This window comes from Methylobacterium sp. WL19 (assembly GCF_008040005.1).
Classification (GTDB): domain Bacteria; phylum Pseudomonadota; class Alphaproteobacteria; order Rhizobiales; family Beijerinckiaceae; genus Methylobacterium; species Methylobacterium bullatum.
This window is the reverse complement of the sequence record NZ_VRVC01000015.1, coordinates 1-52,299: the sequence shown is the minus strand read 5'-3', so window position 1 is coordinate 52,299 and position 52,299 is coordinate 1. Positions and strand designations below refer to the sequence as shown.

The window sequence follows — 52,299 nt, the reverse complement described above, 5'->3', positions numbered from 1 at the left end:
CCTGCCGCGCGGCACGGACCTGCTCCTCCTGCGCCAGGCGCTCGGCATCGAGCGCCCGCTGGCGACGCTCCTGCAGCACCGGATCCGGAGTGCGGGTGTAGCGCACCGCCGGGGCGTCCGGCTCGGGCGCGGAATGAGCCGGCGCGTCGTAGCCCTCCGGGGTGATCGAAGCGGGACGGCGCGGCGAACGGATCAGCACGCGCGGGCTCGATGCGCCGTGGTCGATCCGGCTCTCGCCGGTCGAGTCCATGGCCGCGATGCCCGAGGAGCGGGCGAGATCGGGGGTGGCGCGGTCGTCGAAGACATGGTCCGGCCAGGCCTGCGCCTCGGCCCACTTGCCCTGCTCCAACCAAGGCTGGGCCTGGGGAGCGGGGGCGTCGTGCACCATGTCCCGGGGGGCCGTGAGCCAGGATTGCGCGGGGCGCGGCGAGACCAGGCTCGGGCGCTGGGGCGGTCCGGCGAGGCGCCGGGTCAGGCTTGCGCGCAGGCTGATCAGCCTGTGCGCGAGGGCGCCCAAGGTCAGGCCGGGGCGGTCGCCGCCGCGTCCGGGCCGGGAGGGATCACGATGAGAATAGGGAGGCCGTCCCGATGCGCGCATGATGCTCTGGATTGACTCGAAGGGTACGGGTCCGCGTCCTCGACAGGAGCGGTTCTTCCCCAAGCTAGAGCCAACGTCGTTAACAGACGCTTGCCCGCATGCCGCGAAGTGTCGGATCTCCGGAGACCGGGCGCGCTCGCCTCCCCCTGGAGCCCCGGCGTGTAACGGGTTAGATGAGGGAACCCGATGAAGCGTCTCGGATCAAACGGGTTTCCCTCGGCAGAGCCTGCCCGCTCAGCCCCGCGCGCCGCGGACGCTGCGTCACCCTTGCGAGAGGCACCCCGCCCCTTGGCCGAAACCACACGAAGCTTCGCCTTCAAGTCCCTCTACCGTCACGGTTTCGCCCGTGTGGCGGCCTGCGCCGGACGAAGCCATCCGGCCGATCCTGAGCGCAATGCCGACGAGATCCTGGCGCTCGCCGGCAAGTGTCATCGGAAGGGAGCGGTCCTCGCCGTGTTTCCGGAACTCTGCGTCTCGGCCTATGCCATCGAGGACCTGCTGCTGCAGGCGACCCTCCTCGACGCGGTAGAGACGGCGATCACCCGCATCGTCGCGGCCTCGGCCGAGCTGACACCCATCCTGGTGGTCGGCGCGCCCCTGCGCTGGCGCCACCGGATCTACAATTGCGCGCTGGCCATCCATCGCGGCCGGGTGCTCGGCGTGGTGCCCAAGAGCTACCTGCCGAACTACCGGGAATTCTACGAGAAGCGCCATTTCGCCTCCGGCGCCGGCCTCCTCGGCGAATCGATCACCCTCGGCGGGGGCGATGCGCCGTTCGGCACGGACCTGCTCTTCTCGGCGGACGACCTGCCCGGCTTCACCCTCGGCATCGAGGTCTGCGAGGACCTCTGGGTGCCCGCCTCCCCCGGCACGGATGCGGCCTTGGCCGGCGCCACCGTGCTCGCCAACCTGTCGGGCAGCCCGATCACCGTGGGGCGCGCGGACTCCCGGGCGCTGCTCACGCGGTCGGCCTCGATGCGCTGCGCCTGCGCCTATGTCTACGCGGCGGCGGGCCTCGGCGAATCCACCACCGACCTATCCTGGGACGGCCAGACCAGCATCGACGAGGCCGGCATCCGCCTCGCCGAGGGCGAGCGTTTCGCCGCCGGTCCGGTTGCGACGCTGGCCGATATCGACCTCGATCTCCTGGCCCAGGAGCGGCTCCAGGCGGGCAGCTTCGACGACAATGCGCGCGGGCGCGGCCTCTCCTACCGCACGATCCGCTTCCGGCTCGATCCGCCCTCGGGCGATCTCGGCCTGATGCGCCGGGTGGAGCGCTTCCCATTCGTGCCCTCCGACATCGCCCGCCTCGCCCAGGATTGCTACGAGGCCTACAACATCCAGGTGGCGGGCCTCGCCCAGCGGCTCGCCGCCACCGGCACTAAGAAGGCCGTGATCGGTATTTCGGGCGGCCTCGATTCGACCCATGCCCTCATCGTGGTCGCGAAGGCCTTCGACAGGCTCGGCCTCCCACGGTCGGACATCCTCGCCTACACCCTGCCGGGCTTCGCCACGTCGGACGCCACCAAGAACAATGCTCACGCGCTGATGGCTTCCCTCGGCACCACGGCGGGGGAGATCGACATCAGGCCGGCGGCGCGGCAGATGCTCGCCGATATGGGCCACCCGTTCGGGCGGGGAGAGCAGGTCTACGACGTCACCTTCGAGAACGTGCAGGCGGGGCTGCGGACCGATTACCTGTTCCGGCTGGCCAACCACAACGGCGCCATCGTCATCGGCACGGGCGACCTGTCGGAACTTGCGCTCGGCTGGTGCACCTACGGCGTCGGCGACCAGATGAGCCATTACGGCGTCAATTCGGGGGTGCCCAAGACGCTGATCCAGCATCTGATCCGCTGGGTCATCGCCAGCGGCCAGATCGGCAGCGGCGCCAACGCCACCCTGCAGGCGATCCTCGCCACCGAGATCTCGCCCGAGCTCGTACCCACGGAGGAGGGCGGCTCGCCCCAGAGCACGGAGGCCAAGATCGGCCCCTATGCGCTGCAGGATTTCAACCTGTTCTACACCCTGCGCTACGGCTTCCGGCCCTCGAAGATCGCCTTCCTCTCCCTTCATGCCTGGGAGGATGCGGAACGCGGCGCATGGCCGCCGGACTTTCCCGCAGCCAAGCGCCAGGCCTATGCGCTGCCGGAGATCCGCGCCTGGCTCGGCGTGTTCCTGCAGCGCTTCTTCGGCTTCAGCCAGTTCAAGCGCTCGGCCATGCCCAACGGCCCGAAAGTGGCGGCCGGAGGCTCGCTCTCGCCGCGCGGCGACTGGCGCGCCCCCTCCGACGGCAATGCCCGGATCTGGCTCGACGAGCTCACCCGCAACGTCCCGGAAAACTGATCGACACACTCCGGTCCGATTATGCCACTATCAGCCAGAGTCGGGGTGGCCAGTCGGAGACCGACCGATGCAAAGCTACAACGTGTTCTGCCTGAAGAGCGTCAGCGGCCTGTGCTGCGCGGTGCCCGAGAGCCGTGCCGTTCCGAGCTTCCTCAGCGGACGGAACTGGGCGTTCAGCGGACGGCTGAGCGACGAAGCCGAGGCCCCGGCCGATTTCGACGAGCGGGCCGCGACCACGGCGGTGCGCTTCAACGGCTTCTACCTGTTCGAGACCATGGACCGGCGCTTCAACTGAGCGGGAGCGCCCTCGCCGCGGCGATCATTCCTTAAGGGACCTCATGCGATGGTCCGGCCGGTCGCACCAAGCGGAGTCGGAGGCCGACCGTCATGTCGGACAAACGCAAGGAAGCGCGGCAGAGGACGTTCCTCAAGGGCCGCATCATCTTCAACAACGGCGCGTCGAGCATGGATTGCCTCGTGCGCGACCTGTCGTCGATCGGCGCGCGCCTCGCCCTGACAGAGACCGCGACCCTTCCGGAGATGTTCGACCTCTTCATCCCCCAGAAGGAGCGGACCTATAAGGCGAATCTGCGCTGGCGCCGTGCCGACGGCATCGGCGTCGCCTTCGTGGACGAGACCACAGCCGCCACTCCGGTTCCGTCGCCCCAGGCCGATCCGGCCGCGATGCTGACCCTGATCCGTCGCATTGCCGAACTCGAAGCCGAGAACGCCGCCTTGCGCCGGCTGATCGCCGCGACACCGGCACCTGCCAGCGTCGCCTGATCGTTCACGCCGCGTCGAGGGCCGCCCGGATCTGCGCCGCGTGGATGCCGAGGAGATCGCTGTCGGCCATTCCCCCCGTATGCCGGCCCAGCGCCACGCCGTCGAAGCGCGGCACGATGTGGATGTGCAGGTGGAACACCGTCTGCCCGCCGGCCGGCTCGTTGTACTGGAAGACAGTCAGGCCGTCGGCCGCGAAGGCCGTCTTCACCGCGCGGGCGACGCGCTGCACGGTCCTGACGGTGGCGGCGAGGGAATCCGGGTCGGCATCGAGCAGCCCGCGCGCCGGGGCCTTGGGGATCACCAGGGTATGACCCGGCCCCTGGGGCATCACGTCCATGAAGGCGAGGGTGTGCTCGTCCTCGTAGACCTTGTGGGCGGGAATCTCGCCGCGCAGGATCTTGGCGAAGACGTTCTGCGGATCGTACTGCGCAGCTTCGGCGTTTGAGGACATCGGGGCCGGTCTCCATCGCGGATGTGCGTCTGCGGTTTTCCGGCCGGACCTTGCACAGACTGGCCCCCGGCGTCCACGGCGCGGGGCCGTCCCTTCGATGAGAGTTTCGCCGGCATGGCGCATGAGAGCAACGGCGCGATCTACACCGCCGCAGGGGCCAACCTCGCCATCGCGGCGGCGAAGTTCGTGGGCGCCTTCTTCACCGGTTCCTCGGCCATGCTGGCGGAGGGCGTGCATTCGTTGGTGGACACCGCCAACCAGATCCTCCTCCTCGTCGGCCTGTCGCGGGCCAAGAAGCCGGCCGATGCGCGCTTTCCCTTCGGCTATGGGCGCGAGGTCTATTTCTACGCCTTCATCGTCGCGCTGTTCATCTTCCTCGGCGGCGGCGCCTTCGCGGTCTACGAGGGCATCCACAAGATCCACTACCCGGAGGCCTCCGCCGACGCGGTGATCTTCGGCCGAACCATTCCGGGCTTCTGGGTCAACCTCTCGATCCTCGGCTTCGCGGTCCTGGCCGAGGGCTATTCCTGCGCCGTCGCCCTCAAGGCGTTCTGGGCCGAGAAGGGCGACCGGGAGGCGATCACCGCGATCCGCCGGAGCAAGGATCCGGCCCTGTTCACCGTGCTGATCGAGGATGTCGCCGCCCTCCTCGGGCTGATGGTCGCCCTGGCGGGAGTCATCCTCGCCGAATGGCTGCAGATGCCCAGCCTCGACGGCTGGTCCTCCATCGGCATCGGCGCGATCCTGATCGGGATGGCGCTGTTCCTGATGATCGAGACGCACGGCCTCCTCGTCGGCGAGGCGGCGGCCCCCGAGACCGTGGCGGTGATCGAGGAGACGGTACGGACCGAGCCCGGCGTCCGCCACGTCAACGCGGTGCTGACCCAGCATCTCGGCCCCTCCGACATCCTGGTGAATGTCAGCCTCGACATGGAGGACGACCTCAAGGCCGGCGAGGTCGAGGCGATGGTCGGCCGTCTGGACGCCCGGTTGAAGGCGCGTAACCCGGCGGTGAAGCGGGTCTTCATCGAGATCCAGGCGAAGGAATCCGCCGCCTGACGCTCAAGTGCCGGCCAGGGCCTTCGCGATGTCGCCTTCGAGATCCGCGGGCTTGGCGGTGGGCGGGTAGCGGCCGATGACCTTGCCGTCGCGGCCCACCAGGAACTTGGTGAAGTTCCACTTGATACCCTTGGTGCCGAGGAGGCCGGGCTTCTCCTGCTTCAGATGGGCGAAGACCGGGTCGGTGCCGGCCCCGTTCACCTCCACCTTGGCGAGGACCGGGAAGCTGACATCGTAGGTCAGGCTGCAGAACTGCGCGATCTCCCCGGCATCGCCCGGCTCCTGGGCGCCGAACTGGTTGCAGGGGAAGCCGAGCACCACGAGCCCCTCCTCGCGGTGCTTGCGCCAGAGCGCCTCCAGCCCCTCGTATTGCGGGGTGAAGCCGCATTTCGAGGCGGTGTTGACCACGAGCACGACCTGCCCCCGGTGCCGGTCGAGGGGATAGGGCGTACCGTCGGCGGCCTTGGGCGTGAAATCGAACAGGCTGGTCATGCGGCGGTGCGCTTCTCGACGAGGCGGGCGAGGTAGGAGCTGCCCAGGGGGATGATGCTGTCGTCGAAATCGAAGGCAGCGTTGTGCAGGCCGGGTCCCGGCGTCCCGCCGATCCAGGCATAGGCCCCCGGCACCACCATCAGCATGTCGGCGAAATCCTCGCTGCCCATGCGCGGCACCGTGTCGTCGTCGACCCCCTCGGACCCGAAGATCTCGCGGGCGATCTCGGCCGCCGCGGCGGCATGGGCGGCGCTGTTCTCCAGCACCGAGAACGTGTCGCGGATCTCCACCCCGATCTCGACTCCGTGGGCGAGGGCGATGCCCTGGGCGACCTCGCGGATACGGCGCGAGACGAGCGTGCGCACGGCCCGATCGAAGGTCCGGACCGTGCCGGCGAGATGGGCGCCCTCGGGAATGACGTTATAGGCCGCGCCCGCATGGATCTGGGTCACCGAAAGCACGGCGCTCTTCAGAGGGTCGGCATTGCGCGAGACGATGGATTGCAGCGCCTGGACGAGGGCCGCGGCCGCCACGATGGAATCGAGGCCGCGATGCGGTTCGGCCGCATGGGCGCCGCGCCCGGTGATGCGGATATCGAAGAAGTCCGCCGCCGCCATCATCGGCCCGGGGCGGATCTTCAGCTTGCCGTGCGGGCCGCTGGGGGTGTTGTGGAGCCCGTAGATCTCGTCGCAGGGGAAGCGCTCGAACAGCCCGTCGGCCAGCATGGCGCGGGCGCCCCCGAGCCCTTCCTCCGCCGGCTGGAACACGAACAGGGCGGTGCCGTCGAAATCCCGCGTCTCGGCGAGGTAGCGGGCCGCGCCGAGCAGCATGGTGGTGTGGCCGTCATGGCCGCAGGCGTGCATCTTGCCCGGAATCGTGGAGCGATGGGGGAGGTTGGTCTCCTCCTCGATCGGCAGCGCGTCCATCTCCGCCCGCAGCCCGATGCGGCGGCCGTTGGCCGAGCGCCCCTGCAGCACGCCGACGAGCCCCGTTCCGCCGAGCCCGCGATGGACCTCGATGCCGTAGCTTGCGAGGTGCTCGGCCACGAGGTTCGAGGTCCGCACCTCCTCGAAACCGATCTCGGGATGGGCATGGATGTCCCGGCGGATCGCCGTGAGGTCGTCGGCGAAGGCCTTGATACGGTCGATCGGGCTCATGGGCGCTCTTCGTCCTTTTCGGTCTCGGGATCGGCCATCGTGCAGTCCCGGCGAAACGGCGTCATCTCACCGAGCACCGAGGCCGCCTCGAGCACATGGTCGCGCTCGCGGCGGAGATAATCGGCGACGGCGCGGCGCAGGGCGGGATCGGCGATGTCGTGGGCCGAATGCATCAGCACCGGCCGGTAGCCGCGGGTGAGCTTGTGCTCCCCCTGCGCCCCGGCCTCGACCCGCTTCAGCCCGCGCCGGATCGCGAAATCGATGGCTTGATAGTAGCAGACCTCGAAATGCAGGAAGGGGTGGTCCTCGACGCAGCCCCAGTTGCGGCCGTAGAGCGCGACATCGCCGACGAAATTAATGGCGCCTGCCACGTAGCGGCCCTCGCGCTTGGCCATGATGAGCAGGATGCGCTCCGGCATGCGCTCGCCGATGAGGCCGAAGAACTCGCGGTTGAGGTAGGGCCGGCCCCATTTGCGCGCGCCGGTATCGGCGTAGAACTCGTAGAACGCATCCCAATGGGCCGGCGTCAGGTCGGCGCCGGTGACGTGCTCGATGGTGATGCCCTGGCTCAGGGCGTCGCGGCGCTCGCGCCGGATCGCCTTGCGCTTGCGCGAGGAGAGCGCCCCGAGGAAATCCTCGAACCCGGCATAGCCGGCATTGTCCCAATGGAACTGCTGGTCGAGCCTCTGGAGGAGCCCCAGCGCGCCGGCCTGTTCCCATTCCCGCTCCTGCATGAAGGTGACGTGGATCGAGGAGGCCTTGGTCTCCGCCCGGAGCGCGCGCAACCCGGCGATCAGCGCGGAGGCGGCCTCGGCCACGTCCTGGCCCGGCGCGATGAGGAAGCGCGGGCCGGTGACCGGCGTGAACGGCACGCTGACCTGGAGCTTGGGGTAATACGCCCCGCCCGCGCGCTCGTAGGCATCGGCCCAGCCATGATCGAACACGTATTCGCCCTGGCTGTGCGACTTGAGATAGCACGGCGCGACCCCGACGAGCCGCCCCTCGCGCTCCACCGCCACATGCAGGGGCAGCCACCCGGTCCTGCGCGAGACGCAGCCCGAATCCTCCAGGGCCGAGAGGAAGGCGTGGGAGACGAAGGGATTGTGGGTCTCGTCCCCCGCCGCCAGGGTCTCGGGCGACGTGGCGCAGGCATCCCACTCCGCCGCCGGGATCTCGGCGAGGCCGGTGACCGCGCGCACCTGCAGGGTCGGTGCGGGATCCAGTTCTGGCTCGGCTACCGGTCCGGTCTTTTCCATGACCGCAATCTAACCCTGTCGGGCGAGGGGACAAGCGCGCGGTGCGGACGCAGACGCCGACCGCCTCCGGGGGCCGATCTCGTAGAACACGGCCCTTGCGGCTCGAAGGGCCCTGGATCAAGAATGACGGAAACTATTCCCGAGGAGGGATGAGATAGATGGGACCGACGGCTCTCGATGTCCGCCCCGGCAGCGAAAGGCGGGCACCGCCGGATGACTTCGCCGACGATGTCCTGATCGAGATGGCCAATCTCGATGAGCAGGACACCAACGTCCTCGGCACGATCTTCGTTTCGACGGCGCTGGGTTCGCACGGCCCTCGGGTGAAATGGTATCCCGACCGTGCCGGTCGCGACCTGCCCTGCCTGATCGTGTCAATCGGAGCCGATCCGAAAGTGCGCGACGATTTCTTGCCCAAGGGCGCTTCCCGCCTGGCGAAACCGCTCGTGATCGCATGGGTGCGGCTCAACCACCTAGCCCTGCTCCGATTCTGGACCGATGGCGCATCCTGGAACCGCCGCGAAGTCACGGCCTTCCTCGACGGACTTGTCCCGATTCCGAAATAGACCGTCGGCCCTCGCATCGTCGTTCACAGGAAGACCGCCCCCCATCACGCCGATCCTCAGGGCCGAAACCCCTCGAACACCATCTGGTCCGCGTGCTCGTGCGCGCGTTGACGCTGGTCGGGATTGCGCACCGTCCAGGTCATCAGCGGCATCCGGCCGAGATGGCGGCAGAGATAGGTCGCGGCACAGGGCAGGTCGTCCACGCGCCAGGACAGGAAATCGGGGCGACTCGCTTCGAGATGCAGCAGGTCGGAGAGTGAGCGCCGCAGGCTCTCCGGCATCAGCGCATAGGCCGGATCGTCCTGGGCGGTCTCGCCGACGATTCCGCGCGGGATGTCCGGCGCGAGACCGGCGAAGGCCTCGATCAGGGCCGGGTCGAAGGACTTCACCGCCACCGGGCCGTCATACCCCGAGACGATGGCGGCCACGCGCTCGACGAGGCGCAGGTCGCCGGTGAAGCGCGACTTGACCTCGACCACGAGGGGCACCCGGCCGGCGATGGTGGCGAGGGTGTCGGGCAGGGTGGGGATCGTCTCGGGCGAGCCGGCCACCGCCAGGGACCGGAGGGCGTCCGTCCGCGTCTCGGCCACGAGGGCGACGGCGCCGGTGAGGCGCCCGAGCGCCTCGTCGTGGAACACCATCGCCTCGCCGTCGGCGCTGAGCTGCACGTCGCACTCGATGGCGTAGCCGCCGGCGATGGCGGCTTTCACCGCCGCCAGGGTGTTCTCGGGGATGCCGGCGGCCCGGTCGTGCAGGCCGCGATGGGCGATGGGCGTCGCGGTGAGCCAGGCGGGGGCGTTCGACCCCATCCTCACTTGACCTCGAACATCGCCTCGACCTCGACGGCGGCGTCGAGGGGCAGTTCGGCGACGCCCACGGTGGAGCGCGCGTGTCGGCCGCGATCGCCCAGGATCTCGACCATCAGGTCGGAGGCCCCGTTCATGATCCCGGCGAGGCCGGCGAAGGTCGGCACCGCATTGATGAAGCCGCCGAGGCGCAGGCATTGCACGACGCCATGGTCGAGATCGCCCACGGCCGCCTGCACCTGAGCCAGCACGTTGAGGGCGCAGAGCCGGGCGGCGGCGATGCCGGCCTCCGGGGAGATCTCGGCGCCGAGCTTGCCCTTGTGGGCATCGGCGAGCTTGCCGTCGGCGCCGAAGCAGATCTGGCCGGAGATGATCACCAGATTGCCGGTGCGGATGAAGGGTACGTAATTCGCCACCGGGGCCGCGGCTTTCGGCAGCACCAGGCCGAGGGCATCCAGGCGTTCCTTGACCGTGCTCATCCGTCCGTCCTTCCCTGAAGGCATGCCATTTTCGGGGGCGCGCCCGACGGGGCGGCACAGAGCACACTTGCTCCGAGCCGCGCAAGCTCGGAGCCGCGTTCCCGGCCATCCGAGCCGCACCCGCCGCGCGGGCATCGCAGGACCATCGGCGGGACCGCCGGATCGTGTCCTCGCGCACAGCTTAACCCTCAGGCATGTCAGGCATATGAACCCGGCCGATCATTGACAGAACCGGCCAATTCTCTAGTAATCACAGCGGTGCCGCCCGGTTTCGAGGCGGCACTTTCATTTGGTGCCGCGGCACGTCCGTGTGCCCGCTTTGACGATGGGAAGTCGGGATCGTGACATCCGCCCTTCTGCCGACCTACGCCCGGGCTCCGATCGCCTTCGAGCGCGGAGAGGGCGCCTGGCTCGTGACGCGCGACGGCGAGCGATATCTCGATTTCGGCGCCGGCATCGCCGTCAACGCCCTCGGCCACGCCCATCCGCACCTCGTGGAGGCCCTGACCACCCAGGCGCAGAAGCTGTGGCACACCTCGAACCTGTTCGAGATCCCCGAGGGCGAGCGCCTCGGCCGGCGGCTCGTGGACGCGACCTTCGCGGACGTGGCATTCTTCGCCAATTCCGGGGCCGAGGCCAACGAGGCCGCCATCAAGATGGCGCGCAAGTACCATGCGGCGGGCGGACACCCGGAGCGCTTCCGCATCGTCACCTTCGAGGGTGCGTTCCACGGGCGGACGCTGGCCACCATCGCGGCGGGCGGACAGCAGAAGTACATCGACGGCTTCGGCCCGAAGGTGGACGGATTCGACCAGGTGCCCTTCGGCGATCACGACGCGCTGGTGGCGGCGATCGGCCCGGAGACGGCCGCCCTGATGATCGAGCCGATCCAGGGGGAGGGCGGCATCCGCACGGTGCCCACCGAGATGCTGCGCGGCCTGCGGGCGCTCTGCGACGAGCACGGCCTGCTCCTGATCATGGACGAGGTCCAGACCGGCGTCGGCCGCACGGGCCGCCTGTTCGCCCATGAATGGGCGGGCGTCACACCCGACATCATGAGCGCGGCCAAGGGCATCGGCGGCGGGTTCCCCCTCGGCGTCTGCCTCGCCACGGCGGAGGCCGCGCGCGGCATGACGGCGGGGAGCCACGGCACCACCTTCGGCGGCAATCCGCTCGCCATGGCGGTGGGCAATGCCGTCCTCGACGTGGTGCTCGCCGACGGCTTCCTCGACCACGTCCTGCGGATGGGCCTGCTCCTCAAACAGCGTCTCGGCGCCGTCATCGACCGGCATCCGGGGGTGATCTCGGAGATTCGCGGCACCGGCCTCATCCTCGGGCTCAAGCTCGGCGTGCCCAACACCGCCTTCACCGCGGCGGCGCGCGACGAGCGCCTGCTGGTGATTCCCGCGGGCGACAACGTGGTCCGACTCTTGCCGCCGTTGATCGTCTCCGAGGCGGAGGTGGCCGAGGCGGTCGAGCGCCTCGACGCCACGGCCGGACGACTCGGCGCGCAGATGCGCGGAGCCGCGGAGTAACGCATGGCCGTCCGGGTCCGGACTCGTCGCCGGACCGCGACGCCCGCAACGTCGATATGCCCAACACGAAGAACGAGCCGATGATTCCCCAGACCAACGGGACCGCCACCAGGCCCCGCCACTTCCTCGACCTGAAGGACTTCTCCGGCGAGGATCTGCGTGAGGTCCTGACCTCCGCGGCCGCGATGAAGGGCCGTCGCCGCAAGGGCGAGATCGCCGCCGAGCGCCCGCTGACGGGCAAGACGCTGGCGATGGTGTTCGATCGGCCCTCCACCCGCACCCGCGTCTCCTTCGACGTCGCCATGCGCGAGCTCGGCGGTGAGACGCTGATGCTGACGGGCAGCGAGATGCAGCTCGGCCGGGGCGAGACCGTGGGCGACACCGCCCGCGTGCTGTCGCGCTACGTCGACGCGATCATGATCCGCATCCTCGACCACGACACGATGCTGGAACTGGCCGACTTTGCGGAAGTGCCGGTGATCAACGCCCTGACCAAGGTCTCGCATCCCTGCCAGATCATGGCCGACGTGCTGACCTTCGAGGAGCATCGCGGGCCGATCCAGGGGCGCACCATCGCCTGGTCGGGCGACGCCAACAACGTGCTGGCCTCCTGGGTGCACGCGGCGGCACGGTTCGACTTCACCCTCAACATCGCCGCCCCCCTGGAATTGTCGGCCCCGCCGTCCCTCCTCGCCTGGGCCAGGGCCGAGGGCGCGCGCATCAACGTCACAACCGACGCCTTCGAGGCGGTGGACGGGGCGGATGCCGTCGTCACCGATTGCTGGGTCTCCATGGGCGACGACGACGAGCATTACCGCCACAACCTGCTCTCGCCCTATCAGGTCAACGCCAAGCTGATGGCGGCGGCCAAGACCGACGCGATCTTCATGCACTGCCTCCCCGCCCATCGCGGCGAGGAAGTGACGGCCGAGATCATGGACGGCCCGCGCTCGGTGGTGTTCGACGAGGCCGAGAACCGGCTCCACGCGCAGAAGGGCATTCTGGCGTGGTGCCTGGGGGCGTGAGGAACGGCCCGGACGCGCTCGCCCATATCCGCTGACGACGATCTCGGTCGAGACCTTCCGACTGGGCCGGTGGCGGATGTGGTGTTCGCGCGGGACGGAAGGCCGTGTGAAACGGCGAGCTCATCCCTATATCCGGTCCTGGATGCACGGTAGGCGGTCGAGTCCCATACTCGACGATGCAGACAGTCGCGATCCTCGCAGCGTTGCTCATCCCCCGCGCGACGTCACCCTGAGGTGCCGCGAAGCGGCCTCGAAGGAGGTCTCCAGTGTTCGTCGCGCGAACTGGAGGCCTCCTTCGAGGCCTTCGCTTTGCTACGGCGCCTCAGGATGAGGTCGAGATCGAGAATCGGGCCAATGCGTTCGGTCCGCGGACCGGATGGACAAAAGACATGGAGAGGCCATGACCTCCGGACACGAGATTTCCCCCACGATCATCGACGGCGCCGACGACGTCGCCCTGCCGTTCTCGGTGGAAGCGCTGGACGTGCGCGGTCGCGTGGTCCGGCTCGGCCCCAGCGTCGACACCATCCTGCGCCGCCACGGCTATCCCGACCCGGTGGCGCGTCTGCTGGGTGAGGCGGCGGCGCTCACCGTGCTGCTGGGCTCGTCCCTGAAGTTCGAGGGCCGGTTCCAGCTCCAGACCAAGACCGATGGTCCGGTGGAGATGATCGTGGTGGATTTCGTGGCGCCCGACCGCCTGCGCGCCACGGCACGATTCGACGCCGCGCGGATCGAAGCTCTGGGAAGCGCCCCTCTCAAGGATGCCGATCTGATCGGGCAGGGCCACCTCGCCATGACCATCGACCAGGGCAACGATTTCAGCCGCTACCAGGGTGTTGTGGCCCTGGAAGGCCAGAGCCTGGAAGAGGCGGCCCATCAGTATTTCCGCCAATCCGAACAGATCCCGACTCAGGTCCGCCTCGCGGTGGCCGAGCAATTCGCCAACGGCACCAACAGCTATCGTGCCGGCGGACTCCTGATCCAGTTCCTGCCGCAATCCATCGACCGCGCCCGCCTTGCCGACCTACCCCCCGGCGACATCCCCGAGGGCCACGCTCATTTCGATGCGGGCGCGGCGCCGGAGGACGATGCCTGGGTCGAGGCGCGCAGCCTCGTCAACACGGTGGAGGACCACGAACTGGTCGATCCGGAGGTCTCCTCCGAGCGCCTGCTCTACCGGCTCTTCCACGAGCGCGGCGTGCGGGTGTTCGAGCCGCAGGCCATCCACGAGCGCTGCCGCTGTTCGCCCGAGCGCGTGATGGGGATGATCCGCTCATTCTCGCCCCAGGAACGCCGGGACATGATCGCCGAGGACGGGCGCATCGGCATCACCTGCGAGTTCTGCTCGCGCCGCTACGACATCGACCCGGCCGAGGCGGAGATCGATCCGGCGGGGTAGGGCGCCTTCGACCTCAGGCGAAGTGTTTTGACAGTTTCAGCCCCTGCGCCTGGTAGTTCGACCCGGCATCGGCGCCGTAGAGGGCGGCGGGGCGTTCGGCCATGCGCTCGTAGACGAGGCGGCCGACGATCTGGCCGTCCTCCAGCAGGAACGGAACGTCGCGCGAGCGCACTTCGAGCACCGCCCGCGCGCCGGCTCCCCCCGCCCCGGCAAAGCCGAAGCCGGGATCGAAGAAGCCGGCGTAATGGACCCGGAACTCGCCCACCAGCGGATCGAACGGAACCATCTCGGCGGCGAAATCCGGCGGCACCTGCACCGCTTCCTTGGAGGCGAGGATGTAGAACTGGCCGGGATCGAGGATCAGCGCGCCCGAGCCGTCGGCGGCCAGCGGCTCCCAGAAATCCGCGGTGCGGTGCCGGCCCGGCGCGTCCACATCGACGAGGCCGGTATGGCGCTTGGCGCGGTAACCGATGAGCCCCTCGAAGCCGGCGAGATCCACCGACACGGCGATGCCGCCCTGGAAGGACGGGGTGGCCGAGGCCACGAGCGGCGTGGCCGCATGAAGCGAGGCGAGTTCGGTGTCGGTGAGGCGCGGCTCGCCCCGGCGGAACCGGATCTGCGACAGGCGCGACCCGGTACGGACGCGGACCGGGAAGGTGCGCGGCGAGATCTCGGCATAGAGCCGGCCCCGGTAGCCCGCCTCCACCTGATCGAAGGCCTGCCCCCGGTCGGTGATGACGCGGGTGAACACGTCGATGCGGCCTGTGGAGCTTTTGGGGTTGGCGCTGGCCGCCACATCCGCCGGAAGGGCCAGGGTCTCCTGCAATTCGGCGATGTAGACGCAGCCGGTCTCCAGCACCGCGCCGGCTCTCAGGTCGATCTCATGAAGGGCGAAGGCCGCGATGCAGGCTGAGACCGGGCGGGCACCGGGCAGGAAGCTCGTGCGGACCCGGAAGGCGCGGGACCCCAGGCGCAGGTCGAGGCTCGCCGGCTGAACCTGATCGGCCGCGAAGGGGGTTTCGGGGAGGATGGCACCGGCCGCATGCAGGGCCTGGATCCCTTGCGCCGCCAGAATGCCCCCGGACTTCTCGCCGAGGGAAGGGGGCGGGCTCGTCGGCGCCGTGTCCTGATTGGTATCCGGCATGGTCTCGCGTCGCCCGCTCCGCACTGGGCCGCCTTCCCCGGCTGGGGTTCAGGAATGCCGCATGGTTCCATGCACCATCCTACGGATCGCTGAAGGCGCCGTTAAGCCTCATCCTCCCGCCGGGTCCGCAGCACGATCCAGGCGACCACGAGGCGAGCGATGGCGCCCATGGCGATCAGGCCCGCCAGCGCGCTCGCCACGGGGGGAAACCCGGCGGGCCAGAGCAGGAGCGCCACCGCGAAGAGCACGGCGCCGAGTCCCACCGCCGGGCCGAAGGCCAGGACCAGCGAGGGCAGCCCGGCGATCCGGGGCGCCGGGCCGCGTTGGGCCAGCAATGCGCCTGCCAGCAGGGCGAGACCGTCGAGCACCAGCGCTCCCCCCAGGGCGAGCGCGGCCCAGCCGTTCCGCTCAGGCGCGTTCCAGGCGAAGGCACCGGCCAGGACAGCGATGGCGAGGCTGGCGAGCACGGCCCGACCTGGAAACGGAGCGGGCAGGGGCGAGACGGTCTCCTCGACCACGGTGCACGACCTTCCCATTGGAGCGGGCAGCCCCGCATTCAGCACGATTGACGCGATTTCGCCCGGGACGTACCACGGCGAAAAGGCTATGTCGCTTATGGGTGGGCGACGGCACGGGAGGCTTTGAAGGCGATGTACAAGGCCCAGACGCGCGGCATCAGCGTGACCGTACAGCCCCGCTTCGTCGAGGAGGAATCCTCCCCCGACGAAAGCCGGTATTTCTTCGCCTACACTGTCGAGATCGTGAATAACGGCTCCGAGCAGGTGCAGCTGCGCTCGCGCCACTGGCGCATCGTCGATGGCCGCGGCGAGACCCAGGAGGTGCGCGGCGCCGGCGTGGTCGGCAAGCAGCCCGTGCTCGGACCCGGCGAGTCGTTCAGCTATACCAGCGGTTGCCCGCTCACCACGCCCGACGGGCTGATGGCCGGCAGCTACACCATGTCGACCACCGCCGGTGAGAGCTTCGAGGCCGAGATCCCCGCCTTCTCCCTCGATTCGCCGCACGTCCGTCGCAGCGTCCACTAAGCGGGTTCACGTTGGCAGGCCAACGCTTCACCCTGCTTGGGTTCTTGCTCTGACGCAGGTTTTTGCCGCAAAACCGGGGGCCACTTTTGCGAAACCTGCTGAGGCCGATGTCGGGCGGCGGAGAACGGTTGAGCACGCTCGATCTGCTGGCGCGCCTCGTCGCCTTCGACACGGAGAGTTCGCGCTCCAACCTCGCGCTGATCGACAGCGTCTGCGCCTATCTCGACGGCTGGGGCGTGAGCCATGTGCGCATCCCCAATGAAGCGGGCGACAAGGCGGCGATCTTCGCGACGATCGGCCCGATGGTGGATGGCGGTATCGTCCTCTCCGGCCATACCGACGTGGTGCCGGTGACGGGACAGGCCTGGAGCAGCGACCCCTTCACCCTGCGGATCGCGGATGGGCGCGCCTACGGGCGCGGCTCCGTAGACATGAAGGGCTTCTGCGCCCTGGCGCTCTCCGCCGTGCCGGACATGCTCGCCGCCGACCTGAAACGGCCTATCCATATCCTACTCTCCTACGACGAGGAGACCACCTGCCTCGGCGTCGCCGACACCATCGCCCGCTTCGGCAAGGACCTGCCCCGCCCAGGCGCGGTGATCGTGGGCGAGCCCACCGATCTCGAGGTGGCCGACGCCCATAAGAGCATCGTCACCTATTTCACCACCGTCCACGGCCACGAGGCGCATTCGGCCAAACCCATGCTCGGCGCCAACGCGGTGATGGCGGCGGCCGAGCTCGTCTCCGAATTGAACCGCATCGCCGATGCGATGATCGAGCGGGGCGACGCATCGGGCCGCTTCGACCCGCCCTCCACCACCGTGCATGTGGGCACGATCTCCGGCGGCACGGCGCGCAACATCCTACCCAAGATCTGCACCTTCCATTGGGAGTTCCGCGGCCTGCCCGATCTCGACATGGCCGAGATCCCGGCCCTGTTCGCCGCCAAGGTCGAGACGGTGCTGAAGGACCGGCTCAACCGCTACGGCGATTACGGGCGGATCGAGACCGTCGAGGAGGTGGCGGTGCCGGGCCTCGCCCCCGAGCCGGGTTCCGAGGCCGAGCGCCTGACCCTGCGGGTGGCGGGGCGCAACCACACCGTCTCCGTGCCCTACGCCACCGAGGCCGGGCGGTTCCAAGGGGCGGGCATCCCCACCGTAGTCTGCGGACCCGGCTCCATCGACCAGGCCCACCAGCCGGACGAGTACATCACCCTCGCCGCCCTCGAGGCCGGCGAGGCGTTCATGCGCCGTCTCATCACGGAATGCGTCGTGACTCCATGAGCAAGTTCGCTCCCCGCACCATCGCGGCCGACGGCCCGGTGAAGCTCCGCCCGCTGGAGCGCGAAGACCTGATGTTCGTGCATCAGCTCAACAACAACGACAGCATCATGCGATACTGGTTCGAGGAGGCCTACGAGTCCTTCGCCGAACTGGCGCAGCTCTACGAGCGCAACATCCACAACCAGACCGAGCGGCGCTTCATCATCGCCAATTCGGAGGGCGCGCCGGCCGGCCTCGTGGAGCTCGTGGAGATCAACCACCTGCATCGGCGCTGCGAATTCCAGATCGCGATCCACCCGGCCTTCCAGGGCCAGGGCTACGCCCCGCGCGCCACCCGCATCGCCATGGATTACGCCTTCAGCGTCCTCAACATCCACAAGCTCTACCTGCACGTGGACAAGGACAACGCCCGCGCCGTCCGCATCTACGAGCGTTGCGGGTTCGTGCCGGAGGGCATCCTGAAGGACGAGTTCTTCGTCAACGGCAAGTACCGCGACGCGGTGCGCATGTGCCTGTTCCAACCGGAATACCTGGCCCGGCGCGGCAGCGGCGATATTTCGGAGCCGGTGCTGAAGTCGTAGCCGTCGGTCCCGGACGGTCTCTGATCGGCTTCGTGCGATCGCCCCGGCAGCGATCCGCGTTCAGGCAATGCCAAAAAACACGGCCAGCGCCCGCGTCACCGCCAGCATCGTCTCGGCATCGAGATGCCCGATCCGTGCGCCGATCTTCTCCCGCTTCACCGACATGGCCTTGTCCACCATGACCTGTGAGCGTTTCTTCAAGCCATTGGCCTCTCTCGGCTCGACGGTCGTGCGGATCAGGGGAGCCTCGACCAGCGTGCCGGATATCAGCAGCACCGTGACCGTGCCGGTCTCGACGAACGCGTCAGATTGGATGATGAGCGCTGGACGAGGTTTGCCGAAATCGCCGGGCATGGCGATGGTGACGAGATCGCCCCGCTTCATGCCTCGCGCTCAGGGAGCATATCGAGGAGCGCCGCCTCCATGAAGGCATCCAGTTCCCGATCGGCCGCATCTGTCGCCGCGACGACCCGAGCCTGCCGCGCGCATTCTTCGGCAAAGCCCGCCCTCCGGGTGTCGGGCACCCAGATCTGGATGGGCCGCAGGCCAGCCGCCCGGAGCGCATCACGACGCTTGCTGACGCGCTGACCGACAGTTGCCGACATGACGAGACCTTTCCCGAGGCGTTACATGTAACGTAGGCTCCGCATGCGACCATGCCAAGGCGCCAGGACGGTGACGAACCGCCGGTCCTCGGTCTCAGTCGAAATCCGCCGCCGCGCGGTCGAGCAACCATGTCAGGGTGCCGACGCTCGAGATGTGGCGCGCGGGCAAATCCTCGCCCTCGGCGATCCGGGCAAGGGGATCGCGCTTGCCCGCCCCCGTGACCAGAACGAGAAGCTGCCGCGAGGAGGCGAGCGCCGGAAAGGTGAGGGTGACGCGCGGCACGAATGGCGTGAGCCCTGCCTCGGGCACGGCGGCGACCCAGGATTCGCGTTCGTTCACGGCGGGCTTGCCCGGAAACAGGGAGGCGGTGTGCCCGTCCTCGCCGAGGCCGAGAAGCACGAGATCGAAGAGCGGGCGCGCCGGGTCGAGGCTATCGGCGCCGTAGAAGTCGCTCAGGGTCGCCGCATAGGCGGAGACCGCCGAGTCCAGCGTCCCGTCGGTGGGAATGCCGTGGAGATGGCCCTCGGGGATCGGGGCGTCCCCGAACGCCACGCGGGCCATGTGCATGTTGCTGGCCTCATCGGTCCAAGGCACGAACCGGTCGTCGCCGAAGAACCAGTGCAGCCGGTCCCAGGGGAGGGCACCGACATAGTCGGGTCCGCCCAGCAGGGTGTAGAGCCGCTTCGGCGTGGACCCGCCCGAGAGGCAGATGGCGATGCGCTCCTGCTTGCTCTCGACGCAGAGGGTCACGAGGCGGTCGGCCGCCGCGCGGGCGACGCTCTCGCCATCGGGAAAGATTTCCGCGTTGTTCGGTAGCGGGATCATGCGGAGATGCCTCCTCCTGGTCTGGTCCTCGATCGCCTGCACGACAGGCTATTTCGGTTCGACGTGGCCGCCGAAGCCCTTGCGCATGGCCGAGAGCAGCTTGTCCGCGTAGGAGGCGTCCTCGCGCGAGCGGAAGCGGGCGTAGAGGGCGGCCGAGAGCACATTGGCCGGTACCGATTCCTCGATGGCCGCGTTCAACGTCCAGCGCCCCTCGCCGGAATCGGCGACGAAGCCGGAGAAACCGTCCAGGGCTTCGTTGCCCGCCAGCGCCCCGGCCGTCAGGTCGAGGAGCCAGGACGAGACCACGCTGCCGCGCCGCCAGACTTCGGCGATGTCACCGATATTGAGGTCGAAGCGCTGGTCCTCGGCCAGATCCTTCGAATTGGCGTGTTTCAGGATGTCGAATCCCTCGGCATAGGCCTGCATCAGCCCGTACTCGATGCCGTTATGGACCATCTTGACGAAATGCCCGGCCCCGCTCGGCCCGGCATGGATGTAGCCCTCCTCGGCGCGGGTATCGCGGCCCTCACGGCCCGGCGTCTTCGGGATGGTGCCGACGCCCGGCGCCAGGGTCTTGAAGATCGGGTCGAGCCTGTCGAGGGCGTCGTTGCTCCCCCCGATCATCATGCAATAGCCGCGTTCCAGGCCCCAGACGCCGCCCGACGTGCCGACATCGACGTAGTGGATGCCCTTCGGCTTCAGGGTGGCCGCCCGCCGGATGTCGTCCTTGTAGAACGAGTTACCGCCGTCGATGATGACGTCGTCCGCCTGCATCAGGTCGCCGAGCTGCGCCACGGTGGCCTCGGTGATCGCGCCCGCCGGAAGCATCACCCAGGCCGCGCGCGGCACGTCGAGTTTGGAGACGAACTCTTCCAAGCTCGCCGCCCCGGTGGCGCCCTCGGCGACCAGGGCCGCCACGGCCTCCGGGTTCTGGTCGAACACCACCGCCGTGTGTCCGTCCCGCAGGAGGCGGCGGACGATGTTGCCGCCCATTCGGCCGAGGCCGATCATGCCGAGTTGCATTGGGGATCTCCTGATTGAGGGGGCCTCGTCAGCCCGAGCACCGATGCGTGGTCCTATCAACCCACCTCATCCTGAGGCGCCGCAGCGCAGCGGAGGCCTCGAAGGAGCCCTCCAGCCGGCACGGTGATCTCTGGAGTCCTCCTTCGAGGCCCGCAGGAGCGGGCACCTCAGGATGAGGTAGTAGGTTGGAATGATCCGGCGGTTCCGGGTCATCCCGCTGTCCTCACACCACCGCCGCCTTGATCGCCGCCGCGATGCGCTTGAGCCCGGCTTCCACGTCGCCACCCTTGATGTGGACGCGTAGGGCCCGGCGGCCGCGCTCGGCCAGGACCGCGAAATCGCCGCGCGCCTGGGCCGCCACCACGGTGCCGAAGCCCAGCGCCCGGCCGGGGATCGCGAGATCCTCTGACGGGTCGGCGGTGATCTGCAGGAACACTCCGGTATCCGGCCCGCCCTTGTAGGCCTGGCCGGTGGAGTGGAGGAAGCGCGGCCCGAATTCGAGGCAGGTCGCGACCTTGCGCTTGTCGCGCAGAGCGATGCGCGCCTCCTGCAGGATGGCGTGGTGCGCCTCGTTGCGGGCGACGTAGGCCAGCAAGGCGGCGTAGTCGCCGTCCTTGATCCGCGCGAGATGGGCCTTCAGGGCCGCCTCGAACCCGTCCGCCGTCTGCGGCAGAGCCCCGGCATTGGTCGGGTCGGCGTAGAGGGCGATGGTCTCGCCGTCGAAGAGCGGCGTTTCGGAGGGCAGCGAACCGCTCTTCTCGGCGGCGTCGAACAGCTTCTTCGTCTCGATCTTGCTCGCTTCCACGTCCGGCTGGTCGAACGGGTTGATGCCGAGCAGCGCGCCGGCCACCGCCGTGGCGATCTCGAAGCGGAAGAATTCCTGCGGCAGCTGCTCCTCGTTCGCCATGGTGACGTGGGCGACGGGGTGCCCTTCGCGCTCCAGACTGCGCACCGCCTCGTCCTGCTGCGCGTCCGCCCGGTTGTCGAGGCGCAGATAGACGAAGAAGCGGTCGCGGCCATAGACCGCCGGCACGCCCACCGGCTCGCCGTCGACGGGGATGAGACCCTTGCCGTCCTTGCCGGTGGATTCGGCGATGAGCTGCTCGGCCCAGGCCCCGAACGTGTCGATGCCCGGCGAGGCGATGAACGTCACCTTGTCGCGACCGTCATGCAGCGCCGCCGCCGCCATGGCGGTGCCCAGCAGAACGCCGGGATTCTGGGCCGGCGGCACGGCCGGGCCGCAGGAGCGGACCATGGTCCGCGCCGTGTCGAGGAACTGCTTCACGTCGATGCCGGACGCCGCCGCCGGGACCAGGCCGAAGGCCGAGAGCACCGAATAGCGGCCGCCGATCTGCTTCACCCCGTAGAAGATCCTGCGGAAATTGTCCGCCTTGGCCGCCGCCTCCATGGCCGAGCCGGGATCGGTGACGGCCACGAAATGCGCGCCGGCCCGCTCGCCGACCAACGCCTTCATCCGGCCGAGGAAATAGTCGCGGAACACGTTGGGCTCGAGGGTGGAGCCGGATTTCGAGGCGACGATGAACAGGGTCGTCTCGAGGTTCACCGCGCCTTCCGTGGCGCGGACCTGATCGGGATCGGTGGAATCGAGGATGCGCAGCGTCGGGAAACCGTCGCGGGTGCCGTAGGTCTCGGCCAGCACTTCCGGGCCGAGGCTCGACCCGCCCATGCCGAGGACGACGACGTCGGTGAAGCCGGTCTGCCGGACATCCTCGGCGAAGGCCTGGTATTCGGAGACACGGGCGAGTTCGTCCTCGACGATGCGGAGCCAGCCGAGCCACTGGTCCTCGTCGGCATTCGACCAGACCGTCTTGTCATGCGCCCAGAGCCGGCGGATCGAGCCCGAGGCGCGCCAGGATTCGACGGCCTTCTTCGCCTCCGCGCCGATGGCATCGCCGAGGATCAGGGTCTGGCCGTCGAGCTTGGCGCCGAGGAAATCGGCGCGCTTGCCCGCCACCGCACCGAGCAGCTTGTCGGCGGCGTCGATGAAGAGCTGGACGCCCTCCTCCACGAGTTGCTTGGCCACCGCACCGATGTCGATGCCGGCCCTGGCCAGACGGGCCATCACCGCTTCGGCGTCGCCGAGGTTCTCCTCGATGGCGGACTTGACCGTGCCGTGGTCGCGGAACGCGTCCATCGTGGCCGGCGGCATGGTGTTGACGGTATCGCGGCCGATCAACTCTTCGACGTAGAGCACGTCGGAATAGGCCTTGTTCTTGGTCCCCGTGGAGGCCCAGAGCAGGCGCTGCGCCTTGGCGCCCTTCTGCGCGAGCGCCTGCCATTTCGGCTCGGCGAAGATGCGCTTGTAGCGCTGGTAGGCGAGCTTGGCGTTGGCGATGGCCACCTTGCCCTTGAGGGCTTCCAGCTCCGCCTTCTCATCGGGATCGTTGGCTTCCGCGATCTTGGTGTCGAGGGCCTTGTCCACGGTGACGTCGATACGGCTGATGAAGAAGCTCGCGACGCTGGCGACCTTCGAGACGTCGCCGCCCTTGGCGCCGAACTCCTCCAGGCCGTCGATGAAGGCGCGCGCCACCTCCTCGTAGGAATCCTGGCCGAAGAGCAGGGTGACGTTGATGCTGATCCCGTCGGCGGTGAGGGCGCGGATCGCCGGGATGCCGGCCGGGGTGGCGGGCACCTTCACCATCAGGTTGTCGCGGGCCACGGTCTTGTGCAGGCGGCGGGCCTCGTCGAGGGTCTCCTCGGTGTCGAGGGCGAGGTAGGGCGAGACTTCGAGGCTGACATAGCCGTCGGCGCCGTCGCTCTCCTCGTAGACGGGGCGCAGCACGTCGGCCGCCGCCTGGATGTCGGCGATGGCACAGCCCTCGTAGAGATCGATGACGCGGGCATCGCCCGCATCCATGACCTCCTTCAGCGCACCGTCATATTCCGTGGAATCGCCGATCGCCTTCTCGAAGATCGAGGGGTTCGAGGTCACGCCCCGCAGGCCGTCCTCGTCCACCAGCTTCTTGAGGCGTCCATCGGCGATGAAACCGCGGGCCACGAAATCCAGCCACACGGCCTGGCCCTGTTCAGGGAAGAGAGCCTTGAGCGGGTTCATGCAAAAACTCCTCGTCGTCGGTCGTCGTGAGTAGCGCGCGAAAGGCGGCGTCGTTCAACACTCGTTGTCAGTGTGCGCGCCTCTCCTCCCCCTTGTGGAGAGGAGCCGGAGGTGGGCGTGGCTCCGCTGGCCTCCGCAGCCCGCGGGTCACCCAACCACCCCCACCCCTGACCCCTCCCCACAAGGGGAGGGGGACGTGCGTTCCGTCGTTCAGGGAACCCGCGAGACCTACTTCTTGTGCCGCGCGATCTGGTCGCGGGCGGCCTGCAGCACCTTCTCCGGCGTGAAGCCGAACTTGGTCTGCAGATCCTTGATCGGGGCCGAGGACCCGAACGTGTGCATGCCGATGATCGCGCCGGCGGAGCCCGCATAGCGGTCCCAACCGATGACCGAGCCCTGCTCGACAGCGACGCGGGCGAGCACCTCCGGCGTCAGCACCGCGTTGCGGTAGGCCTCGTCCTGACGCTCGAACAGGTCCCAGGACGGCATCGAGACCACGCGGGCCTTGATGCCCTCCGCCGTCAGCGCCTCGTAGGCCGAGACGCAGAGCTGCACCTCGCTGCCCGTGCCGATGAGGATGACCTCCGGCGTCCCCTCGCAATCGGCCAGCACGTAGCCGCCCTTCGCGACGCCGGCGGCGCTGCCGTACTTAGTCCGGTCGAAGGTCGGCAGCGGCTGGCGGCTCAGGGCCAGCACCGCCGGCTGATCCTTCAACCCCATGATGACCCGGTAGGCTTCCGCCACCTCGTTGGCATCCGCCGGGCGCAGGGTGACGAGGCCGGGGATGGCACGGAGCGTCAGGAGCTGCTCCACCGGCTGGTGGGTGGGGCCATCCTCGCCGACGCCGATGGAATCGTGCGTGAAGACGTGGAAGACCGGCAGTTCCATCAGCGAGGCGAGGCGGATCGGAGGCCGCATGTAATCGGCGAAGACCAGGAAGGTCGCTCCGTAGGCGCGCAGGCCGACGAGGCCGAGGCCGTTGACGATCGACCCCATGGCGTGTTCGCGGACGCCGAAATGGATGTTGCGGCCGCCCGGCTCGAAGGGCGAGAGGGTACCGGCCCCCTCGAATTCGAGCTTGGTCTTGTTGGAGGGCGCCAGATCCGCCGAACCGCCGAGCAGGTGGGGCACGTTCTTGGCGATGGCGTTGAGCACCTTGCCGGAGGATTCGCGCGTGGCCATGCCCTTGGCGTCGGCCGGGAAGACCGGGATGTCCTTGTCCCAGCCCTCGGGCAGGCGGCCCGTGAGGAGGGCGTCGATCTCTTCGGCCAGGGCCGGATCGGAGGCCTTGGCCTCGGCCATGAAACCTTCCCAGGTGGCGAACAGCTCGGCGCCGCGCTGGCCGATGCCGCTGCGGAAGTTCTCCACCACGCCGTCCGGCACCAGGAACTGGGAATCCTCGGGCCAGCCATAGGCCCGCTTGGCACCCTTCACCTCCTCCTCGCCCAGGGCGTCGGAATGGGCCTTCGAGGTGTTCTGCTTCTTCGGGGCGCCGAAGCCGATGATCGAGTTGACGACGATGAGCGTCGGCCGGTCGCTGGATTGGAGGAAGGTCTCCAGGGCGGCGGAAATGGCATGGACGTCGTTGGCGTCGGCCACCCGCAGGACCTGCCAGCCATAGGAGAGGAAGCGCGTCGCCACCTCTTCCGAGAAGGCGAGTTCGGTGTGCCCCTCAATGGTGATCGTGTTGTTGTCGTAGATCCAGCACAGGTTCGACAGGCGCAGATGCCCGGCGATGGAGGCGGCCTCGGCGGCCACGCCCTCCATCAGGTCGCCATCCGAACAGATCGCGTAGACGTTGAAGTCGAACAGCGGCAGGTCGGGACGGTTCAGGGTCTCACCGAGGAAGCGGCCGCCCATCGCCATGCCGACGGAATTGGCGACGCCCTGGCCGAGAGGCCCGGTGGTGGTCTCGACGCCGGTGGTGAAATGGTATTCCGGGTGCCCCGGCGTCTTGCTGTCGAGCTGGCGGAAGTTCTTGATGTCCTCGATGGTGATCGCAGGCTCGTTGCCGCCATCGGTCTGGGCGACACCGGCGAGGTGCAGCAGCCCGTAGAGCAGCATCGAGGCATGGCCCGCCGAGAGCACGAACCGGTCGCGGTTGGGCCAGTGCGGATGCGCCGGATCGTAGCGGAGATAGCGATTCCACAGGGTGTAGGCCACGGGCGCCAGGGCCATCGGCGCGCCGGCATGGCCGGAATTCGCCTTCTGCACCGCGTCGATCGCCAGGGTACGCAGGGTGTCGATGGAGAGCTTGTCGATCTCGCTCAGTTCACCCTTCGGCTTGGTCTCGGCTCCGCTCATGGTCTCGTCTTCCTATTCTTTGCGGGGCTGCGGCGATCAGCTGTGCTGGGCCGCGGCGCCTTCTCAATTTGCGACACCCTGGCCGGGAGAACTCGCCCGGTTCGGCGATGTGGCCCGGGCGAGGGCGGATTTCTCGCTGCGCTCCCGCGCCGGCCCGCTGGCACGGCTATAGTTCAAAATCGTGTTCACCAACGTGACGTGACTGAACGCCTGGGGGAAATTGCCCACAAGGCGCTTGGCTCCCACGTCGTATTCCTCCGCCACGAGCCCGACATCGTTGCAGACGCCGATGAGGCGTTCGATCAGCTCCCGCGCCTCGTGGCAGCGGTCGAGGCCGATGAGATTGTCGGCGTACCAGAAGCTACAGGGCAGGAAAGCCCCCTCGCCGCCGGGCAGACCATCGGTATTGTCATCCTCGGTGTCGTAGCGCAGCACGAATCCGTCACGCATCAGGTGTTTGCCGATGGCCTCCACCGTGCCGACGACACGCGGGTCGTCCTGGGGCAGGAAGCCCATATGGGCGATGAGGAGCAGGCTCGCATCGAGGGTCTTGGCCCCGTAATACTGGACGAAGCTGTTCAGCTCCTTGTCGAACCCCTTCTCGCAGACCTCCTCGTGGATATGGTCGCGGATCGCACGCCAGCGATCCACGGGGGCGGGCGGCCCGTCGCCCATCTCGAAGGAGCGGATGGCCCGGTCGAAGGCGACCCAGGCCATGACCTTGGAATGGACGAAGTGGCGGCGCCCGCCGCGCACCTCCCAGATGCCCTCGTCGGGCTCGCTCCAGACCTTCTCCAGATGCTCCAGCAGGGCGAGGCCCACGCGCCAGCCGTCGGCATCGCCGAGAAGGCCGCGCTGACGGGCCTGATAGAGCGCGTCGAAGATCTCGCCGTAGACATCGAGCTGGAACTGGTCGACCGCCGCGTTGCCGATCCGCACCGGCTTCGACCCCTCGTAGCCGGGAAGCCAGTCGAGCTCGATCTCGGGCAGGAGCCGCTCGCCTGCGATGCCGTAGAGGATGTGCGCCTGTTCCGGATTGCCGGCCACGGCGCGGATCAGCCAGTCGCGCCAGGCCCGCGCCTCGTCGAGAAAGCCGCCATCCATCAGGGCGATCAGGGTGAAGGTCGAATCCCGCAGCCAGCAGAACCGGTAATCCCAGTTGCGCACGCCGCCGAGTTCCTCGGGCAGGGAGGTGGTGGGCGCGGCCACGATCCCGCCCGTGGGCGTGTAGATCAGAGCCTTGAGTGTCAGCAGCGAGCGCTTGAGGATCGCGTCCCAGGGCGTGCCGGACGCGCAGCGGCTCGACCAGTCGCGCCAGTAGCGATCGGTCTGGAACAGCACCTTGCGCGGCTCGATCGGAGGCGGGTCGTCCTCGTGCGAGGGGCCGTAGCTGAGGCAGAACGACAGGCTCTCGCCCTCCGCCACGGTGAAGTCCGAAACCGTGGTCTGACCGACCCCATCGAGGGGCGCGCGAGTGCGGAGAACCACCTTATGGGGACCGGAAATCGCCCGCAGGTCACCGAGTTCGTTGTGAGACACCCAAGGCACCGCGAGCCCGTAATCGAAGCGCACGGCGAGGACCATGCGCATGTCGACCGAGCCGGACAGGCCTTCGACGATGCGCACCATGTGCGACCCGTCATTGGCCGGCATGTAGTCGATCACCCTGGCCTCGCCTGCGGAGGTCACATAGCGCGTCTCGAGGACGAGACTGCCCTCCCGGTAGCGGCGCGTGACCGTGGCCTCGCCATCCGCCGGGGACAGTTTCCAGAACCCGTGTTCCTCGGTGCCGAGGAGGGAGGCGAAACAGGCGGCGGAATCGAAACGGGGCCAGCAGAGCCAGTCGATGCTGCCGTCGCGCCCGATCAGCGCAGCGGTGCGGCCATCGCCGACCAGCGCGTAATCCTCGATCCGTCCCGCCATGCCCATCCTTGCCGCCGGGCCCCCGCGGCAATGCGGTCCTCGCGCCCGTCTCGTCGACGAAGGCTCACCTAGTCCCCGACAGGGGGAGAATCCAGCGGCAAAGCTCTGAAAGAAAGGTCGGACCGGCCCGAAACCGCGCGTGATGCGCGGTGCAGTGCGATCAGGGCCGCAACGGCAGGCGGTCGACGAGCCCGGTCACGACATTGCCGAGGGCCAGGGCCTCGGCGCCCACCGCCGCGCTCTGGGTGCCGACGAAGCTGCCGGCCCGGCTGATCGCGGAGATCGCCGGCGCGAAGGGCAGGGCGAGATGCGGAATCAGTTCCTCGTCCGCCTCGGCCTCGACCCGGAACGGCTCGGGCGAGACGGCGGCCTTCGCAGCGACGACCGACGGAACCCGGTTGGCGTCGGGTCTCGTCGCCTCGGTCTTCGCCATTTCGGACCGCGCGGAATCGGGCCGGCGTTGAGACGGTTTCACGGCGGCGGTGCGGGACGTCGCGCGGCGCGGCGCGACGCTGGCGGTCGTGGTCACGAGGTCGCGCAGCGGAAACTGATCACGGAAGGCGAAGGCGGCCGGGACGAAGGCCGTGCCCAGATCGGCGGTCTCGATCGGGCTCGCCTGCGTCGTCCGGCTCTCCATCTCGACGATCCGCGTGCTGGCGGGCGTCTCGGGAACGGGCGCGGAAGGCGTCTGGCAGAGGAAGGAGGCGGCGGACACGATCACCGCGACGACGATCGTCGGCAGCAGGGGAAGCGCCATGCCGGTCCCGGCCTCGGAGGCGAGGGCGTTCTCGACAGGCTGCGATATGCGGCACTCCACCATCCGAACACCTCACCCCGCTTCGACACCGCCATTAGCGCCCGCGTTTGCGGCGGAAGCTGGGCCATTTCCTTTCCCGAACGTATCGAAAGGTGTCGAAGCCGATGATTTGGCCACGGTCTTTTTCGGCGATGCCGGTGTGTCGGGGAGATCCGTGCGGTCGAGCCCTGTGTTAGGTACGCCTCTTGCCCGTTCCCGCCGGCACGAACCGGCCGTCCCGCCCCCCATTGGGCCCCGATGACAGAACCTTCCTTCACCGTCGCCGTGATCGATCCGAGCCGGGCCCGCGCAGCGATCCTCGAAGAGGGCCTGCGCGCCGCCGGAATCGCGGATGTGGTCATCATCCCCGACACCGCCGACCTGCCGGCGCAGGTGGCCGCCCTCAATCCCGACGTGGTGGTGATCCACCTGGAGAGCCCCAGCCGGGACATCCTCGAACAAATGTCGGGCCTGTCCCGCCATGTGGAGCGGCCGGTGGCGATGTTCGTCGACCGCTCGGACGCGCCGATGATGCAGGCGGCGGTGGATGCCGGTATCTCGGCCTATGTGGTGGACGGGCTGCATCCCCAGCGCATCCGGTCGATCCTCGACATCGCCATCCTGCGGTTCCAGGCCTTCGCCCGGCTGCAGCGGGAACTGGTGGAGGCGCGGGGCGAGCTCGCCGACCGGAAGATCGTGGAGCGCGCCAAGGGCATCCTCATGGCCGCCCGCTCCCTCAGCGAGGAGGAGGCCTACAAGCTGATGCGGCGCAAGGCCATGAACGAGAAGAGCAAGATCGCCGACATCGCCCGCGCCATCGTCACCACGGCGGACCTGTTCGGATGAGGCTCGCGCTCGGATACGTCCCCCTCGTGGATGCCGCGAGCCTGATCGCGGCGGCGGAGCTCGGCTTCGCCAAGGCCGAGGGGCTCACCCTCGACCTCGTGCGCGAGCCCTCCTGGGCGACCCTGCGCGACAAGCTGGCGGTGGGCCATCTCGATGGCGCGCATATGCTAGCGCCCCTCGCCATCGCCAGCGCGCTCGGGCTGAGCGGGCCGCTGACCCGGCTTTGCGTGCCGATGGCGCTCAACCTCAACGGCAACGCCATCACGGTGTCCCGCCCCCTATGGGAGGCGATGGAGGCCGCGGACGACGAGGTCGACACCGTGGCCGCCGCTTTCGCGCACATCGCCATGCGGCGGGAGCGGGAGGGGAGGCCATTGACGCTGGGCACGGTGCATCCGTTCTCCAGCCACACCTACCAGCTCCGGATCTTCGCCGAGCGCGGCGGCCTCGACCTCGACACGCAGACGCGCCTCGTGGTGATCCCGCCGCCACAGATCGCCGAGGCGCTGCGGCGCGAACTGATCGACGGGTTCTGCGTCGGGAGCCCCTGGAACAGCGTCGCCGTGGCGGAGGGGTATGGCCGCATCGCGGTCCTCGGCAGTGAACTCCTGCCCGATTGCCCGGAGAAGGTTCTGGCCCTGCCGGAATCCGAAGCGCCGCGCTGCGCCCCCCTGGTGCGTGCCCTCGACCGGGCCGGGCGCTGGTGCGCCGATCCCGGCAACAGCGCCGAACTCGCCTCCCTCCTTTCGCGCGACGGCTACCTGAACGTACCGGCGCCGATTCTCGAACGGGCGCTCACGGGGGACGTGATCGTCGATTCCGACGGGCGGCGGCGGCGGGACCCGCATTTCAGCCTGTTCGGCGAGCGCGCGCACCGGCCCGACCCCGGCCATGCGGATTGGTTCGTCGGCGAGGCGGAGCGCGCCGGACAGCTTGTCGCCTCCGACGAGCTTCGTTCCGCCGCCCGCGCGATCTACCGCCCGGACCTGTTCGATGCCGCTCTGAGCGGCTGATCGGGGCCGGACGCCGCTTTTGGCGGCACGAAAAGCCTCCCGATTGTGCAACGCACGCCCCGCCGAAGCCGCAGGGCCGCGTGCTCTCCCGCGCCGTCCGAACCGCCTTCGGACTTAGAGCCGTTACAGGCTGGACTGCGTCTGGCACGGAACCTGCTGAGCCTATCCCGCTCGTCAACGGCGACGGGCACGAATGTCGGCAGAGCCGCTGACCCAAGTAACCCGTTGGCGCGCTTTCGCGGCTGCCTTCGGTTGCGTTTGGGCAGCGGTTTTTTTTCGTTTTCGGGTCGAATGCTTAAGCTTCGAGGGATCGAGTTTTCCATGACTGACGGGTTTCAGAACAGCCGCCGCAGCCTCTTGAAGGGCGCCGCCGCGACCTTGTCGCTGGCAGCCCTGGCGCGCACTGCGCTGCCCGGCGGTGCCTTCGCGCAGGGGGCCGGCCCGGAAGTGAAGGGCGCCAAGCTCGGTTTCATCGCCCTCACCGATGCCGGTCCGCTCTTCGTCGCCAAGGAAAAGGGCTTCTTCGCCAAGCACGGCATGCCCGACGTGGAGGTGCTGAAACAGGCGAGCTGGGGCACCACCCGCGACAACCTCGTGCTCGGCTCGGAGGGGAACGGCATCGACGGCGCTCACATCCTGACGCCGATGCCCTACCTGATCTCGGCCGGCCGCGTGACGCAGAACAACGTCCCCGTGCCGATGCAGATCCTGGCGCGCCTCAACACCAACGGCCAATGCGTCTCGGTGGCCAAGGAGTATCTGGACGCCAAGGTCTCCCTCGATTCCAAGGTGTTCAAGGCGGCGATCGACAAGAAGAAGGCCGCCGGCAAGTCGGTGAAGGCGGCCATGACCTTCCCCGGCGGCACCCACGACCTCTGGATCCGCTACTGGCTCGCCGCCGGCGGGATCGACCCCGACAAGGACATCGAGACCATCGTCGTGCCGCCGCCCCAGATGGTGGCGAACATGAAGGTCGGCACGATGGATTGCTTCTGCGTCGGCGAGCCGTGGAACGCGCAGCTCGTGCAGCAGGGCCTCGGCTACACCGCGCTGACCACCGGCGAATTGTGGAAGGACCACCCGGAGAAGGCGTTCGCCATGCGCGCCTCCTGGGTCGAGAAGAACCCCATCGCCGCCAAGGCCCTGACCATGGCGGTGCTGGAAGCGCAGATGTGGTGCGACAAGCCCGAGAACCGGGACGAGTTCTCGGCAATCGTCGCCAAGCGCCAGTGGATCAACATCCCCGTCGGCGACGTCGCCGGCCGCATGAAGGGCACCATCGATTACGGCGACGGCCGCGTGGTCGAGAACAGCCCCTACGTCATGAAGTTCTTCGCCGACAACGCCTCCTACCCCTACCAGAGCCACGACCTCTGGTTCCTCACCGAGGACATCCGCTGGGGCAAGTTCGACGCGCAGACGGACACCAAGGCGCTCATCGCCAAGGTGAACCGCGAGGATATCTGGCGCGACGCCGCCAAGGCGCTGGGCGTCACCGCGATCCCGAGCTCCACGTCGCGCGGCAAGGAGACCTTCTTCGACGGAAAGGTCTTCGATCCCGCCGATCCCGCCGCCTACCTGTCCAGCCTCGGCATCAAGAGGATCGCGTGATGGCCAACACCTCCACCATCGCCGTGACGGGAGCCGCCGCGAAACCGGCGGCCAAGGCCCCGCGCAAGCCCCTGGTGACCCTGGCGACGTTCCGCCGGATCGCCGTCAACCTGATCCCGCCGGTCGTGGTGCTGATCGCCTTCCTGGTGATCTGGGAGCTGCTGTGCTCGCGGCCCACCGCCGGTCTGCCGCCGCCCTCGCGCGTCGTCACCGAGGCGTGGGACATCATCGCCCACCCGTTCTACGACAATGGCGGCACCGACAAGGGCCTGTTCTGGCACATCTACGCCAGCATCCAGCGCGTCGCCTTCGGCTTCGCCCTGGCCACCGTCGTGGGCATCATGGTCGGCACCCTGATCGGCCAGTCGGACTGGGCCATGCGCGGCCTCGACCCGATCTTCCAGGTGCTGCGCACGATCCCGCCGCTGGCCTGGCTGCCGCTCTCCCTCGCGGCGTTCCGCGACGGCCAGCCCTCGGCCATCTTCGTGATCTTCATCACCTCGATCTGGCCGATCATCATCAACACGGCGGTGGGCATCCGCAACATCCCGCAGGATTACCGCAACGTGGCGGCGGTGCTGCGCCTCAACCCGCTCGAATTCTTCGTGAAGATCATGCTGCCCTCGGCGGCTCCCTACATCTTCACGGGGCTTCGCATCGGCGTCGGTCTGTCCTGGCTCGCCATCGTGGCGGCGGAGATGCTCATCGGCGGCGTCGGCATCGGCTTCTTCATCTGGGACGCCTGGAACTCGTCGCACATCTCCGAGATCATCGTCGCCCTCGTCTATGTCGGGGTGATCGGGTTCTTCCTCGACCGGTTCGTGGCCTTCATCGGCACCCTCGTCACCCGCGGCGCCACCGCCTGAACGCCTCCGCACGGCACGCCGGGGCTTCCCCGTCGTGCCGTGCCCCGACCGCCTCTCGCAGAGGGACACGAGACCCATGAGCTATCTCAGCATCGAGAATGTCGGCATCAGCTTCACCCGCGCCGGGCGCACCAACGAGGTGCTGCGCGACGTGAGCGTGAAGATCGACAAGGGCGAGTTCGTCTCGCTGATCGGCCATTCCGGCTGCGGCAAGTCGACGGTGCTCAACATCGTCGCCGGGCTGCTCAAGGCCTCCACCGGCGGCGTCCTCCTTGAAGAGAAGGAGGTGAACAGCCCCGGCCCGGACCGCGCCGTGGTGTTCCAGAACCATTCCCTGCTGCCCTGGCTGACCGTGCGCGAGAACGTGGCGCTCGCCGTCGAGAAGGTGCTCAAGGGCAAGAAGACCAAGGCCGAGCGGTCCGAATGGATCGACCACAACCTCGCCCTCGTGAACATGACCCATGCCGCGGACCGTCGCCCCAACGAGATCTCGGGCGGCATGAAGCAGCGCGTCGGCATCGCCCGGGCGCTCGCCATGGAGCCGAAGGTGCTCCTCCTCGACGAACCGTTCGGGGCGCTGGACGCGCTGACCCGCGCCCATCTGCAGGACTCGCTGATGGACATCCATGCGCGGCTGAAGAACGCCGTGATCATGATCACCCACGATGTCGACGAGGCGGTGCTGCTCTCGGACCGGATCGTGATGATGACCAACGGTCCCTCGGCCACGGTCGGCGAGATCCTGAAGGTCGATCTCGAGCGTCCCCGCCGCCGCCTCGATCTGGTGGAGGACGCCACTTACACCCATGCTCGCGCCGCAGTGCTCGAGTTCCTCTATGCCCGCCACGCCAAACCCGCCATGGCGGCGTGAGGATCGGACGCAGGTCATGAAGGAGCGTCTGGTGGTGATCGGCAACGGCATGGCGTCGTTGCGGTTTCTGGAGCGGCTGACCGAGCGCGCGCCCGGTCGCTACGACGTCACCGTCGTGGGTGCCGAGCCGCAGGCGGCCTATAACCGCGTGCTGCTCTCGTCCCTGCTGGGCGGCGAGGTGGATGAGGCGGCCTGCGCGTTCCGGGGCCTCGACTGGTACGAGGCGCACGGCATCCGCCTCATCACCGGAGCGCCGGTGACGCAGATCGACCGGGAGAACGCCCTCGTCATGGTCGGCGAGACCCATGTCCTGCCCTTCGACAAGCTCGTTCTCGCGGTCGGCTCGTTGCCGATCCGGCTGCCGAAGCCCGGCATGGACCTGCCCGGCATCATCACCTTCCGCGATCTCGCGGATGTGGCGGCGATCCGGAAGGCCGCGGTGACGGGGGCGAAGGCCATCGTCATCGGCGGCGGCCTGCTCGGGTTGGAGGCCGCCGTCGGCCTCGCGCGGCTCGGGGTCGACACCACCCTGCTCCATGTCATGGACCGGCTGATGGAGCGCCAACTCGACCACCACGCCGCCGGCCTGGTGAAGCGCGCCATGGAATCCCGCGGTGTCCGCGTCCTCCTCAAGGCCGATACCGCCCATGTGGAGGGCGACGGCCGGGTCGAGCGCCTCGTCCTGTCGGACGGCACGGTGCTGCCGGCCGACCTCGTGGTGATGTCGGTGGGGGTACGCCCCAATGCCGTCCTCGCCCAGGGCGCCGGGCTCGATGTCGGGCGCGGCATCAAGGTCGACGACCGGATGACGAGCTCCGATCCGCGCATCTTCGCGCTCGGCGAATGCGCCGAGCATCGCGGCATGGTCTACGGCCTCGTCGAGCCCGCCTACGACCAGGCCGAAGTGTTGAGCCGCCACCTCGTCGGCGAGGAGGCGGCCTATCTCGGCACATCGCTGGCCACCAGCCTCAAGGTCTCGGGCCTGCCGGTCTTCTCGGCCGGCGAGATCGAGGCGCCCGAACATGCCGAGACGGTGGTGATGTCGGACCCCGGCCTCGGCCTCTACCGGAAGCTGATCATCGGCGACGGCAAGCTCCTCGGCGCCGTCTTCGTCGGCGACATCGCCGAACAGGGCTGGTGCAAGACGCTGATCCGCACCGGCGAACCGATCGCCGATCACCGAGACGACCTGATGTTCGGGCGCGTCCACGCCCCCGATTCCCAATCCCTGGCAGCATGATGGAGGCTTCCATGGCCGACGACTTCAACGCCGAGCAGAAGCGCTACCTCGAAGGCTTCGCCTCGGGCATCGCCGCCGCCCGCCTCACCGGCGGCCTCGCCCTCGGGCAGGGTGCCGCCGCGCCCTCCGAGCCCACCGGCCCGGACGCCATCCACATCAAGGCCCAGGACGCCACGGTGAAGGCCGGCGGCAAGCTCTGCGACCAGGAGAAGTGGAAGCGGGCGGAGAACCCGTTCGACGGGCACAACCGCCTCATCGCCGAGGCCGCCACCGGTAAGGCCCCGAAGCCGGAGGACAATTTCCGCTGGCGCTATCACGGCCTGTTCTGGCTCGCCCCGGCCAGCGGCGACTTCATGTGCCGCCTGCGCATCCCCAACGGCATCCTGCAGCACTGGCAGTTCGCCGGTATCGCGGATCTCGCCGATGCCCATGGCGGCGGCTACAGCCACGTCACCACCCGCGCCAACCTCCAGGTCCGCGAGATCACGGCGGAGCACGGCCAGCCCTTCCTCGACGGGCTGATCGATCTCGGCCTCACGGCGCGCGGCTCGGGCGCCGACAACATCCGCAACGTGACCGGCTCACCCGTGGCCGGCATCGACGCCCAGGAACTCCTCGACACGCGGCCCCTGGCCAAGTCCTGGCACAACTGGATCATCAACGACCGTTCGCTATACGGCCTGCCGCGCAAGTTCAACGTCGCCTTCGACGGCGGCGGCGTGATGCCGGTGCTGGAGGAGACCAACGATATCGGCTTCCAGGCGGTGAAGGTCCTCGATGGCGCGGCCGTGGAGCCCGGCATCTGGATGCGCCTCGTGCTCGGCGGCATTTCGGGCCACCGCGATCTCGCCCGCGACACCGGCGTGGTGCTGAAGCCCGAGGCCTGCAACAAGGTCGCCGACGCGATCCTGCGGGTCTTCATCAAGAACGGCGACCGGACCAACCGCAACAAGAGCCGGATGAAGTACGTCCTCGATGCCTGGGGCTTCGACAAGTACCTCGCCGCCGTGGAAGACGAGCTCGGATACAAGCTCGACCGGGTCGACCCCGCCCATCTCGCGCCGCGTGCGCCCATGGACCGCTTCTCCCATGTGGGCGTCCACAAACAGGTCCAGCCGGGCCTGAACTGGATCGGCGTGATCCTGCCCGTCGGCAAGATGACCTCCGACCAGATGCGGGAATTGGCAAAGATCTCGTCGGAATGCGGCGACGGCGCCATCCGCATGACGGTGTGGCAGAACTTCCTGTTCTCCGGCGTGCCCGATGCCAAGGTGGCCGAGGTCCAGGCCCGCGTGGCAGCGCTCGGCCTCACCACGGAAGCCTCCAGCATCCGCGCCGGCCTCGTGGCCTGCACCGGCAACAAGGGCTGCAAGTTCGCCGCCTCGGACACGAAGGGCCACGCGCTCGTCATCGCCGATTACATGGAGGCCCACCTGCCGGAACTCGACGTGCCCGTGAACGTGCACGTCACCGGCTGCCACCATAGCTGCGCCCAGCATTACATCGGCGATATCGGCCTCATCGGCGCGAAGGTCGTCGTCTCGGAGGAGGGCGACACGGTCGAGGGCTACGACATCGTCGTCGGCGGCGGCTTCGGCGACAGCCCGAAGATCGGCACCGAGATCTGGAAGGCGGTGAAGGCGGAGGATTGCCCCTCGCGGATCGAGGCGCTGCTGCGCAGCTATCTCGGCCGCCGCGAGAGCCGGGAGGAGAGCTTCCAGGCCTTCACCGCGCGCACCGGCCCCGAGACCCTCCGCAACCTCGCCGAAGATCAACCCGTCCTGAAGGCCGCAGCATGAGCGAGCACGTCATCCCCCCGCTCGTTCTCATCCCCGAGAACGCCCCGTTCAACCCGGATCAGCGTTCCTGGCTGTCGGGCTATTTCGCCGCCCTGCTCGGCCCCGCCGTGGAGGGCGCGACGGCCCTCGCGCCCGGCGATACGGGCAGCGGCCCGAAGCTCGCCGACAATGACGACGCGCCCTGGCACGATCCGTCGATGCCGCTGCCCGACCGGATGGAGCTCGCCAAGGAGCGTCCCGAGCCCCAGAAGCTCATGGCCGCCATGGCCCAGCAGGATTGCGGGCAGTGCGGCTACAATTGCGCCGACTACGCCAACGCTCTGTTCCTGAAGAAGGAAGAGCGCCTGAACCTGTGCCAGCCGGGGGGCAAGGACACCCTCCGCATGCTCAAGAAGCTGGATGAGGAATTCGGCGCGGGCGGCGGCGCGAAGGCGGCCGAAGCGGGGGAGGGCGAGGCCAAGGCGGAAGCGCCCCTCGGACCGCTCGGCTATTGCCGCGAGAACCCGGTGGAGGCCGTGTTCCTGTCCCGCACCCGCCTCAACGAGCCGGGCGGCGAGAAGGAGACCTGGCATGTCGAGATCGATCTCACGGGCACGCCCATCGAGTACGTGGTCGGCGATTCCCTCGGCCTGTTCCCCTCGAACCCGCCGGCCCTGGTGGATGCGGTGATCGCCGAACTCGGCACCCGGCCCGAGCGCATGATCGGCGGTCAGACCCTGCGGAACCGGCTGATCAAGGATTACTCCCTGGGCGCCGCGCCGGACGGGCTCTACCAGCTCCTTTCCCTCCTCACCTCGGGGGAGGCCCGCAAGAAGGCGCGGGCGCTCTCGGCGGGCGAGGACCCGGACGGCGACGCCGCCTATCTCGACGTGCTCGGCGCGCTCCACAAGTTCCCCGGCGCCCGGCCCGACGCGGAGGTGTTCCTGGAAGCCCTCGACGAGCTGCAGCCGCGACTCTACTCGATCTCCTCCTCGCCCAAGGCCGATCCGGGCCGGGTCTCGCTCACGGTCGACGCGGTGCGCTACAACCACCGCTCGCGGCTGCGTCTGGGTGTCGCCTCGACCCATCTCGGCGAACGCATCGCCGAGAAGACCACGGTCAAGGTCTACCTGCAGAAGGCGCACGGCTTCGCCCTGCCGGAGGACCTGTCGAAGGACGTGATCATGTGCGGGCCGGGTACCGGCATCGCACCGTTCCGCGCCTTCCTGCGCGAGCGCGCCGCGACCCAGGCGCCGGGACGCAACTGGCTGTTCTACGGCCACCAGCGCCAGGCCAGCGACTTCTTCTACAAGGACGAGCTGAACGCGCTGAAGGACGGCAAGGTGCTCACCCGCCTGTCCCTCGCCTGGTCGCGGGACGGGACCGAGAAGACCTATGTGCAGGACCGCATGCGCGAGAACGGCGCGGACCTGTGGAAATGGCTCGAAGGCGGCGCCCATTTCTACGTCTGCGGCGATGCCAAGCGCATGGCCAAGGATGTGGAGCGGGCAATCATCGACGTCGCCGGAACCCATGGCGGTAAGAATCCCGACGAGGCCGTGGCCTACCTCGCCCATCTCAAGAAGACCGGGCGGTATCAGGCCGACGTGTACTGAAACCGGGAAACGCCCTCCTTTGCGGGCCATCGGATTCAAACACCTGATCGCGCTGGCAGAGCATGTCCCTCTCCCCCTTGTGGGGAGAGGTCAGGAGTGGGGGTGGCGCCGCTTGTCTCACTCGGCTGAGGGGCACCCAACCACCCCCACCTCCAGCTCCTCCCCACAAGCTCGACGGATCTCGGGCAGGCCCGAGATCCGCTGGGGAGGAGAGCCACGTCGCGCGCCGGCCCGACTCTTGCTGCCCTTCGAACCCTGGAATTCGCCGAGGATTTCGCCATGAACGCGCACGTCCAGGCACCCGCCGCCGCCGTGAAGACCACCTGCCCGTATTGCGGCGTCGGCTGCGGCGTGCTGGCCACCCCCGACGGGTTCGGGGGGGCGGGCATTGCCGGCGATACCGAGCATCCGGCGAATTTCGGCCGCCTCTGCTCCAAGGGCTCGGCCCTCGGCGAGACCCTGTCCCTCGACAGCCGCCTGCTGCATCCCTCCGTCGACGGGGTGCGAGCGAGCTGGGAATCGGCGCTCGGCACCGTGGCCGGCGGCCTGCGCAAGGTCGCCGAGCAGCACGGCCCGGATTCGATCGCCTTCTATCTCTCGGGCCAGCTCCTCACCGAGGATTACTACGTCGCCAACAAGCTCGCGAAGGGCTTCCTCGGCACGCCGCATGTGGACACCAACTCGCGCCTCTGCATGTCGAGCGCGGTGGCCGCCCACCGGCGCGCCTTCGGCTCCGACACGGTGCCGGGCTGCTACGAGGATCTCGACGAGGCCGACGTGATCGTGCTGGTCGGCTCCAACACCGCCTGGTGCCACCCGATCCTGTTCCGCCGCATGGTCGATGCGCGCGCCAAGCGCGGCACCAAGCTCGTGGTGATCGACCCGCGCCGGACCCAGACGGGGGAGGAGGCGGACCTCTTCCTCGGCCTGAAGCCGGGCACCGACACCGCCCTGTTCTCCGGCCTCCTCGTGCATCTCGCGAGCGCGGGCGCCCTCGATTACCGCTTCGTCCTCGACCACACGACGGGCTTCGAGGGGGCGCTCGAACGCGCGCGCTCGATCGCGCCGGACATCGCCGCGACGGCCGCCGCCACCGGCCTTTCGGACGCGGATGTGGGCGCCTTCTTCGCGCTGTTCACCCGCACGAAGCGCGTCGTCACCGCCTTCTCACAGGGGGTGAACCAGTCGGCGCAGGGGACCGACAAGGGCAACGCGATCATCAATTGCCATCTGGCCACCGGCCGCATCGGCAAGGCCGGCGCGGGGCCGTTCTCCCTCACCGGCCAGCCCAACGCCATGGGCGGGCGCGAGGTCGGCGGCCTCGCCAACATGCTGGCCGCCCACATGCATTTCGCCCCCGAGGAGGTGGACCGGGTCCGCCGGTTCTGGTCGGCGCCCAACATCATCACCGGCGAGGGCATGAAGGCCGTCGCCCTGTTCGAGGCGGTGGAGCGCGGCAAGATCAAGGCCCTGTGGGTGATGGGCACCAACCCCGTCGTGTCGATGCCACGCGCCGACGCGATCCGCGAGGCGATCAAGGGCCTCGACCTCTACGTCGTGTCCGAGGCCGTCGCCGACAGCGACACCGCCATGGCGACAGGCCGCAAGACCGTTCTGCTGCCGGCCCAGGCCTGGGGCGAGAAGGACGGCACCGTCACCAATTCCGAGCGGCGCATCTCGCGCCAGCGCAGCTTCCTCAAGGCCCCCGGCGAGGCACGGGCGGATTGGGCGATCATCAGCGACGTCGCCAAGCGCCTCGGCCACGGCGAGGCCTTCGCCTATCCGAACGCCGCCGCGATCTTCCGCGAGCACGCGTCGCTCTCGGCCTTCGAGAACAACGGCACCCGCGACTTCGACATCGGCGCGGTGAGCGATATCTCGGACGCGACCTATGCCGGCGCGAAGCCGCTGCAATGGCCGCTGACGAAGCGCGGGGCCAAGGACGGCAAGCCGCGCCTCTTCGCCGACGGACAGTTCTTCACCTTCGACAAGCGCGCCCGCTTCGTCGCCGTACAGCCCCCGGCCCTAGCCCAGGCGGCGAGCGCGGACTTCCCCTTCGTGCTCAATACCGGCCGGGTCCGCGACCATTGGCACACGATGACGCGCACGGGGAAGAGCCAGCGCCTCTCGGCCCATCGCGACGTGCCCTTCGTCGAGATCCATCCCGACGACGCAACCGCGATGGGCGTGAGCCATGGCGGCCTCGCCACGGTCTCCACCGCGCATGGCGCGGCGGTGCTGGAGGTGATGGTGGGGGAGGGTATGCGCCGGGGCGACCTCTTCGCCGCCTTCCACTGGAGCGGGGCCACCGCGTCGGAGGGCCGGGTCGGCGCCCTCGCGCGCGGCATCCCCGATCCGGTCTCCGGACAGCCCGAGTTGAAGGCGACGCCGGCCGCCATCGCGCCGGCGGTCTATCGGAGCCGAGGCTTCCTGTTGACCCGCGAGCAGCGGTCGCTTCCCACCGGATGGTGGTGGGCGCGCGCCACGATCCAGGGCGGGTCCGGGCTGCACTTCGCCACCCAGGAGAGTTCGCGCGAGGTCGCGTTGATGCTGCGGGGGATGTTCCAGGGCCTCGAGATCGCCGAATATGCCGACCATGCCCGTGGCCGCTACCGCTTCGCCGCCTATGACGGGGAGCGTCTCGTCGCCTGTCTGGCCCTGACGCCCGGCGACGCGAAACCGGGCTGGGAATCGGAGAAGACCTATTTCGCCGCCGACGATCTCGAACCCTCCGCCCGGCGCGCCCTGCTCTCAGGCCGGGCCGAGACGGCGTCGGCCGGGCCGACCGTCTGCGCCTGCCACGGGGTCGGCCTCGACGTCATCACCGCCACCATCGCGGCCGGCGCCCACAGCGTCGAGGCAGTGGGTGCCGCCTGCAAAGCCGGCACGAATTGCGGCTCGTGCATTCCAGAGATCCGCAAGCTGCTGCCGCAGGCGCTTGCGCGCGACGCCGCATGAGCTCATTTTCATAGGATGAGCACGCCCCGCCAGCCCCGGGAAACCCGACCCGCCGGAATCGCCGCCCGTGAGGGCGCCGGACATGCCGGCCTCGAACCGTTGGCGGTCCTGCCGGTCTTCGTGCCGCTGCAGGGCAAGCGCGCGGTGCTGGCCGGGTCCAATGGCGGTGCGCCCTGGAAGGTGAAGCTGCTCGCCGCCGCCGGGGCGGATGTGGACGTCTACGCACCCGAACCCAGCGACGAGCTGCGCGCGGTGCCGGGCGAGATCGTCGCCGGCAGCGTCACCCTGCACGAGCGCCAATGGCAGCCCGCCGACCTCCAGGGCTCGGCCTTCTGCATCGGCGCCATGGAGGACGAGGCCGATTGCATCGCCTTCGTGGCCGCCGCGCGGGCGACCGGCGCCATCGTCAACGCCGTCGACCGGCCGCATCTCTGCGACGTGAAGTTCGGCGCCATCGTCAACCGCTCGCCCATGGTGGTGGGCATCTCCACGGAGGGCGCGGCCCCGGTCTTCGGGCAGACGGTGCGCGCCCGGATCGAGGGCATGCTGCCGCGCGGGTTCAAGGCCTGGATCGGCGCCGCCCGCGACTGGCGCGAGGAGGTCACCTCCCGCTTCCACGCCTTTTCCGACCGCCGCGCCTTCTGGGAGCGCTTCACGGATCGCGCCTTCGCCGAGCCGGACCGGACACCCACCGAGGCGGATCTGGCCGAACTCCTCGGCCAGACGGACGCCGTACCGAAGGGTGGGGCGGTGACGCTCGTCGGCTCGGGGCCGGGCGATGCCGAGCTCCTGACGCTGAAGGCCCTGCGGGCGCTCCGCAACGCCGACGTGATCCTCTACGACGACCTCGTGGCGCCCGAGATCCTCGATTATGCCCGCCGCGAGGCGCGCACCATGCTGGTGGGCAAGACCGGGCACGGCCCCTCCTGCCGCCAGGACGATATCAACGCGCTGATGGTGCAGCTCGCCAAATCCGGCAAGCAGGTGGTGCGCCTCAAATCCGGCGACCCCCTGGTCTTCGGCCGGGCCGGCGAGGAGATCGACGCCTGCCATCAGGCCGGCATCCCCGTGAGCGTGGTGCCGGGCATCTCGGCGGCGCAGGGGGCGGCCGCTTCGCTGGGCGTCTCCTTGACCAACCGCGACTCGGCGCGACGCCTGCAATTCGTCACCGGCCACGACCGCCGCGGCACCCTGCCGTCGGACCTGAACTGGGGCGCGCTCGCCGATCCGAGCGTCACCACCGTGGTCTACATGCCGAAGAAGACCCTGCGCGAGCTGCTCGACCGCGCTGTCGCCGAGGGTCTGGCACCGGCCACCCCCGCGCTCCTCGTCTTCAACGCCACGCGCCCCAACCAAGCCGTCGTGTCCGGCACAGCCGCCGATCTGGCGGACCGGGTGGAGGCATCGGGCTACGATGGGCCGGCCTTGCTGATGGTGGGCGAGGCTTTGCGGCGACAGGGGGCCGCCCTGGCGGACGAGACCGGGGAACGAGATCAGATCGCCGTGTGACAGGGTTCGTCACACCGGAGGCGTCCGCTTTTGCGGCACCGACAAGCCATAGAATGCGAGGCCCGACACGAGGGGCCCCAACAGGAAGAGCAGGTTTTCCGCCGACCCCATGGCGGCGGCGAGCCGGTGGAGAAATCCCTGCGGCCTGGAGGCGGATTCCGTCATCAGGACGAGGACGAGACAGGCGAACAGCCATACCGCGACCGGCGAGCCGAGGCTCCATGGCAGGAGATGCCGCTCGATTGACGGCCGGAAGATCGCCCCCGCGAAAATCGCGATGAGGATCAACGGCCCGGCAAAGAGAAGTCCGGCCACCATCAGGGCCATCGTCCTACCGAAGCCCCTCGACAGGGCTCGGGCCATCGTCTCCGTCGCGGCCCCATCCGGCAAAGCCGGCCAGAGCAGCATCTGAATGACCAGAACCGATCCGACGAGGCCGATGATGCCCGCCAAGGCGACGCGCAGGGTGATCGGCCAGGAGGCGGATGACATGATCGTGTTCCTTTCGTCGGCCGAGGCAGCGAGGAGATCGCGGTGATCCGGAGCGGGCGGGCTCCGGGGGATGGGTTCAAACCGTGACGCGGCGCAATCCCTCCCTCGGCGTCAGGTCGCCCGGCTGCTTGAGCCCCCACACCAGACCGAGCCGGCGCATCGCGAGCAGCACCCACCAACCCGGATCGTGCTGACCCGGCTCGATGCCGAGGCGAGCGGAGTCCGGCCAGGCATGGTGGTTGCCGTGCCAGGCCTCGCCGAAGGTGACGAGGGAGGCCGCCGGCAGGTCGTGTCCCTGCACCGCGACCCCGTCCACCGCCCAGCCCTGCGGTCCGCGCCGGTGGGTCAGGTGGCCGACGAGCCAGTGCCCGGTGAGGCTCACGGCGATCCGCACGGGAATGCCCCAGACCAGCCACGGCATGCCGCCGAGCGCGTAGAACAGGATCGCCCACGGGATCTGCTGCGCCATCCAGCTCGCCTCCAGCCAACGCAGGAAGCCATCGCGGGCGATCCTGTCCTCCGGCACGAAGCGGGGCGGGTGGGTGAGATCGAGGCGGCAATGCATCTGCCACCACGCGTCGCGCAGAAGCGGTGCGCGGTGGGCATGGAGATCGTGGCACGAGGCCTGGCGCTGCGCCCAGTCCCGGGTGTCGTGGAGCCGTACCATGCCGAGCGGTCCCGCCATGCCGACCAGCGTGCCGAGATAGACCAGCACCCGCTCCACCCAGAGCGGCGCCGACAGGCTGCGATGGATCAGGAGCCGGTGCAGGCCGATGGAGTGCCCGAGACAGAGAGTGACCGCGCTGCTGGCGAGGAAGAGCAGCACCGCACCGGGCGTGACGAAGATCGGCGCCAGGGAGACAGCCGCCAACGTCATGCCACCGGTCCAGAGCGAGCGGGACGGCGCCCAGCGGACCCGCCCTTCCGTGGCGGAGGTGTCCGGTCCCGCAATGAGGCGGGGTGTCGAGAGAAGCGTCATGCGGGCCTCCAATGATTAGGCAATTACCTAATTATATCAGCGACCAGTTTGTCAATCGTTAGCTCATCGCCTAAATGTTCGGTGAAGTGAGGCACCGATCCCATGCAGCGCGTCTTCGAGGCCCTGGCATCCCCAGTGCGACGGAAAATCCTCGCCTATCTGGCGCATGCCGAGCTGAGCGCGGGAGACATCGCCTCGCGCTTCGAGATGTCGAAACCGTCGATCTCGCAGCACCTGTCGATCCTGGAAAATGCCGGCCTGGTGGTGAGCGAGAAGCGCGGGCAGTTCGTGTTCTACCGGCAGGTGGAGGACAATCTCGCCAACACACTCGCCGGCTTCGTGCAGGAGGTCTGCCCCGTCGGCCGCCCGCTCCGGCGCGAGAGCGCCACCCTGGCCGGCGACCGTGGGAAGGGCGGGGAGGGCTGAGATCGGACGTCCCGTCGCGGCGACTCGCCTCCGGACGGCGTGAACGATCAAACACCTGTGAATCGACCCGGCGGCGCTACCCGCCCGATGGGCTTGCACCACGTCCAATGCGTGTAGAGTTCCGACCAGAATCGGAGCCGCGCCGTGATCAAGCGATTCGCTGTCCTCGCCCTTGCCCTGTCGCTCGCGACGACGACACGAGCAGCCAGCGCCGACGATCCGGTGATCGCGGCGGCGACGGACTTGACCGGTGACGTCCTGTTCCTCGAATCCGGCGCGCCCGGCATGATCCTGGTGGTCGTGCGCGGGGACGGGACCTTCATCCGCGGCTACGGCGAGACCGAGAAGGGCAACGGCATCACGCCCGACGGAACGAGCCTGGTGCGGCTCAACTCCATCACCAAGGTCTTCACCACGGAGGTGCTGGCCTCCCTCGCCACGGAGAGGAAGCTCTCCCTCGCCGATCCGCTGCAGAGCTTCGCGCCGGAGGCGAAGGTTCCCGCCTTCGAAGGGCGGCCCATCACCCTCCTCGATCTGGCGACCTATTCGGGCGCCCTTCCGCGCGAGATGGGACACGCCCCCGAAGGCACGAACCCACGCGCCTGGCCGACCCGCGACGACCGCTGGTCCTGGCTCGGCACATACACGCTGCCCTGGGCTCCCGGCACCGTCACGTCCTACTCGAATGTGGGGTTCGACCTCCTGGCCGATGCCGTCGGCGCGGCGGGGGGCGCGCCCTATTCCCAATTGCTGCGCAGCCACGTCACCACGCCGCTGGGAATGGCCGATACGGGGCTGTCGCCGACGCCGGAGCAATGCGCGCGGCTGATGATCGGCTCGGGCCTTGGCGGCCCGGCCACCTGCGTCGACACCCAGGCGACGGGCGGAAGCGGCGGCCTCTACAGCACCGGCAACGACATGGCGCGCTGGCTCCGGCACAACGTCACCGCCACGAGCGGCACGCTCGCCCTGAGCCACGCGGTCTACCGCCAGCGCCAATCGATGCCGGCAGCGATCGGCTTCGACGAAGCCTCGCCCATGGCGGGCCTCGCCCTCGGCTGGGTGGCCCTGGCGGCCAAGGAGAACGAACCGGCGTTGCTGGCCAAGAGCGGGGGAGGCGCCGGCTTCATGAGCTACGTCGCCTTCGCGCCGGGGCGCGATGTCGGAGTCTTCGTCGTCATCAACCGCATCGATTTCGCGGCGTTCTCCGCCTTGACCAGCACGACCCACAAGCTGATCGCCGCCCTCGCGATCCGCTGAACCCGAGTGGTGAAGCCGGTCTCACGCAGCCCCCGGCGACACATTGACGGTTGCCCGCATCCCCGGCCCATGCTCTTGCCGCAGCGTCCCTCCGGAACCGGCTTGAAGGCTCCCCATGCGTCGCGCCCTTCCCCTCATCCTCTTCGCCCTCGGCCTCGTGGCGCTCGGCGTCGCCGCCACCGTGCTGCTCGTGCCGAAGGCCGGGCAGGTGGCGACCAGCAGCGTCGGCGGCCCCTTCACCCTCACCGACCAGGACGGACGGCGCGTCACCGAGCGCGATTTCGCCGGGGCGACCCATCTCGTCTTCTTCGGCTTCACCCATTGCCCCGACGTCTGCCCGACCACGCTGCAGCAGATCGGTGATGTGCTCCAGGCGCTCGGCCCCAAGGGCAAGGACACGAAGGCGCTGTTCATCGCGGTCGATCCCGAGCGCGACACGCCCGAGGCCCTGAAGACCTACCTCGCCAGTTTCGATCCCCGCATCGTCGGCCTCACCGGCTCGCCGGAGGAGGTCGCCGCGGCCGTGAAGGCCTACCGCGCCTATGTCCGCAAGGTGCCGACCAAGGGAGACGATTACACGATGGAGCACACGGCGCTCGTCTACATTATGGATGGCCGGAACCGCTTCGTGAACGCCCTCAACCTGATGAAACCCGCCGACCAGGCGGCGGCGGAACTCGCCAAGGCGCTGTAACGCGTCCTGGTGCTGGGCCCCGTCATCGCGGCGGGTTCGGTGTCAGCGCCCCGCTGCGCGAGGTGCGGGACAGGCCGTGTTCGGTCTTGTTCCAGCGGTCGGGTGCGAGGATCAGTTCGATCACCCCGCGCCAGGCGGCGAGGCTGACGAGCAGGAAATAGGCCGGCAGCAGGGGCACGAAGGGGACGAGATCGTGCCAGCCCCGGCGCCGGGCGCCGATATAGGCCGGCAGCAGCATCGCCACGAAGCCCGAGACGAGCACCGTGATCGCGGCGCCCGTGGGCAGGTTCGACCAGAAATCGCTCCCCGCCTCGATCCGGCTCGGCCAGAGGGAGACCAGAGCCGGCAGCATCAGGAACGGATAGGCCAGAGCCGAGGCCACCGTGCCGGGGATGAGGGCAACGGCGCATAGGCTCGCCAACGGACCGAGTTCGCGAAACGTGACCAGGGGGGTGCGGCCATGGGTGAGGCTGGTCTGGAGAAAGCCCTTCATCCAGCGGGTGCGCTGGTTGAGCCAAGCCCTGTAGCGGGCCGGCGCCTCCTCGATCGTGTTGCTCGGCAGGTCGCCGACATCGTAGCCGGCCCGTGCCAGCCGCAGGCCGAGATCGGCATCCTCGGTGACGTTCCAGGCATCCCATCCGTAGACGGCGCGCAGGATGTGGGTTCGGAAATGGGTGGAGGTCCCACCCAGCGGCGTCGGCAGCCGCCATGCGGCCAGCGCCGGGCCGAGGACGTCGAACAGAGCCGTGTATTCGAGGGCGAAGCACCGGGTCAGCCAGGAGTCGCGGGCATTGTCGATGACGAGGCGGCCCTGCAGGCAGGCGGTGCGCGGGGAGGCGCGGGCGAAGGCCTCGGCGGCCGCCCGCAACTGGCCGGGATCGGGCACGTCCTCCGCGTCGTAGACCACGAGGCAGCTTCCCCTTGCCAGGGGCAGGGCGGCGTTGAGGGCGCGCGGCTTGGTCCTCGGCAGCCCCGGCGGCACGACGACGACCTCCACATGTGCCGGCAGGGTGAGGCATGCGAGCGCCCCCGCGGTGGCGGCATCGTCGGCTTCCGTGAGGAGCTTGATGTCGAGCTTCGCCACCGGGTAATCGAACCGCGTCAACGCCTCCATCAAGCGCGGCACCACCGCCGCCTCCCGGTAGAGGGCGACGAACACCGTGTAGACCGGCAGGTCGACGTCCGACATCCTTTGCCGGGGCGTGTCCTCCGGCGCGATCCGGCCGGTCGGGCCGATGGCGGCCACGCGAAAGGTGAGCAGGACGAGAAATCCGACCTGCACCAGGACCCAGGCCGCCGTGACGAGGAACGCCGGCAGGCAGGCCAGGGCGAACAGGAACGCGCCGAAGACGAGGCCCGCCAGCGCAAGGAGCGGCGCCACGGGGACGGCGTTGTAGGCCCAGTCCGGCCTCCGCCTGAGGAGGTCGTCCGAGGCATGGGCCGCGACTCCCACCGAGCGCTGGGCGAAGATCGCGTGGCGCAGGGCCGTCGGGGTGGTGATCGCCGGCATCAGACCGGTGGGGCTGCGTCCCTGCAGCAATTCGACGACGGCGCGTCCCCGCGGCGCGTAGACGAAGGCCGCTCCCGTCCCCGGATCGAGGGGCGCCACACCTGCGACCAAACTGTCGGGAAACCGCGCCCCGGCGCCGAGGGGCAGGGGCGCGCCGAGATAGCGCGCGCCGAGGGTGAGGGCGAGGGCGCGGTAGAAGCGTTCCTCGTCCATCAGCCCGGACTGGATCAGGGCGGTGGCGGCATCGGTGCCGCTCGCCCGCGCCAGGGCGGCGGCCTTCGCCAGCAGCATCGGGGAGGCGGCGTGGCTCAGGAGAAACGCGATCTCCGGCGGCAATGCCACCGTTTCGCCGCGCAGGCTCCTGAAACCGAGGATCGACACCGGAACCGGATCCCCGAGGCCCGGGAACGTGATAGGGGAGAGCCGTGAGCCAGACGATTCCCGCGCACAACCAGTGCGCCACAGATACAACCACACCGTCAAGCCGCCTCGCCTGGTGTGCCGCCGCTTTGCTGGTGATGGCGCTGTTCTCGGCTTGGCCGGCGGCAGCGCAAGACTCGACAGCGCACGATACGGCCTCGCGGGACACGGCCTCGCCGAGCGTGACGATCCCGAATTTCTGGAATCCGCGCAGCCGGCTCGAACGGATCGAAGCGCCGCAGACGGCGCGCGCCGTCCGCTTCCTCACCGACGACGAGTTCCCGCCCCTGCATTTCGCCGGCCCGGACGGCGCACCCACCGGCTTCGTGGTGGAACTCGTCCGGGCGGTCTGCGAGCGCCTGTCGCTCAACTGCACGATCCAGGCGCGGCGGTTCGATACGCTGCTCGACGCCCTGGCCGACCGGCAGGGCGATGTGGTCGCGGCCGCGATCCCGCTCACCCCGACCCTGCGCAGCCGCTTCCTCGCCACCCGTCCGTATTTCCGCTGGCCGGCGCGCTTCGCGGCCCGCACGGACAAGGGCCTGCCCGCCCCCTCGGCCAAGGCGCTGGCCGGCAAGTCCGTCGGCATCGTCGGGGCAAGCGCCCATGCGGCCTATCTGAAGGCGTTCTTCCCCCAGGCGGAGGCGCGCGAGTTCACCGACCTCGCCACCGCCGAAGGGGCGCTCCGGCGCGGCGACGTGGATTACGTCTTCGCCGACGGGCTCAACCTCGCTTTGTGGATCGGCGGCATCGATTCCTCGAATTGCTGCGCACTCGTGGGCGGCGACTACCTGGAGAACCGCTATTTCGGCGAGGGCATCGGCCTCGTCACCCGGCGCGAGGACACGGCCCTCTCGCGCGCCCTCGACGAAGCCCTCCAACGGCTCTGGGACGAGGGGAAATACGCCGAGCTGTACCTGCGGTTCTTCCCCGTCAGTCCGTTCTGACTCGCCGGCCCATGCCTATCGGGCAGCCGGGCTAGCCGCGGGCCTGCAAGATCCCGCGTGCCTCCTCCGCCAGTTGTAGGGTCAATTCCGCCGCCCCCGTTTCCCGCGCCAGAGCCGCCGCCTGTCCCGACCAGAGCGGCGAGAAATCGCCCGAGCCTTCCGCCTCCGCGCGCTGGCGCAGGGGCTGGAGCGCCACGGCGGCGGAGGGAAAGGCCGGCGCGTCGGCGCTCACCGGGCCGAGCTCCGCCAAAGTACGATTGACGAGACCTCGGGCGGGACGGCCCGTGAACACGTTGGTGAGCGCGGTATCCTCGTCGCGGGCGGCCCGTAGCGCCGCGAGATGGACGGCGGAGATGCCGGCCTCCGGGCAGAGGAGATAGGCCGTGCCGATCTGGACGGCGGAGGCGCCGAGGGTGAGCGCCGCGGCGATCCCGCGCGCATCGGCGATGCCGCCGGCCGCGATGATCGGCACGCGCACCGCGTCCACCACCTGCGGCACCAGGGAGAAGGTGCCGACCTGGGACTCCACCGCATCGGTGAGGAACATGCCACGATGCCCCCCGGCATCGGACCCTTGGGCGATGATCGCGTCCACGCCGCGCTCTTCGAGCCAGCGGGCCTCGCGCACCGTGGTGGCGGAGGAGACGACGAGACAGCCCGCCTCCCTGACGCGGCGGAGGAGGGCGGCCTCGGGGAGCCCGAAATGGAAGCTGACCACCACCGGGCGCAGATCCTCCACGACGGCGCACATCGCCTCGTCGAAGGGCGCACGGTTGGCAATAGCGACGGGCGCTGCGGGGTCGAGGCCGAGTTCGCGGTAATAGGGCGTCACGCGCTGGAGCCATGCGGCCTCGCGGGCCGGATCGGCGGCGGCCGGCGTGTGGCAGAAGAAATTCAGATTGAACGGACGATCCGTGCTCCGGCGGATCGCCGCGACCTCGCTGCCTACCTGCTCGGCGTTCAGGGCGGCGCAGGCCAGCGACCCGAGGGCGCCGGTGGTGGAGACGGCGGTCGTGAGCCGGCCCCGAGGCCCGACCATCGGTGCCTGGACGATGGGATGATCCAGACCGACGAGATCGAGGAAACGTCTGTCGGGCCACATGGCATGGTCTCCTTGGCAAGGCGTCGATCACCGTCTGTCTACACCATCGAAGTGCGATGGTTTCCGGCTGGCTCCGCATCCCGTGAGGAACGCGATGGAAAGCCTCGCTCGGGGTGGATAACCCCGCTCGCAGACGAGTTTCGCGGCCCGTCCGGATGTCGGATCGAGCGGGAACATGGTCCAACTATTGCTGGTGTTTCGGCGAGGTTTGCATCGGCGCCGATGGTGTGACGGACCTCGAGGCGATCCATGGCGATCCGGTCATATCCCGTTCCCGATGCGTCATCGACCCGGCCTCGTCCGTCGCTCGACGCGGCCTACCGTCGGATTACCTGGCGCCTGCTGCCGTTCCTGATGGCGCTCTGGATCCTGTCCTGGATCGACCGCGTCAATATCGGCTTTGCCAAGCTGCAGATGCTGTCCGATCTCAAATTCAGCGAGACGGTCTACGGCATCGGGGCGGGCATCTTCTTCATCGGCTACTTCCTCTGCGAGGTGCCGAGCAATCTGCTGTTGGAATATATCGGCGCCCGCAAGACCATCGCGCGGATCACCTTCCTCTGGGGCGCCTGCTGCGTGGCGATGATGTTCGTCACCACACCGGCCTTCTTCTACGTGCTGCGCTTCCTGCTCGGAGTGTTCGAGGCCGGCTTCTATCCGGGCGTGATCCTGTACCTGACCTACTGGTACCCGAGCGAGCGGCGGGCGAAGGTGTTCGGCCTCTTCATGTCGGCATCGGCGATCGCCGGAGTGATCGGCGGGCCGCTGGCCGGGGCGATCCTCACCGGCATGGACGGCGTGAACGGCTGGGCCGGCTGGCAATGGGTGTTCCTGCTGGAGGGCATCCCGTCGATCCTCGCAGGGTTCGTCACGCTCCTCTACCTGACCGACCGCCCCGCCAAGGCCACCTGGCTGACGCCGGAGCAGCGGGCGCTGATCGAGGCGGATCTCGCCCGCGACGCCGAGGCCCTCGGCCCGCGCGAACACCGCATCCTCGCCTCCCTGAAGGATGTCCGGGTCTGGCAGTGCATCGCGATCTTCTTCTGCATCATCATGGCGAACTCGGCCCTGACCTTCTTCGGGCCGAGCGTGGTACGCGATGCCGGCTTCACCGATCCGCTCACCGTCGGCTGGATCATGTCGGCGGCCTATCTGTGCGGCGGCATCGGGATGATCCTCAACGGGCGCCATTCCGATCGCACCGGCGAGGCGCGCCTGCATTGCGGGATCCCGGCGACGATCGGAGCGCTGGCCATCACCCTCGTCGGTTTCCTGGTCCCGTCGAGCCCGGTTCTGGCCATGCTGGCGCTCGCCGCGGCGATCGTCGGCACGATGAGCGCGATCCCCGTCTTCTGGCAGATCCCCGGGCGGTTCCTGGCAGGCTCGGCCGCCGCGGCCGGCATCGCCCTGATCAATTCGGTGGCCAACCTCGCAGGCTTCGGCGCCCCCGCCCTCATGGGTTACCTGCGCGAGCATACCGGCTCCGCCTCCGCCGGCCTGTGGCTGGTCGCGGCCTTCGAACTCGCGACGATCGTCCTGATCCTCGCCTTCGTCCCACCCGCCACCCCGGCGCTGGAGCGCCGGGGTGGCGGGTGGGACGAAGGC

Annotated in this window: 46 protein-coding genes and 1 pseudogene; 26 read left to right on the top strand and 21 right to left on the bottom strand. The window is 68.9% G+C overall.

What is annotated here, in order from left to right; all coding sequences use genetic code 11:
• A pseudogene (locus FV220_RS05240) lies at positions 1 to 598 on the bottom strand (DNA translocase FtsK); the annotation flags it as partial.
• Between the two features lie 288 nt (positions 599 to 886).
• Between FV220_RS05240 and FV220_RS05235 the strand changes: the two are divergent.
• The 3 genes from FV220_RS05235 to FV220_RS05225 all read left to right on the top strand — a co-directional run bounded on the left by FV220_RS05235 (position 887) and on the right by FV220_RS05225 (position 3,727).
• Positions 887 to 2,944, top strand: a complete 2,058-nt coding sequence (locus tag FV220_RS05235; protein WP_147830028.1) for an NAD(+) synthase — start codon at positions 887 to 889, stop codon at positions 2,942 to 2,944.
• 67 nt (positions 2,945 to 3,011) lie between these two features.
• Positions 3,012 to 3,239 carry a hypothetical protein gene (locus tag FV220_RS05230; RefSeq protein ID WP_027173053.1) on the top strand — a complete coding sequence of 76 codons (228 nt, stop codon included), beginning with the start codon at positions 3,012 to 3,014 and terminating at the stop codon, positions 3,237 to 3,239.
• Positions 3,240 to 3,331: 92 nt separating this feature from the next.
• A complete protein-coding gene (locus FV220_RS05225) occupies positions 3,332 to 3,727 on the top strand; it encodes a PilZ domain-containing protein (RefSeq protein WP_147830026.1) in 396 nt (131 codons plus the stop codon).
• Positions 3,728 to 3,731: 4 nt separating this feature from the next.
• Here FV220_RS05225 and FV220_RS05220 read toward each other — a convergent pair whose 3' ends face one another.
• Positions 3,732 to 4,178 carry an HIT family protein gene (locus FV220_RS05220; RefSeq protein WP_056142492.1) on the bottom strand — a complete coding sequence of 149 codons (447 nt, stop codon included), beginning with the start codon at positions 4,176 to 4,178 and terminating at the stop codon, positions 3,732 to 3,734.
• 114 nt (positions 4,179 to 4,292) lie between these two features.
• On the opposite strand from FV220_RS05220, the gene FV220_RS05215 reads away from it, so the two are divergent.
• Positions 4,293 to 5,237, top strand: a complete 945-nt coding sequence (locus FV220_RS05215) for a cation diffusion facilitator family transporter (RefSeq protein WP_056142489.1) — start codon at positions 4,293 to 4,295, stop codon at positions 5,235 to 5,237.
• A gap of 3 nt (positions 5,238 to 5,240) precedes the next feature.
• On the opposite strand, the gene FV220_RS05210 is transcribed toward FV220_RS05215, so the two are convergent.
• Genes FV220_RS05210 through FV220_RS05200 form a run of 3 tightly spaced genes read right to left on the bottom strand, consistent with a single transcriptional unit; the run spans position 5,241 to position 8,142 of the window.
• Complete coding sequence (locus FV220_RS05210; protein ID WP_147830024.1) at positions 5,241 to 5,729, bottom strand: glutathione peroxidase; 489 nt, start codon at positions 5,727 to 5,729, stop codon at positions 5,241 to 5,243.
• On the bottom strand, positions 5,726 to 6,886 hold the full coding sequence (locus FV220_RS05205) for a M20 aminoacylase family protein (protein ID WP_147830022.1): 1,161 nt from the start codon (positions 6,884 to 6,886) through the stop codon (positions 5,726 to 5,728). The genes FV220_RS05210 and FV220_RS05205 overlap by 4 nt, the downstream gene beginning before the upstream one ends.
• The gene (locus tag FV220_RS05200; RefSeq protein ID WP_056142481.1) at positions 6,883 to 8,142 is read right to left on the bottom strand and encodes a GNAT family N-acetyltransferase; all 1,260 of its coding nucleotides are present in this window, start codon (positions 8,140 to 8,142) and stop codon (positions 6,883 to 6,885) included. Before FV220_RS05200 ends, FV220_RS05205 begins: the two co-directional genes overlap by 4 nt.
• A 158-nt stretch (positions 8,143 to 8,300) precedes the next feature.
• Here FV220_RS05200 and FV220_RS05195 point away from each other — a divergent pair, with 158 nt between their 5' ends.
• Complete coding sequence (locus FV220_RS05195) at positions 8,301 to 8,708, top strand: hypothetical protein (protein WP_147830020.1); 408 nt, start codon at positions 8,301 to 8,303, stop codon at positions 8,706 to 8,708.
• Between the two features lie 56 nt (positions 8,709 to 8,764).
• Here FV220_RS05195 and FV220_RS05190 read toward each other — a convergent pair whose 3' ends face one another.
• Together FV220_RS05190 and FV220_RS05185 are read right to left on the bottom strand one after the other, a co-directional pair.
• On the bottom strand, positions 8,765 to 9,517 hold the full coding sequence (locus FV220_RS05190; RefSeq protein ID WP_147830018.1) for a glycerophosphodiester phosphodiesterase: 753 nt from the start codon (positions 9,515 to 9,517) through the stop codon (positions 8,765 to 8,767).
• A gap of 2 nt (positions 9,518 to 9,519) precedes the next feature.
• Positions 9,520 to 9,993, bottom strand: coding sequence for a RidA family protein (locus FV220_RS05185; protein ID WP_018044106.1), 474 nt, complete (start codon positions 9,991 to 9,993; stop codon positions 9,520 to 9,522).
• 341 nt (positions 9,994 to 10,334) lie between these two features.
• Here FV220_RS05185 and FV220_RS05180 point away from each other — a divergent pair, with 341 nt between their 5' ends.
• From FV220_RS05180 to FV220_RS05170, 3 genes are all read left to right on the top strand, one after another.
• Positions 10,335 to 11,528, top strand: coding sequence for an aspartate aminotransferase family protein (locus FV220_RS05180; protein ID WP_018044105.1), 1,194 nt, complete (start codon positions 10,335 to 10,337; stop codon positions 11,526 to 11,528).
• A gap of 56 nt (positions 11,529 to 11,584) precedes the next feature.
• Complete coding sequence (gene argF / locus FV220_RS05175) at positions 11,585 to 12,553, top strand: ornithine carbamoyltransferase (protein ID WP_246689384.1); 969 nt, start codon at positions 11,585 to 11,587, stop codon at positions 12,551 to 12,553.
• Between the two features lie 400 nt (positions 12,554 to 12,953).
• Complete coding sequence (locus FV220_RS05170; protein WP_147830016.1) at positions 12,954 to 13,952, top strand: Hsp33 family molecular chaperone; 999 nt, start codon at positions 12,954 to 12,956, stop codon at positions 13,950 to 13,952.
• Between the two features lie 13 nt (positions 13,953 to 13,965).
• Here FV220_RS05170 and FV220_RS05165 read toward each other — a convergent pair whose 3' ends face one another.
• Positions 13,966 to 15,096 carry a 2'-deoxycytidine 5'-triphosphate deaminase gene (locus FV220_RS05165; protein ID WP_147830014.1) on the bottom strand — a complete coding sequence of 377 codons (1,131 nt, stop codon included), beginning with the start codon at positions 15,094 to 15,096 and terminating at the stop codon, positions 13,966 to 13,968.
• Positions 15,097 to 15,197: 101 nt separating this feature from the next.
• Complete coding sequence (locus FV220_RS05160; protein WP_147830012.1) at positions 15,198 to 15,614, bottom strand: hypothetical protein; 417 nt, start codon at positions 15,612 to 15,614, stop codon at positions 15,198 to 15,200.
• A gap of 132 nt (positions 15,615 to 15,746) precedes the next feature.
• On the opposite strand from FV220_RS05160, the gene apaG reads away from it, so the two are divergent.
• The 3 genes from apaG (at position 15,747) to speG (ending at position 18,003) form a co-directional block, all read left to right on the top strand.
• Positions 15,747 to 16,139 carry a Co2+/Mg2+ efflux protein ApaG gene (gene apaG / locus FV220_RS05155; RefSeq protein WP_018044100.1) on the top strand — a complete coding sequence of 131 codons (393 nt, stop codon included), beginning with the start codon at positions 15,747 to 15,749 and terminating at the stop codon, positions 16,137 to 16,139.
• Positions 16,140 to 16,246: 107 nt separating this feature from the next.
• Entirely contained in the window at positions 16,247 to 17,422 is a 1,176-nt protein-coding gene (gene argE, locus FV220_RS05150) for an acetylornithine deacetylase (RefSeq protein WP_147830010.1), read from the top strand.
• Positions 17,419 to 18,003 carry a spermidine N1-acetyltransferase gene (speG, locus tag FV220_RS05145; protein ID WP_018044098.1) on the top strand — a complete coding sequence of 195 codons (585 nt, stop codon included), beginning with the start codon at positions 17,419 to 17,421 and terminating at the stop codon, positions 18,001 to 18,003. Before argE ends, speG begins: the two co-directional genes overlap by 4 nt.
• 60 nt (positions 18,004 to 18,063) lie before the next feature.
• On the opposite strand, the gene FV220_RS05140 is transcribed toward speG, so the two are convergent.
• The 8 genes from FV220_RS05140 to FV220_RS05105 all read right to left on the bottom strand — a co-directional run bounded on the left by FV220_RS05140 (position 18,064) and on the right by FV220_RS05105 (position 28,517).
• Positions 18,064 to 18,387, bottom strand: coding sequence for a type II toxin-antitoxin system PemK/MazF family toxin (locus FV220_RS05140; protein WP_147830008.1), 324 nt, complete (start codon positions 18,385 to 18,387; stop codon positions 18,064 to 18,066).
• Positions 18,384 to 18,608, bottom strand: a complete 225-nt coding sequence (locus FV220_RS05135; RefSeq protein ID WP_147830006.1) for an antitoxin MazE family protein — start codon at positions 18,606 to 18,608, stop codon at positions 18,384 to 18,386. The genes FV220_RS05140 and FV220_RS05135 overlap by 4 nt, the downstream gene beginning before the upstream one ends.
• A 94-nt stretch (positions 18,609 to 18,702) precedes the next feature.
• Positions 18,703 to 19,434 carry a 6-phosphogluconolactonase gene (gene pgl, locus FV220_RS05130; protein WP_147830004.1) on the bottom strand — a complete coding sequence of 244 codons (732 nt, stop codon included), beginning with the start codon at positions 19,432 to 19,434 and terminating at the stop codon, positions 18,703 to 18,705.
• Between the two features lie 48 nt (positions 19,435 to 19,482).
• The gene (gnd, locus tag FV220_RS05125) at positions 19,483 to 20,457 is read right to left on the bottom strand and encodes a phosphogluconate dehydrogenase (NAD(+)-dependent, decarboxylating) (RefSeq protein WP_056142459.1); all 975 of its coding nucleotides are present in this window, start codon (positions 20,455 to 20,457) and stop codon (positions 19,483 to 19,485) included.
• A gap of 223 nt (positions 20,458 to 20,680) precedes the next feature.
• Positions 20,681 to 23,533, bottom strand: a complete 2,853-nt coding sequence (locus FV220_RS05120) for a bifunctional transaldolase/phosoglucose isomerase (RefSeq protein ID WP_147830002.1) — start codon at positions 23,531 to 23,533, stop codon at positions 20,681 to 20,683.
• A 228-nt stretch (positions 23,534 to 23,761) separates the two neighbouring features.
• Positions 23,762 to 25,837, bottom strand: coding sequence for a transketolase (gene tkt / locus FV220_RS05115; protein ID WP_018044093.1), 2,076 nt, complete (start codon positions 25,835 to 25,837; stop codon positions 23,762 to 23,764).
• 63 nt (positions 25,838 to 25,900) lie between these two features.
• On the bottom strand, positions 25,901 to 27,760 hold the full coding sequence (locus tag FV220_RS05110) for a glycoside hydrolase family 15 protein (RefSeq protein ID WP_018044092.1): 1,860 nt from the start codon (positions 27,758 to 27,760) through the stop codon (positions 25,901 to 25,903).
• Between the two features lie 160 nt (positions 27,761 to 27,920).
• Entirely contained in the window at positions 27,921 to 28,517 is a 597-nt protein-coding gene (locus FV220_RS05105) for a hypothetical protein (RefSeq protein ID WP_147829998.1), read from the bottom strand.
• A 297-nt stretch (positions 28,518 to 28,814) separates the two neighbouring features.
• On the opposite strand from FV220_RS05105, the gene FV220_RS05100 reads away from it, so the two are divergent.
• From FV220_RS05100 to cysG, 10 genes are all read left to right on the top strand, one after another.
• Positions 28,815 to 29,402 (top strand): ANTAR domain-containing protein, encoded by a 588-nt coding sequence (locus FV220_RS05100; RefSeq protein ID WP_018044090.1) that lies wholly within the window; start codon positions 28,815 to 28,817, stop codon positions 29,400 to 29,402.
• Positions 29,399 to 30,415 (top strand): CmpA/NrtA family ABC transporter substrate-binding protein, encoded by a 1,017-nt coding sequence (locus tag FV220_RS05095; RefSeq protein ID WP_056142445.1) that lies wholly within the window; start codon positions 29,399 to 29,401, stop codon positions 30,413 to 30,415. The genes FV220_RS05100 and FV220_RS05095 overlap by 4 nt, the downstream gene beginning before the upstream one ends.
• A gap of 321 nt (positions 30,416 to 30,736) precedes the next feature.
• Complete coding sequence (locus FV220_RS05090) at positions 30,737 to 32,026, top strand: CmpA/NrtA family ABC transporter substrate-binding protein (RefSeq protein WP_056142444.1); 1,290 nt, start codon at positions 30,737 to 30,739, stop codon at positions 32,024 to 32,026.
• On the top strand, positions 32,026 to 32,892 hold the full coding sequence (ntrB, locus tag FV220_RS05085; protein ID WP_056142441.1) for a nitrate ABC transporter permease: 867 nt from the start codon (positions 32,026 to 32,028) through the stop codon (positions 32,890 to 32,892). Before FV220_RS05090 ends, ntrB begins: the two co-directional genes overlap by 1 nt.
• Before the next feature lie 76 nt (positions 32,893 to 32,968).
• Complete coding sequence (locus tag FV220_RS05080) at positions 32,969 to 33,763, top strand: ABC transporter ATP-binding protein (protein WP_018044086.1); 795 nt, start codon at positions 32,969 to 32,971, stop codon at positions 33,761 to 33,763.
• A 16-nt stretch (positions 33,764 to 33,779) separates the two neighbouring features.
• Entirely contained in the window at positions 33,780 to 35,003 is a 1,224-nt protein-coding gene (locus tag FV220_RS05075; protein WP_056142440.1) for an FAD-dependent oxidoreductase, read from the top strand.
• Positions 35,004 to 35,014: 11 nt separating this feature from the next.
• On the top strand, positions 35,015 to 36,802 hold the full coding sequence (locus FV220_RS05070; protein WP_147829996.1) for a NirA family protein: 1,788 nt from the start codon (positions 35,015 to 35,017) through the stop codon (positions 36,800 to 36,802).
• Complete coding sequence (locus tag FV220_RS05065; protein ID WP_056142435.1) at positions 36,799 to 38,397, top strand: sulfite reductase subunit alpha; 1,599 nt, start codon at positions 36,799 to 36,801, stop codon at positions 38,395 to 38,397. Before FV220_RS05070 ends, FV220_RS05065 begins: the two co-directional genes overlap by 4 nt.
• 279 nt (positions 38,398 to 38,676) lie before the next feature.
• Positions 38,677 to 41,355 carry a nitrate reductase gene (locus FV220_RS05060; RefSeq protein ID WP_147829994.1) on the top strand — a complete coding sequence of 893 codons (2,679 nt, stop codon included), beginning with the start codon at positions 38,677 to 38,679 and terminating at the stop codon, positions 41,353 to 41,355.
• A 15-nt stretch (positions 41,356 to 41,370) separates the two neighbouring features.
• Positions 41,371 to 42,864, top strand: a complete 1,494-nt coding sequence (gene cysG / locus FV220_RS05055; RefSeq protein ID WP_147829992.1) for a siroheme synthase CysG — start codon at positions 41,371 to 41,373, stop codon at positions 42,862 to 42,864.
• Positions 42,865 to 42,873: 9 nt separating this feature from the next.
• Here cysG and FV220_RS05050 read toward each other — a convergent pair whose 3' ends face one another.
• Together FV220_RS05050 and FV220_RS05045 are read right to left on the bottom strand one after the other, a co-directional pair.
• Complete coding sequence (locus FV220_RS05050) at positions 42,874 to 43,356, bottom strand: hypothetical protein (RefSeq protein WP_147829991.1); 483 nt, start codon at positions 43,354 to 43,356, stop codon at positions 42,874 to 42,876.
• A 76-nt stretch (positions 43,357 to 43,432) separates the two neighbouring features.
• A complete protein-coding gene (locus FV220_RS05045) occupies positions 43,433 to 44,335 on the bottom strand; it encodes an acyl-CoA desaturase (protein ID WP_147829989.1) in 903 nt (300 codons plus the stop codon).
• 102 nt (positions 44,336 to 44,437) lie between these two features.
• Between FV220_RS05045 and FV220_RS05040 the strand changes: the two genes are divergently transcribed.
• The 3 genes from FV220_RS05040 (at position 44,438) to FV220_RS05030 (ending at position 46,715) form a co-directional block, all read left to right on the top strand.
• Complete coding sequence (locus tag FV220_RS05040) at positions 44,438 to 44,761, top strand: metalloregulator ArsR/SmtB family transcription factor (protein ID WP_147829987.1); 324 nt, start codon at positions 44,438 to 44,440, stop codon at positions 44,759 to 44,761.
• 144 nt (positions 44,762 to 44,905) lie between these two features.
• Positions 44,906 to 46,021, top strand: coding sequence for a D-alanyl-D-alanine-carboxypeptidase/endopeptidase AmpH (ampH, locus tag FV220_RS05035; RefSeq protein WP_147829985.1), 1,116 nt, complete (start codon positions 44,906 to 44,908; stop codon positions 46,019 to 46,021).
• Between the two features lie 115 nt (positions 46,022 to 46,136).
• Entirely contained in the window at positions 46,137 to 46,715 is a 579-nt protein-coding gene (locus FV220_RS05030; protein WP_147829983.1) for an SCO family protein, read from the top strand.
• A gap of 22 nt (positions 46,716 to 46,737) precedes the next feature.
• Here FV220_RS05030 and FV220_RS05025 read toward each other — a convergent pair whose 3' ends face one another.
• Positions 46,738 to 48,606, bottom strand: coding sequence for a glycosyltransferase family 2 protein (locus tag FV220_RS05025; protein ID WP_147829981.1), 1,869 nt, complete (start codon positions 48,604 to 48,606; stop codon positions 46,738 to 46,740).
• A gap of 137 nt (positions 48,607 to 48,743) precedes the next feature.
• On the opposite strand from FV220_RS05025, the gene FV220_RS05020 reads away from it, so the two are divergent.
• On the top strand, positions 48,744 to 49,592 hold the full coding sequence (locus FV220_RS05020; RefSeq protein WP_043764331.1) for a transporter substrate-binding domain-containing protein: 849 nt from the start codon (positions 48,744 to 48,746) through the stop codon (positions 49,590 to 49,592).
• Between the two features lie 31 nt (positions 49,593 to 49,623).
• On the opposite strand, the gene FV220_RS05015 is transcribed toward FV220_RS05020, so the two are convergent.
• Positions 49,624 to 50,694 (bottom strand): nitronate monooxygenase family protein, encoded by a 1,071-nt coding sequence (locus FV220_RS05015; protein WP_147829979.1) that lies wholly within the window; start codon positions 50,692 to 50,694, stop codon positions 49,624 to 49,626.
• A 249-nt stretch (positions 50,695 to 50,943) separates the two neighbouring features.
• Between FV220_RS05015 and FV220_RS05010 the strand changes: the two genes are divergently transcribed.
• A partial coding sequence (locus FV220_RS05010; protein WP_147829977.1) for an MFS transporter occupies positions 50,944 to 52,299 on the top strand: 1,356 nt, incomplete at its 3' end.

Excerpts from the sequence above, each read along its gene's own strand:
- FV220_RS05015 (WP_147829979.1), bottom strand. The coding sequence starts at position 50,694 with ATGTGGCCCGACAGACGTTTCCTCGATCTCGTCGGTCTGGATCATCCC.
- FV220_RS05075 (WP_056142440.1), top strand. The coding sequence starts at position 33,780 with ATGAAGGAGCGTCTGGTGGTGATCGGCAACGGCATGGCGTCGTTGCGG.
- FV220_RS05060 (WP_147829994.1), top strand. The coding sequence starts at position 38,677 with ATGAACGCGCACGTCCAGGCACCCGCCGCCGCCGTGAAGACCACCTGC.
- FV220_RS05205 (WP_147830022.1), bottom strand. The coding sequence starts at position 6,886 with ATGAGCCCGATCGACCGTATCAAGGCCTTCGCCGACGACCTCACGGCG.
- apaG (WP_018044100.1), top strand. The coding sequence starts at position 15,747 with ATGTACAAGGCCCAGACGCGCGGCATCAGCGTGACCGTACAGCCCCGC.
- FV220_RS05140 (WP_147830008.1), bottom strand. The coding sequence starts at position 18,387 with ATGAAGCGGGGCGATCTCGTCACCATCGCCATGCCCGGCGATTTCGGC.
- FV220_RS05045 (WP_147829989.1), bottom strand. The coding sequence starts at position 44,335 with ATGACGCTTCTCTCGACACCCCGCCTCATTGCGGGACCGGACACCTCC.
- FV220_RS05230 (WP_027173053.1), top strand. The coding sequence starts at position 3,012 with ATGCAAAGCTACAACGTGTTCTGCCTGAAGAGCGTCAGCGGCCTGTGC.
- FV220_RS05210 (WP_147830024.1), bottom strand. The coding sequence starts at position 5,729 with ATGACCAGCCTGTTCGATTTCACGCCCAAGGCCGCCGACGGTACGCCC.
- FV220_RS05200 (WP_056142481.1), bottom strand. The coding sequence starts at position 8,142 with ATGGAAAAGACCGGACCGGTAGCCGAGCCAGAACTGGATCCCGCACCG.
- FV220_RS05195 (WP_147830020.1), top strand. The coding sequence starts at position 8,301 with ATGGGACCGACGGCTCTCGATGTCCGCCCCGGCAGCGAAAGGCGGGCA.
- FV220_RS05095 (WP_056142445.1), top strand. The coding sequence starts at position 29,399 with ATGAGGCTCGCGCTCGGATACGTCCCCCTCGTGGATGCCGCGAGCCTG.
- FV220_RS05215 (WP_056142489.1), top strand. The coding sequence starts at position 4,293 with ATGGCGCATGAGAGCAACGGCGCGATCTACACCGCCGCAGGGGCCAAC.
- argE (WP_147830010.1), top strand. The coding sequence starts at position 16,247 with ATGTCGGGCGGCGGAGAACGGTTGAGCACGCTCGATCTGCTGGCGCGC.
- FV220_RS05165 (WP_147830014.1), bottom strand. The coding sequence starts at position 15,096 with ATGCCGGATACCAATCAGGACACGGCGCCGACGAGCCCGCCCCCTTCC.
- FV220_RS05135 (WP_147830006.1), bottom strand. The coding sequence starts at position 18,608 with ATGTCGGCAACTGTCGGTCAGCGCGTCAGCAAGCGTCGTGATGCGCTC.
- argF (WP_246689384.1), top strand. The coding sequence starts at position 11,585 with ATGCCCAACACGAAGAACGAGCCGATGATTCCCCAGACCAACGGGACC.
- FV220_RS05105 (WP_147829998.1), bottom strand. The coding sequence starts at position 28,517 with ATGGCGCTTCCCCTGCTGCCGACGATCGTCGTCGCGGTGATCGTGTCC.
- FV220_RS05120 (WP_147830002.1), bottom strand. The coding sequence starts at position 23,533 with ATGAACCCGCTCAAGGCTCTCTTCCCTGAACAGGGCCAGGCCGTGTGG.
- pgl (WP_147830004.1), bottom strand. The coding sequence starts at position 19,434 with ATGATCCCGCTACCGAACAACGCGGAAATCTTTCCCGATGGCGAGAGC.
- FV220_RS05225 (WP_147830026.1), top strand. The coding sequence starts at position 3,332 with ATGTCGGACAAACGCAAGGAAGCGCGGCAGAGGACGTTCCTCAAGGGC.
- FV220_RS05170 (WP_147830016.1), top strand. The coding sequence starts at position 12,954 with ATGACCTCCGGACACGAGATTTCCCCCACGATCATCGACGGCGCCGAC.
- FV220_RS05185 (WP_018044106.1), bottom strand. The coding sequence starts at position 9,993 with ATGAGCACGGTCAAGGAACGCCTGGATGCCCTCGGCCTGGTGCTGCCG.
- FV220_RS05065 (WP_056142435.1), top strand. The coding sequence starts at position 36,799 with ATGAGCGAGCACGTCATCCCCCCGCTCGTTCTCATCCCCGAGAACGCC.
- ntrB (WP_056142441.1), top strand. The coding sequence starts at position 32,026 with ATGGCCAACACCTCCACCATCGCCGTGACGGGAGCCGCCGCGAAACCG.
- speG (WP_018044098.1), top strand. The coding sequence starts at position 17,419 with ATGAGCAAGTTCGCTCCCCGCACCATCGCGGCCGACGGCCCGGTGAAG.
- FV220_RS05190 (WP_147830018.1), bottom strand. The coding sequence starts at position 9,517 with ATGGGGTCGAACGCCCCCGCCTGGCTCACCGCGACGCCCATCGCCCAT.
- FV220_RS05220 (WP_056142492.1), bottom strand. The coding sequence starts at position 4,178 with ATGTCCTCAAACGCCGAAGCTGCGCAGTACGATCCGCAGAACGTCTTC.
- FV220_RS05080 (WP_018044086.1), top strand. The coding sequence starts at position 32,969 with ATGAGCTATCTCAGCATCGAGAATGTCGGCATCAGCTTCACCCGCGCC.
- tkt (WP_018044093.1), bottom strand. The coding sequence starts at position 25,837 with ATGAGCGGAGCCGAGACCAAGCCGAAGGGTGAACTGAGCGAGATCGAC.
- FV220_RS05090 (WP_056142444.1), top strand. The coding sequence starts at position 30,737 with ATGACTGACGGGTTTCAGAACAGCCGCCGCAGCCTCTTGAAGGGCGCC.
- FV220_RS05030 (WP_147829983.1), top strand. The coding sequence starts at position 46,137 with ATGCGTCGCGCCCTTCCCCTCATCCTCTTCGCCCTCGGCCTCGTGGCG.
- FV220_RS05110 (WP_018044092.1), bottom strand. The coding sequence starts at position 27,760 with ATGGCGGGACGGATCGAGGATTACGCGCTGGTCGGCGATGGCCGCACC.
- cysG (WP_147829992.1), top strand. The coding sequence starts at position 41,371 with ATGAGCACGCCCCGCCAGCCCCGGGAAACCCGACCCGCCGGAATCGCC.
- FV220_RS05050 (WP_147829991.1), bottom strand. The coding sequence starts at position 43,356 with ATGTCATCCGCCTCCTGGCCGATCACCCTGCGCGTCGCCTTGGCGGGC.
- FV220_RS05020 (WP_043764331.1), top strand. The coding sequence starts at position 48,744 with ATGGCGCTGTTCTCGGCTTGGCCGGCGGCAGCGCAAGACTCGACAGCG.
- FV220_RS05070 (WP_147829996.1), top strand. The coding sequence starts at position 35,015 with ATGGCCGACGACTTCAACGCCGAGCAGAAGCGCTACCTCGAAGGCTTC.
- gnd (WP_056142459.1), bottom strand. The coding sequence starts at position 20,457 with ATGCAACTCGGCATGATCGGCCTCGGCCGAATGGGCGGCAACATCGTC.
- FV220_RS05100 (WP_018044090.1), top strand. The coding sequence starts at position 28,815 with ATGACAGAACCTTCCTTCACCGTCGCCGTGATCGATCCGAGCCGGGCC.
- FV220_RS05040 (WP_147829987.1), top strand. The coding sequence starts at position 44,438 with ATGCAGCGCGTCTTCGAGGCCCTGGCATCCCCAGTGCGACGGAAAATC.